Genomic DNA, 56,175 nt, shown 5'->3' on the forward strand with positions numbered 1-56,175 from the left:
TCCTCTTCGGCGCGGCGCTGTTCTTCCTCGCGCGCGGCCTGTTCTGCCGCCCGGCGTTCCTCTTCCGCCCGGGCCTCTGCCTCGCGCTCCGCCGATACGGCGGCCTCGGCTTCCTGGCGGGCCTGTTCCGCCGCTTGCCGTTCCGCCGCCTCGGCGGCCTCGGTCGCAAGGCGCTCGGCCTCGCGGCTTGCCTGTTCAGCGGCCTCTCTTGCGGCCTCCTGCTCGGCGACGCGGGCGTTGAAAGCCTCGACCAGCCCGTCCGGGCGGTCCTGCGGGCGAGTCGATTGGTCCAGCGCCAGCACCGAGCGGGGCGCGACCGGCTCGGCGCTCTCATCCTGTTCCGATGGCGCGGGGCGCGAAGGCTGGGCGTCGGCTTGCGGCTGCGTGCTTTCCGCCGGGGCGGGCGGGGCGGTTTCCTGAACGGGTTCCGGCGCGGCGGGCGTGTCGGGAAGGTCAGTGGCCACGTTCACCGGCTCGCGAGGCTCGAAATCGCTCAGATCGGGCTGCGCCTCGGATGCGTCGGGCTGGGCCAGTTCCTGCGCCGCTTTTTCGGAATCCGGTGCGGCTGTCTCCGAGGGGGCTGCCGCCGGCGCATCCTCGGTTTCGGGTTCGGAGATCTCGGCGACCGCCGTGGCATCGGGGGCGACGGGGCCGGCCCCGCGCGAGGCGGCGGCATATTCCTCGAACTCGGCGCCGCTCATCGTTGCCACCTCGGTCATGCGCACCGGCTGCGAGGGCTGCGGGCGGAACAGGACCCCGCCCAGAAGCGCCCAGAGGATCAGCGCCGCATGCGCGACGCCCGAGATCCACCAGCCGATGCGCTCTTCCCGGTCGGACATGGATCAGCCATCCATCCGCGGGCCGCCGGTATCGGTGACCAGCACGATATCGGTGAAGCCGGCGGCGTTCAGGGCGCCCATCACCTGCACGACGCGGGCATAGGGGATACCGCCATCGGCGCGCAGGAAGATGCGGTCGGTCTGGCGTTCGGCCAGGACGGCGCGGAGCCGATTCACCACCTGGTCGTCGGCGACGGGTTCGTTCAGCAGCGTGACCTGCCCCTCGGCGGGGATCGAGATCACCAGCGGCTCTTCCTGTTCCGTGGGCACGGCGGTCGCGGCGGTGCGCGGCAGGTTCAGCGGCACGCCCGCGGTCATCAGCGGCGCGGCGACCATGAAGATCACCAAGAGCACCAGCATCACGTCCACGAAGGGCGTGACGTTGATCTCGGCCATCGGCGCGTTGCGCCTGTGTCCGCGTCCCTTGCGCCTGACCCGTTTGACGACATCCGACATCGCCCGCCCTCAGCCCTGCTCGTCCAGCTGCCGCGACAGCAGGGTCGAGAACTCATCCGCGAAGCTTTCCCAGTTGCCGACGACACGCTCGGCATCGCCTGACAGCTTGTTGTAGAAGATCACCGCCGGAATCGCCGCCAGCAGGCCGAGCGCGGTGGCCAGCAATGCCTCGGCAATGCCCGGTGCAACCACGGCAAGGCTGGTATTTTGCGACATCGCGATGCCCTCGAAGGCGGTCTTGATGCCCCAGACCGTGCCGAAAAGCCCGATGAAGGGCGCCGTCGCGCCCACCGTGGCAAGGAAGGACAACCCGCGGAACAGCCGCGTCTCCTCGCGCTGGATGGCCACGTTCATGGCGCGGTCGATGCGCTGCGTGCCGCCGGGGATCAGTGCGCCGTCGTCGCGATGGCTGCGGCGCCATTCGGTCATGCCCGCCGCGAAGATCCGCTCGGACGAGCCCGAGGGGCGTTCGCCGAGCCGGTCATAGAGATCGTCCAAGGGCTCGCCGGACCAGAAGGAACGGTCGAACCGGCTTGCTTCCCGCTTGGCATGCGCGAAGGTCAGGAATTTCTGGATGATGATCGCCCAGCCCCAGAAAGAGGCGATGATCAGGATGATCATCACGATCTTGACCGTCAGCGAGGCGCGCAGGAAAAGCGCCACCAGCGAGAAATCGAGGGCCTGTGCGGCCTGAATGGGTTCCATTGTCACTGCCTCATCTTGTCGGGCGCGTTTCGCGGGCCTTCTACCGCTTGTTTATCAGCAGTTTCACCCCCCGCGACAACACAATAGCGTCAATTTGCCGTGCCGCCGCATCAGCGGAACGAGAGCTTGTGCGCCGCGATGGCTTCATAGGCGGGGCGCAGGCTGTCGGCCAGCCGGGCAAGATCGCCCTCCAGTTCCGGCAGCGGCCCCTCGGGCCCGGCGAAACCGGTCGAGCGGTTGACCGCGTCATACCAGACCGCGCCCCAGATCCCGTCCTCGGGATGCGGGCCGGGGGACCATGACAGCATCTTTTCGCTATAGGCGATGCCGATCCCCTCGCAAAGCGCGGACAGTGCGCGGGCCGGATCGCAGCGGATATCGGCGCTGTCGATGACCAGGGGCGCGGGTCCGCGCGCGGCCATCTGCCGGAACATCTCCCATTGCCGCTCAAAGCCCAGCTCGGCCGGATCGGGCAGCCCGCGCTTGGCCGCGAAAGAGGCGGCGACCCGTTCCGGCTCGCGGATCAGGAAGACATTGGCGAGCGTATCGGTCCAGTCCAGATCCATGCCGGGCAGCATATGCTGGACCATGTGCTTCTGATACTGGATCGGCTGCCCGCAGGGCTCATGGATCAGACCCGGCAGCACCTCTCGCCAATCGGCGGGCTGGCTGGCGATCACCTGTTCCCGCATCGGATGGGGCAGGCCGGTGCGGATCAGGTAATGGGCATAGAAGGGCTCGTCCACGCAGGCGCAATCGCCGCGCGCCCCGAACGCGCGCATCATCGCGGTGGACAGGTTGCGCGGCCCCGACCACATGGCGATCCGTTTCGTGTCAGTCATCCGAGCCTCCCTTGAGCGCGGCAGCAAGCGGGGCGGGCAGCCGGGCAGGGCGGCCCGATGGACCAAGGCAGGCGACGGTGACGCGGGCGGTGAACAGCAGCTCTTCGCCCCGCCGCACCGACTGGTTCAGCACCACCCGCGCGGGCGAGGCCGTGGCCAGCCCGGTCGTGACCTCCAGCAGGTCGTCGAACTTCGCCGGGCGCAGGTAATCCGCCTCGACCCGGCGCACGGCAAAGACATGCCCGCCATCCGCCTTCATCGCGGCCTGGTCGATGCCAAGCGCGCGCAGCCATTCCGAGCGCCCCCGCTCGATGAATTTCAGGTAATTGGCGTAATAGACGATCCCGGCCAGGTCGGTGTCCTCGTAATAGACGCGCAGGGTCAGGCGATGTGTCATCAGGGCTCCATTCGGCAGGGATCGTCTTTCGGATGGTATCTCGTTCACAACCGCCCGCCGGACGCAACCTACAGCACTTGCAGATTGTGCAATCCTGTCGAACAGAGAAAGCGAAAAATCGCGCCTAATCTTCCCCCGGCGGCGGGCCTATCTCGGTGTCATCGAACCGACGCAATCAAGCGCCGATTGAAGAAGGAAGACGAAAATGAAAGTCATTACAACCGGTTTGGTCGCTCTCGCCCTTGCTGCTGGCGCTGCTTCGGCAAGCAATTTCCCCGACACGAACCGCAATGCAAGCGTCGAGCGTCCGGCACCCAATACCACGCAAATCGAGGTCAAGGCCGGCAAGCTTCTGACCGCGCGTGAGCTGCAGAACGCCAATCTGTCCGCGGATGACCTGATCTCCGTGACCAGCTTCCCGACCAGCGAATGGGCCAAGACCCATTACGAGCGTTGATTGCTCCGTCCGGAGGCATCCGCGATCTTGCGGATGCCTCATGGCGCGGCAGAGACAGGTAAGGCCGTCCCGATTTGGGGCGGCTTTTTTTGTTTGGGAGCGGTCCCGTTCCCGGCGTCAGGGCCTCCCGGTTCGGGGGGCCTTCTCCATTCCTGCCGTCAGGATGCGAGGAAAAAAGCGTTTCCGGGATCTTCAAAATTCGCCAACCCCATGATAACAATCCGACTATGCCGGGATTTGACCCGGATGCCGTCATGCATCTTGCCTGACCGATCTGCTGCAAAAGTGATATTGTTCCGGTTTTCCGCAATTTATCGAAACCAATACCGATTCATTTGTGCAAAAGGACATATTCATGACCGACCAACAGGATGGATGCACCGAAAAATGCCGTGCCCTGACAGCGGGTGAGCGCAGCATGGCATTTGGTGTCTTTCTGACCGCACTGAACATGGAAGCCGTCCGCATCCATGATCACGCGAATCCCGAATTTCCGGCGGAAACCGCCCCGAACACGACCGGCAACAATATCTACATGCGCGCCGATCAGGGGCATTATCTCAAGGATTACGATGGTGAGCCACTCCAGCTAAGGGCGACATTGATCCACGAGCTGGCGCATGTTTGGCAGCATCAGAAATACGGTCCGGGGATGACCCCCAATAAACGCAAGCAGGAAAGCTTGCCGATATATAACAGTAAACACGGCACCAACCTGACCCTGCCTCAATACCACCGGCGTGTCGAAAAACGGGATGATAGCGCCGCCCGAAAACACCGCGATCACAGGAGCACGTATGACGCGATCGACAGGGAGCGGCATGTCAATCCGGTGATGTATCCGGGGATGGAATACACGCAAACCATGGCATGGACGCATGCGGATGGCAGCCAGGGCGCCAGGACCGACACGATCCGGCAGGGCGAGGTGCGGCTTGCTGATCAATATGCCGAATATCACAGGAAACATGGCGGGTTTAATATCAACGCCGCCGACGTTGCCGGGCATTTGGAAAGCGCTTCAGATTACGATTATCTGCATGTCCAGCCGAACCTGATGAAGCTGGACCAGTTCTTCGATGGGCTGAACTTCGAGCAGCAGGCCGAACTGATCGAGGATTATTTCCTCATGAAGAATTCATATGATCCAGCCGTTCCACGGCATGGCGGGCCAGGCAGATATTCTCTCGTGTCCATCATAAAACCGCGCCCATCCGTCTATACATTGATGAGGATCATCCCGTTCCTGCGGGGCGATTGATCCGCGGGCTTCCCCTCGCCGGGCATGTCCATCCCTGCCCGGGGGAGGGCATCGAGGGTGACGGTCCCGGCGGATGCCGAGTTTCTCCCCGAACCCGTCGCCGGACAGTTTTATCGATTTTTTCACGCCAAGCCCTTGCACAGAATGCATTGCGGGAACATCTCCTCCGCCATGGACATCACCGTTCTCCGCACATTCATCAGCATCCTCGACGAGGGCAGCTTCTCCGCCGCGGCGCGGAGGATGGGGATATCGCGCAGCCTGTGCAGCAAGTATATCTCGGATCTCGAGGCCGATCTGGGCGCGCGGCTGCTGTCGCGCACGACCCGCTCGCTGCGGCCCACCGCGCTGGGGCTGGAATACAGCCGGCAAATCCGCGAGGTGCTGCGGCAGCTCGACGGCGCCAACGAGATGGTGCGCGATGCCTCGGCCCATCCCGCCGGCGCGCTCAAGATCGGGGCGCCGGCCTCCTATATCCACAAGCTGTTCCGGCCGCATCTGATACGCTTCATGGACGACCATCCCGATATCCGGCTCGAGATGGTGCTGGATGACGGTGTAACCGACCTGATCGGCGGCGGCTATGACGCGGTGATCCGGATCGGCTTTCTCGAGGATTCGGCGCTGCATGCCCGCAAGCTGCACGAGGCCCAGATCCTGCTGGTTGCCTCTCCCGATTACATCGGGCGGCATGGCGAGCCGGTGGCGCCTGCGGATCTGAGCCGCCATAGCTGTTTGCATTACACCAACCTGCGCGGGCCGGGAACATGGCCCCTGCGCTGCGGCAAGGAGGTGTTCTACCAGAAGGTCCAGCCGGTCTTCTCGAGCAATGACACCGAGTTGCTGCATTCGCTGGCGGTCGGCGGCAAGGGCGTGGCGCTGCTGCCGCAATTCACCATCGCCGATGACCTGGAGGCGGGGCGGCTCTTGCCGCTGATGACCAATTTCGCATTGCCCGACATTCCGGTCAGCCTGGTCTATCCGACGGGAAAGCTGATGACCGCGGCGATGCGCAGTTTCCTGGATTTCACCACGCATCTGCGGTTGTCATAGCGGCGAGACGAGGCTCAGGCCCCCTTCGCCGCCGCCATCCGCGCCGCCAGCCGCAAGGCATGGGCGGGCTCGGTCGCGGCCACCGGCAGGACCGGGTCATAGGCCGCCCGGATCAGCGCCGCCATCTCCGGCGAAGGGGCGATGTCGCGGGCGAAGCTCAGGGCGCTGCGCATGGTCACGGCCTCGGCGAGCGCCGCCGGATGGGCATCGGCCAGCGCGCCGGTCATGCGCAGGAAACCCATGCAGGCCCGGATCCCGCCATCGGCATCGAAACGGAACAGCCGGTATTGATCCGCGTCATCTGCCCGCAGCCGCGCGGGCAGGCCGGGCTGCCCGGTCAGCCGGTCGAGATCGGGAACCTCCTCCAGTTCCGCCCAGTCACGCAGGAAGAACAGCATCAGGTTGGCTCCCATCTCGGGATCGGTCTCGGCGACCGGGTGCCCGGCATGGGCGAAACCGGCCCGGATCGCGGCGCGAAAGATATCGAGGCTCTCATCCGCCAGCCCGAAGATCACCGGCGCCACCGGCCGCCCCCAACGCGCGCAGAGATAGCTGCCGTCCTGCCGGGTAAAAATTTCCGTGATCCGCTCGGGCGTCATCCGGGCCTCGTGTCTTTCTTCTTCAGGCAAATATCCCGGGGGGAGTCGTCATGCATATGACGACGGGGGGCAAGGCCCCCCGCTTGTCTCGCTTCACAGACGGTGCCTCACCCGACGATGGTCGCCTCGGTCGCGGCGCGGAGATCACCCTCGCTCACGCCATCGGCGGTCTCGACGATCTTCAACCCGCCCGGCACCACGTCCAGGACACCCAGGTTGGTGATGATCCGGTTGACCACGCCCTTGCCGGTCAGCGGCAGGGAGCATTGCTTCAACAGCTTGGATTCACCGGCCTTGTTGGTGTGGTCCATGACCACGATCACCCGGCCCACGCCAGCGACCAGGTCCATGGCGCCGCCCATGCCCTTGACCAGCTTGCCGGGGATCATCCAGTTCGCGAGATCGCCGTTCTCGGCCACTTCCATCGCGCCCAGGATCGCCGCCGCGATCTTGCCGCCGCGGATCATCCCGAAGCTCATGGCGCTGTCGAAATAAGAGGTCCGCGCCAGTTCGGTGATGGTCTGCTTGCCGGCATTGATCAGGTCCGGGTCCTCTTCGCCCTCGAAGGGGAAGGGGCCCATGCCCAGCATGCCGTTTTCCGATTGCAGGGTGATGTCCTTGTCGCCGACATAATTGGCCACCAGCGTCGGGATACCGATGCCGAGATTGACATACATGCCGTCTTCCAGTTCCTGCGCCGCCCGCGCGGCCATCTGGTTGCGATCCCAGCCTTTCATCTCACCGGCCATCACGCGGTCTCCTTCTTGCGGGTGGTGCGTTGCTCGATGCGCTTCTCATGCTCGCCCTGGATGATGCGGTGCACATAGATGCCGGGCAGGTGGATATGGTCGGGATCGAGGCTGCCGCGCGGCACGATCTCTTCTACCTCGACGACACAGACCCGCCCGCACATCGCCGCCGGAGGGTTGAAGTTGCGCGCCGTCTTGCGGAACACGAGATTGCCGGTGTCGTCGGCCTTCCATGCCTTGACGATGGAGAGATCGGCAAAGATGCCGCGTTCGAGGATATAGTCCTCGCCGTCGAACTCCTTGACCTCCTTGCCCTCGGCGATCTGGGTGCCGACGCCGGTCTTGGTGTAGAAGCCGGGAATGCCCGCACCGCCCGCGCGCATGCGTTCGGCCAGCGTGCCTTGCGGGTTGAATTCCAGCTCCAGTTCGCCCGACAGGTATTGCCGCATGAACTCGGCATTCTCGCCCACGTAAGAGGACATCATCTTTTTGATCTGCTTGGTATCCAGCAGCTTGCCGAGACCGAAACCGTCCACCCCGGCATTGTTGCTGGCCACGGTCAGGTCCTTGACGCCGCTTTTCACGATCGCGTCGATCAGCAATTCGGGGATCCCGCATAGCCCGAAACCGCCCGCGGCGATCAGCATCCCGTCCTTCAGGAGGCCGTCCAGAGCCTCATCCGCATTCGAATAGACCTTTTGCATCGGTCCTCCCCTGATGAATCCGCGTGTCAGGAACCTTGTGGCCCGTGGCGAGGCTCAAGTCAATCTGACCATGCCGCGCCGCAATCGGTGAAAGAAAAGTCGGAAACGGTGTTGCCATTATCCGGCCGCGGGGTTTAACTCGGCCCGCGCTGAACAACCATAGCATAACAGGGAGAGCGCCTATTGCTGGACAATACTTCGGGTGACGCATTCGTCGCTTTCGAACACGTGCAGAAAAGCTATGACGGCCAGACACTTGTCGTCAAAGACTTGAACCTGTCCATCGCCAAGGGCGAGTTCGTGACGATGCTCGGCCCATCGGGTTCGGGCAAGACCACCTGCCTGATGATGCTGGCCGGATTCGAGACCGCGACCCATGGCGAAATCCGCCTTGACGGACGCCCCATCAACCAGGTGCCGCCGCATAAGCGCGGCATCGGCATGGTGTTCCAGAACTACGCGCTGTTTCCGCATATGACGGTGGGCGAGAACCTGTCCTTCCCGCTGGAAGTGCGGGGCATGGGCAAGGCCGAACGCGAGGCCCGCGTCAAGCGCAGCCTCGGCATGGTGCAGATGGGGGCCTTCGCAAATCGCCGTCCGGCGCAATTGTCGGGCGGGCAGCAGCAGCGGATCGCTCTGGCGCGGGCGCTGGTCTTCGATCCGCACCTGGTCTTGATGGATGAGCCCCTGGGCGCGCTGGACAAGCAGCTTCGCGAGCATATGCAGTTCGAGATCAAGCATTTGCACGAGGAACTTGGAATCACCGTGGTCTATGTCACCCATGACCAGACCGAGGCGCTGACCATGTCCGACCGGATCGCGGTCTTCAATGACGGCCGTATCCAGCAGCTTGCCACGCCGAACCAGCTCTATGAACAGCCGGAGAACAGTTTCGTTGCCGGGTTCATCGGGGAAAACAACGCCTTGCCCGGGATTATCGAGGCGCTTGAGGGCGACAAGGCGGTGGTCAAGCTGGCCGATGGCGGGCTGATCGACGCCACCGCGGTCAATATCCGCGAACGCGGGCAGAAGACCACCGTGTCGATCCGTCCCGAGCGGGTGGAGTTCAAGCCCGAGATGATGCCGCCCGGCGCCCATAGCATCGAGGCCGAGGTGCTGGAGGTGGTCTATATGGGCGACATCCTGCGGACCCGGCTGCTTGTGGCGGGAAGCGATGATTTCATCATGAAATGCCGCAACACCATCGGCCAGACCCGGCTGGAGTCCGGCCAGAAAATCCGGATCGGCTGGCATCCGCAGGACGCCCGCGCGCTGGACCCGGTCTGACAGGCCCTTGCGACCCCGCTCCCGGTCCCCGTGGCGGGGCGGGGTGGCGGCAAGAAAGTCAAGATACTCACGTAGTTGGAGCTGATATCATGAAACGGACCCTTGCTTTGACAACCGCGCTCGGCCTGGCCGCGATGCCGGCCTTCGCCGATGTGAACCTGCTGTCCTGGGGCGGCGCCTATGGCAACAGCCATGTCGAGGCCTATGTCAAACCCTTCGAGGCCGAGACCGGCATCAAGGTCAATGTCGCCGATGCCGACAACCCGGCCACGCCGATCAAGGCAATGGTCGAGGCGGGCAATGTCACCACCGATGTCGCCTCGGTCGAATATGCCGACGCGGTGCGGCTTTGCGACGAGGGGCTGCTGGAACTGATCGACGCCTCGGGGCTGGCCGCGGCAGAGGACGGGACGGCGGCGGCCGAGGATTTCATCGAGGGCGCGATCACCGATTGCTTCGTGGGCACTGATGTCTATTCCATGGTGCTGGCCTATGATGACAGCAAGTTCCCTGACGCGAAGCCCTCGACCCCGGCGGATTTCTTTGACCTGGAGGCTTTCCCCGGCAAGCGCACCATGCGCAAGGGCGCCAAGTTCAACCTGGAACTGGCGCTGATGGCCGATGGTGTTCCTGCGGGTGAGGTTTATGACCTGCTGGAGACGGAAGAAGGCGTGGACCAGGCCTTTGCCAAGCTGGACACGATCAAGGATGACGTGATCTGGTGGGAGGCCGGTGCGCAGCCGCCGCAGCTTCTGGCCGATGGCGAGGTGACCATGGCCTTTGCCTTTAACGGGCGGATCTTCAACGCCGCGCAGGAGGAGGGCAAGCCCTTCAACATCATCTGGGACGGCCAGATCTACGAGATGGAGGGCTGGGTGATCCCGAAAGGCGCGCCGAATGCCGAGGAGGCGCTGGAATTCGTCAGCTTCTCGACCGCGCCCGCGCAGCAGGCCCGCGCCGCCGAGTTCATCAGCTATGGTCCGCCGCGTAGATCGGCCGCCGCGCTGGTCGGCAATATCGAGGGCACCGAGGAGCCGATGGGCCCGCATCTGCCCACGACCGAGGAGAACATGACCAATGCGCTTGGCTCGAACCTGGATTTCTGGGTCGATCACGATGCCGAGCTGAACGAGCGGTTCAACAGCTGGCTGGCAAGCTGAGCCTGCGTCCCGCGATGGCCGGGGGTTTCACACCCCCGGACCCCCGTGGGATATTTGCATGAAGAAGAAGGGGCGGAGGAAATTCGTCCGTCGCTGCCCGCAAAGGGCCAAATCGAAGAAAAATAAACCAATCCAACGGGAGAAGAAAATGAGAACCACTTTGATCCTATCCACCGCGTTGGCCGGGTTCGGCTTTGCCGCCGCCGCGCAAGAGGTGAATGTCGTGTCCTGGGGCGGCGCCTACGAGAAATCGCAGGTCGAGGCCTATAACAAGCCTTTCGCGGAAAAGACCGGCATCAAGGTCAACATGATTGCCGCCGACAACCCGGCGACACCGCTGAAGACGCAGGTCGAGGCGAATAATATCACCGGCGATGTCTTTGATATCGAGGTCAGCGACGCGATCCGCCTGTGCGACGAGGGCGCGCTGGTCGAGATCGATCCCGCCGACCTGCCGCCCGCGCCCGATGGCACCCCGGCGGTCGAGGATTTCATCGATGGCGCGCTGCAGGATTGCGCCGTGGCCAATATCTTCTGGGGCACGGTCATCGCCTTTGACACGACGAAATTCGAGGGCGAGGCGCCCTCGACCGCGGCCGATTTCTTTGACCTGGAGAAATTCCCCGGTCAGCGTGGCCTGCCCAAGACCCCCAAGCGCACGCTTTACCTGGCGCTGATCGCCGATGGCGTGCCGGCGGACGAGATCTATGACGCGCTCGAGTCGGAAGAGGGCGTGAACCGGGCTTTCGACAAGCTGGACACGATCAAGGACAGCGTCGTCTGGTGGGAGGCCGGGGCGCAGCCCGTGCAGCTTCTGGCCGATGGCGAGGTGACCATGGCGACCGGCTATAACGGCCGGTTCTTCGATGCGATGGTGGCCGAGGGCAAGCCCTTCGAGATCATCTGGGACGGGCAATACATGGACCTGGACATGTTCGCGATTCCCAAGGGCTCGCCCAATCCCGAGGCGGCGATGGAATACCTGAAATTCGCCACCAGCACCGAGCAGCTTGCCGAGCAGGCGAAATATATCGCCTATGGTCCGGCGCGGAAATCCTCGGCGGCGCTGGTCGGTCTTTACCAGGACGGCGAGACCGAGATGGGGCCGCATATGCCGACCAATCCGGAATACCTGGAGACGGCGGTGATGGACGATCCGGAATTCTGGGCCGATCACGATGCCGAACTGACCGAGCGGTTCAACAGCTGGCTGGCCGGTTCGTGATATGAGATTGCCGCCGCCCCGGCGCAAATCGGGGCGGTGGCCGGAATTCCGGGGACAACATGGCGAACGCTTCTGATCCGCAAGCCGCAATTTCTGCTGCCGCAGCGCCCGACGGGCCGCTGACCACCGCTGATGGCAAGCCGCTGGCATGGTCCCTGGCCCGGTCACAGGCAAGAGCGAAGCGGCGGGCCTTCATGCTGGTGCTGCCGCTGCTGGCCTTCATCCTGATCACCTTCGTGGTGCCGATCGGGCAGATGCTGCAACGGTCTTTCTACAATGACGGGTTCTCGGCCCATATGCCCGGGATCTCGCAATGGTTCGCCGAGAATCCGCGCGGGAGCGAGCCGAATGACGCGGCATGGGCTGCGCTGGCCGATGACCTGCTGGCATCGGCCGAGGCGCGGACGATCGGTGTCGTCGGCACCCGGATCAATTACGATGTGCCGGGCACGCGGTCGCTGTTCACCTCGACCGGGCGCAAGGTCCGCAAGGGGATCGAGCCGCCTTACCGCGAGGCGCTGCTGGAGATCGACGAGGATTGGGGCGATCCCCGGATCTGGAGCGCGATGCGCGATGCCTCAAGGCCGGTGACCTCGAATTTCTACCTGGCGGCGGTGGACCGGACACGGGCCGAGGATGGCAGCATCGAGCAGGTCGCGCCGAGGCAGCGGATCTATGTGATGCTGTTCATGCGGACCTTCTGGCTGTCGGCGCTGATCACCGTGCTGACCTTTGTGCTGGGATTCCCGGTCGCGCATCTGCTGGCGACTCTTCCGATGCGGAAATCCAACCTGCTGATGATCCTGGTGCTGCTGCCCTTCTGGACCTCGCTGCTGGTTCGGACGACATCCTGGATGGTGCTGTTGCAGCAGCAGGGGGTGATCAACGATATCCTCGTCTGGCTGGGCGTGATCGGCGGCGGCCAGCGCTTGCAGATGATCTATAACCAGACCGGCACGATCATCGCCATGACGCATATCCTGCTGCCCTTCATGATCCTGCCGCTTTACTCGGTCATGCGCACGATCAACCCGTCCTATGTCCGGGCCGCCCGCAGCCTGGGCGCGACGAGCTGGACGGCCTTCCGCCGGATCTATTTCCCGCAGACCCTGCCGGGGCTGGGGGCGGGGGCGCTGCTGGTCTTCATCCTCGCGGTCGGCTATTACATCACGCCGGCGCTGGTCGGGGGATCGAGCGGGCAGCTGATCTCGAACATGATCGCGCTGCATATGACCGATACGCTGAACTGGTCCATGGCGGCGGCGCTGGCGGCGCTTTTGCTGGGATCGGTGCTGGTCCTCTACTGGCTCTATGACAAGCTGGTGGGCGTCGATAACCTCAAGCTGGGATAAGCGAGATGGCTCTTCCGACATATGCAAGCCCGCTGGAGCGTGTCTGGCACTATGCTTACCTGGTGATCTGCGGGTTGATCTTCTTCTTCCTGATCGCGCCGATCGTGGTGATCATCCCGCTGTCCTTCAACACCGAGCCCTATTTCACCTTTACCGACAGGATGCTGTCCCTCGATCCCGAGGGCTACAGCATGCGCTGGTATGACAGCCTGCTGACATTCGGCATGGCCGCGCCCGACGGGCCGCGTGACGCGGGCTGGTGGGCGGATGCCTGGGCCAATGCGAAATGGGTGAAGGCGGCGAAGAACTCGATCATCATCGGCTTTTTCTCGACCCTTCTGGCGACGGTGCTGGGAACGCTTGCCGCCCTGGGCCTGTCGCGGCCCGAGATGCCGTTCCGGCGCCCGATCATGGCGGTGCTGATCTCGCCCATGATCGTGCCGCTGATCATCACCGCGACGGGGATGTTCTTCTTCTACTCGAATCCCTGCGAGCTTCTGGGGCTGGTCGGGCTGCCCACGAATTGCGGGCGGCTGGCGGGCACCTATCCGGGGGTGATCCTTGCCCATGCGACGCTGGGAATTCCCTTTGTCATCATCACGGTGACGGCGACGCTTGTGGGGTTTGACCAGTCGCTGAACCGGGCGGCGGCCTCGCTGGGCGCCAATCCAAGGACGACATTCTTCCGCATCACCATGCCGCTGATCCTGCCCGGGGTGATCTCGGGCGCGCTGTTCGCCTTTGTCACCAGTTTCGACGAGGTGGTGGCGGTGCTGTTCATCGCCGGTCCCGAGCAGCAGACCATCCCGCGGCAGATGTGGAACGGTATCCGCGAGCAGATCAGCCCCGCGATCCTGGCGGTGGCGACGCTGCTGGTGCTGTTCTCGATCGCGCTGCTCACGACCGTCGAGCTGTTGCGGCGCAGATCCGAGCGGATCAGGGGGCTGACACCGCAATAGACCGGGATCGGATGCGCACCCGCCCGCCGGTCCTGCGCGGAATCTCGCGGGAATCGGAAGGATTCCATCCGAGGTGGAACCGATATAGGTAATTACGCGTATATCATATACATCCTTCTGCTGGCAGAAGGCTGTGTACAGCAGGACTTCATACCTCCTGTTGATACATTCACGAGTACTTGCCCGCGCCTTTACCGGTGCGGGCCTTTTCATAGGTAATCCTGCGCATGGACTGGAGGTCCCGGTTCCGTCAATCTGGGTGGCACAACGGTCATCGTTCCCGTTGTTGTGTCCAGATACTGCCCGCGCCTTCTCTCTGGCGCGGGCATTTTTCATAATGCTGACACATGGAGGCGTTATCGTATCGCCATTGTTGCCCGTATCGATTTTCAGGCAGGTATCCTCCCGGCGCGGTCGCGTATCTCGCGGGGATCAGTGTTTTTGAGTCAGCCCGCCCTTTGTGGCGGGCTTTTTCATCCGTTGCATCTTGGCGTGCGGCTTGGGCGGCGCAACGGGTAATCGTCTGTTTTAAGTTGATTTATCTGGTTTTCGAAACTCTCTCATAGGTTTAGATATTGACTCTGAGAACGCCTTAAGGTAGAAAACACCCATGCTGGGAGAAATGGGCGAGCGGCCGGGGTGAGACCCTGGGCCGCTTTTTCGTTTCTTGGCTCGTGCGGACAGGACACGAGGCGCGGGGCGATTTGCATGAAGGACGACGACAAGGACGGGGCCGGGCGCGTGGGCGCATCGGCCCCCAGGCCCGTTGGGGCGAGCGAGGCGCAGGCGGGACAGGGTTCCGGGACCGATCCCGAAGAGGTGATCGCGACGGCGGAATGGCTGTTCTGGGATTATGTCAGGGATCTGCGCGCCCATCGCGAGGCGATTGCCGCGAGCGATTGGGAGGCGCTGGATCCCGGCAGGCTGAAGAAGGCCACCGAGACCGCGAAGACGGTGCGGCAGGCGATCCACATGCTGATGGAAGAGAGGCAGAAACTTGACAGATACCGCAAGGATATTGCCGGGGGAATCGGTGGCGGAGAGCTCGATCTCGATGCGGCGCGCGATGAGATCGGGCTCCGCCTGGCTTGCCTGCGCCGCGCCGGAACAGGCTGAGGAATTCCTGGGGGGACTGAGCGAGCATGCGCTGCTGAGCCTGCCATGGTTGTTCGAGTTCTGGGCGATGCCGCATCAATTGCCGCCCGATGGCGATTGGAAAAGCTGGGTGATCATGGGCGGGCGCGGTGCGGGCAAGACCCGGGCCGGGGCCGAATGGGTGCGCGCCATGGTCGAGGGGGCTACGCCCGGTGCCGCGGGGCGGTGCCGGCGGGTGGCGCTGGTCGGCGAGACCTTCGACCAGGTGCGCGAGGTCATGGTGCATGGCGAGAGCGGTATCCTCGCCTGCTGCCCTCCGGACCGGCGGCCGGTCTGGGAGGCGGGGCGGCGGCGGCTGGTCTGGCCCAATGGCGCGGTGGCCATGGCCTATTCCGGGCATGAGTCCGAGGCGCTGCGCGGGCCTCAGTTCGACGCGGCTGGGTGGATGAGCTGGCCAAGTGGAAGCGCGCCGAGGAAAGCTGGGACATGCTGCAATTCGCGTTGCGGCTGGGCGCGCATCCGCAGCAGGTGATCACCACGACGCCGCGCAACCTGGGAGTGCTGAAGCGGATCCTGCGCAATCCCTCGACGGTGGTGACCCATGCCGCGACCGAGGCGAACCGGGCCTGGCTGGCCGAGAGTTTCCTGGCCGAGGTGCAGGCCCGTTACGGCGGCACGCGGCTGGGGCGGCAGGAGCTGGAGGGCGTGCTGCTGGAGGATGTCGAGGGGGCGCTGTGGACAAGTGCGATGCTGGAGGGCTGCCGGGCCGAGGCGGCGCCCGCCCTGGACCGGGTTGTGGTCGCGGTCGATCCGGCGGTGAGTTCGGGGGCGCATGCCGATGAATGCGGGATCGTGGTGGCAGGCGTCGCGTCGGCGGGCGAGCCGAGGGACTGGCGGGCCTATGTGCTGGAGGATGCGACGGTCAGGGGCAGCCCGCTGGACTGGGCGAAGGCCGCCATCGCGGCGATGCGCCGGCATGGGGCCGAGCGGCTGGTGGCCGAGGTCAGATGCCCGTCGCACGACAGCCCGGCCCCGCCCGCGAATTTCACCTCAAGCCCCGAAATCATCCTCACCCTCCTTTCGGCGCATATTCCAATATGCCCTGCACCGCCTGCGTCAGGATCACGGCGACGACGCCGTAAACCGTCATCCACAAGCGCCGCTCCAACCCCTCGATCATCGCCTCGATCCGCTCCAGCCGCTTCTCGACCGTGCCGAATTGCAGCGCCATGATCCGCTCCTGCGCCTCCAGCCGCGGATCCTGCCAGCCGGTCACCTGCGCGAAACGCGAATGCTCCATCGCCTCACCCCCCTTCCATCGGCGCCAGCCCCAGCAGCGCCCGCTTCTCGGCATCACCCAGGAATGCCGCCTCTCCGATCCGCTTCCATTGCCTGTCCCGCTCCTCGGCCAGGGCCGGGATCGCGTCCGGATCGGGCCGCAGCAGAACCTCCGCCCCCAGGTGTTCCGACAGGAACCACGCGACCGAGGCCGCCACCCGCGCCGCCAGCGGCAGAACCGTCAGCCGATAGAATGCCCGATGCGCCTCGGCATAATTGGCATAGGTCGCATCCCCCGGCATCCCCAGCAGCATCGGCGGCACGCCAAAGGCCAGCGCAATCTCCCGCGCCGCCGCCAGCTTAGTCTGGTGAAACTCCATGTCCGAGGGGCTGAACCCCATCTGCTTCCAGTCCAGCCCGCCCTCCAGCAGCATCGGGCGCCCGGCATTGCGCGCGCCCTGGTGGTTCATCTCGATCTCGCCCACCAGCCGGTCATATTGCTCAGGGCTCAGCACCCCCTGCCCATCCGCCCCCTTGTAGACGATCGCCCCCGAGGGCCGGGCGGCATTGTCCAGCAGCGCCTTGGACCACGCGCTGGCACTGTTATGCACATCCAGCGCCACCGCCGCCGCCTGCATGGGCGACAGACCGGCGGGCGGGAGGTGCTGATGGCGGGGGCGGCGCGGCATCTGTTGCCGGTCGGGCCGGATGTGGCATTGGCGGCGGGGCAGGTTCTGTTGTTCCGGATGCGTCCGGGCGCGGTGGCCAAGCATCTGGCATCGCCGCGGGAGAGGAGCGGTTCCTGCATGCCTATAGCGGGCATGGGGTGATCGACAGCCCTCTGAGCCTGCCATGGAGGCAGCGGATCGTGGCGCGGTTCCGGTTTCCCTGAAGGGGGCTTTATCGGGCGGGGGCGGTGCTTCTGGGCGGCCTTTGCTGGATATTTTCATGAAGAAGAAGGGCCTTGCGCTGTTCGCGGGGGCGGGTTCGGGGAAGGAGGCCGGGATGGCTACTGTCGTGTTGTCCGCGTTGGGTTCCGCGATTGGCGAGAGCGTCGGCGGGACGGTTCTGGGATTGTCGGCGGCCCAGGTCGGAGCCGCTGCGGGGGCGAGTGCCGGGCGGGCCATAGATCAGCATCTGGTCGGGGCGGGATCAAGGGCGGTGGCGACCGGGCGGATCGACCGGCTGCGATTGCAGAGCGCCGGGGAGGGCGTGCCGGTGCCGCGTATCTGGGGGCAGATGCGGGTGCCGGGGCATGTGATCTGGGCCTCACCGCTGGAGGAGGTCCGGCGGGACGAGGGCGGCGGCAAGGGGGCGGCAAGGCCCCGGACGGCGGGGAGCGGCTATCGCGTCTCGGTGGCGCTGGCGCTGTGCGAGGGGCGGATCCTTGGCGTCGGGCGGGTCTGGGCCGATGGCGAGGAACTCGCGGCGGCGGATCTGAACATGCGGGTCTATCCGGGCGATGAGGCGCAGATGCCCGATCCGGCGATTGCCGCGCATGAGGGGGAGGAGGCGCCGGCCTATCGCGGGCTGGCCTATGTCGTGCTGGAGGACCTGGGCCTGTCGCCCTGGGGCAACCGGGTACCGCAGCTGAGTTTCGAGGTGACGCGACCGGCACAGGATGGTCGGGGGCTGTCTGCCGATGTCGCTGCCGTTGCGATGATCCCCGGCAGCGGGGAATATGCGCTGGCGACGACTCCGGTCACGCAAGACCTGGGGCTGGGGGAGCGGCGCGCGGTTAACGTGAATACGCCGATGGGCGGGACGGATTTCTCGGCCTCGATGGATGTGCTGGGGCGGGAATTGCCGAATGTCGGCTCGGTCTCGCTGGTGGTGTCCTGGTTCGGGGATGATCTGCGGATCGGCCACTGTTCGCTGCGCCCCAAGGTGGAGGACCCTGGGGCCGAGGGGAGCGAGATGCCGTGGCGGGCGGGGGGCGTGACTCGTGCTGACGCTTGGGAGGTGGCGAAACGCGACGGGCGGCCGGTTTATGACGGGACGCCTGCGGACGCTTCGGTGGTCGAGGCCTTGCGGGCGATTGCGGGATCGGGGCGCAAGGCGAAGTTCTATCCGTTCATCCTGATGGAGCAGCTTGCGGGCAACGGGCTGGCCGATCCCTATGGGGGTGCCGAACAGCCGGTCATGCCTTGGCGGGGGCGGATCACGACATCGGTGGCGGCGGGGCGCGAGGGCTCGCCGGACGGGACCGGGGCGGCGGAGGCCGAGGTGGCGGCGTTTTTCGGACAGGCCGGGCCGGGGGATTTCATCCGCGATGGTGAGCGGATCGAGTATCGCGGGCCGGAGGAATGGTCCTATCGCCGCTTTGTCCTGCATTACGCGCATCTCTGCGCGCTGGCGGGGGGCGTGGATGCTTTCGTGATCGGTTCGGAAATGGTTGGGATGACGCGGATCCGCGGGGCCGGGGGCAGCTATCCGGCGGTGACGGAGCTGCGGCGGCTGGCGGCGGATGTGCGGGCCGTGCTGGGGCCGGAGGTCAATCTGGGTTATGCCGCCGACTGGTCGGAATATTTCGGCCATCATCCGGGCGGGGGCGAGCTGTTCTTTCATCTCGATCCGCTCTGGGCCGATGCGAATATCGATTTCATCGGCATCGACAATTACATGCCCCTGTCCGACTGGCGCGAGGGCGCGGGGCATCTGGACGCGCATTGGGGGCGGATCGACAATCCCGCTTATCTGCGCGCCAATATCGAGGGCGGCGAGGGCTATGACTGGTATTACGCCTCGGATGCCGACCGGGACGCGCAGCGGCGCAGCCCGATCACCGACGGTGCCCATGACGAGGCCTGGGTCTGGCGCTACAAGGATCTGCGAAGCTGGTGGCAGAACCTGCATTACGACCGGCCGGGCGGGGTGCGATCGGAAGAGGCGACGGCATGGGTGCCGGGATCGAAGCCGATCTGGTTCACCGAGATCGGCTGCGCGGCGCTGGACAAGGCGACGAACCAGCCCAACAGGTTCCTGGATGCGATGAGCTCGGAAAGCGCTCTGCCCTGGTATTCCGACGGGCGGCGGGACGATGCCTTGCAGGCGGCTTACGTGCAGGCGGTGATGGGCTATTGGCGCGATCCGGCGAATAACCCGGTCATGAAGGATGGCGGGCGGATGATCGATATGGCGCGCGCGCATGTCTGGTGCTGGGACGCGCGGCCCTATCCCGCCTTTCCTGCCCGGCGCGACCTGTGGAGCGATGGTCCGGCATGGGAGCGGGGCCATTGGCTGAACGGGCGGGCGGGGGCGGTGCCGCTGGCCTCGGTCGTGGGTGATATCTGCCGGGAGGCGGGGGTGAGGGCTTTCGATACCAGCGGCTTGTCGGGTGTCGTGCGCGGCTATCGGCTGGAGGGGCAGGAGACCGGGCGGGCGGCGCTGCAACCCTTGATGCTGGCCCATGGCTTTGACGCGGTGGAGCGTGACGGGATGCTGCGTTTCGTCATGCGGGATGGCCGGGCCAAGGGCGAGATCGGGCCGGATGATCTGGCGCTGGCCGATGGGCTGAGCGGGATCGAGGTCACGCGGGCGCCGGATGCCGAGATGGCGGGACGGCTGCGGCTGAGCCATGTCGAGGCGGGCGGCGATTACGCGGTCGCGACAGCGGAGGCGATCCTGCCCGGGGACGTCAGGGACAATACCGCCGGGAGCGAGTTCCCGATGCTGCTGACACGGGCCGAGGGGCGGGCGATTGCCGAGCGGTGGCTGGCCGAGGCCGAGGTCTCGCGCGACAGGATGCGCCTCGCCCTGCCGCCCTCGCGCGCGGATCTGGGGCCGGGGGATGTGCTGCGCGTGACGCGCGAGGGCGCAGAGGTGCAGTCATGGCGGATCGACCGGGTGGAGCGGGCCGGGGCGATCAGCGTCGAGGCGGTGCGGGTCGATCCGGGGGTTTACCGGCCGGCGCGGGCGGTCGAGGAAGAAACCGCGATCCGGCGATATGTGCCGCCGCTGCCGGTCTGGCCGGTCTTCCTGGACCTGCCGCTGATGCGGGGGGACGAGGCGCCGCATGCGCCATATCTTGCGGTATCGGCACATCCCTGGCCGGGATCGGTCGCGGCCTATATGTCGGTCGAGGAGGACGGCGGGTTCGACCTGAACCTGACGCTGACACGGCGGGCGGTGATGGGGCGGACATTGACGCCTTTGGCGCGTGCCCGGCCGGGGATGATCGACCGGGGCGCGCCCTTGCGGCTGCGGATCAAGGGCGACCCGTTGCGCTCGGTCGGGCGGCGGGCGCTTTGGTCCGGGGCCAATCTGCTGGCGATCGGGGATGGATCGGCGGGGCGTTGGGAATTGCTGCAATTCGCCCGGGCCGAGCCGGTGGGCGACGGGATCTGGGAGATCCGCGAGCGTCTGCGTGGGCAGGCGGGGACGGATGGGGTGATGCCTTCTGTCTGGCCTGCCGGGTCCCTGGTGGTGCTGATGGACGGGGCGGTGCGGCAGGTGGCGCTGCCGCCCTCGGCCCGGGGGCAGGAGCGGTTCTGGCGGATCGGCCCGGCGCTGCGTGCGCCCGATGATGCCAGTTACCGGGGGCTTGTGACCGAGGCGAGGGGGATCGGGCTGCGCCCCTATGCGCCCTGTCACCTGCGGATCGAGGGGCGGCGGATCAGCTGGATCCGGCGGGCGCGGGTGGATGGCGATGGCTGGGATGGGCCCGACGTGCCCCTAAGCGAGACGCGGGAGACCTATCTGCTGCGGCTGAGCCGGGGCGGCGAGGTGATCCACCAGGTTCAGGTCCCGGCTCCGGAATACCGGGTGCCCGATGGGGTCTGGTCGGCGGCACTCGCGGGCGGTGCTTTTACGGTCGCGGTCGCGCAATTGTCGGAACAGTTCGGGGCCGGGCCATTTGTCAGGAGGGAAATCAATGACGGCGAATGACACGATGCGGCTGGAGATGCCGCTATTGCAACCCGCGCAGGCGCAGAAGCATGTGACGGTGAACGAGGCGCTGATGCGGCTGGACGGGATGGTGAACCTGGTGCTGCAAAGCGTTTCGGCCCCTGTGCCGCCGCTGGCGGTGATCGACGGGCAATGCTGGGGCGTGCCCTCGGGGGCCGAGGGCGCATGGGCCGGGCAGGGGGGCCGGGTCGCCATCGGCTCGAATGGCGGTTGGGTCTTCGTGACGCCATCAGCGGGGATGCGGGGTTTCGTGGCCGACCGGGGCGTGCAGGCGATCCATGACGGGGCGGATTGGGTCTTGGGCGCATTGACGCTTGGCGCGCATGGATCGGGGATGCGGGCGGGGATGGCCGAGGCGGAGGTTTCGGTGGGCACCGGCACGAGCTTCGAGACCTCGCTGACGATCTGACGGGGTGATGGTGGTGGGCGCGGTGGCGCGGGTGACCGAGACGCTACGCGGGAGCCTGGGCAAATGGAGACTGGGAACAGCGGGTGCCGAGGACCGTTTCGGCAGTGGGCTGGGCATCCAGAAAGGGTCCTGGGCGCGCGGGCTGTTGGGAAGTCCGGTCAGTTATTACGCGCCCGCGCCGCTGGTCATGACCGCCGAAGGGGGCGCATTCGCAGGAGGGCGGGTGCGGCTGGCGGTGCATTGGTGGGAGTTGCGGCTGCCCGCGCAGGGCGGTTGATCCGGGCTTTCCGTTCGGGAAAGCGCGACGGCTCGCGCTTTTCCCGGCGGCCGAATTGGTCTAAGACTGGGGTTCACGCAATTGGCGAGCGAGTCCTTTCGATGAATATGCAACATGGCAGCAAGGCGCCTCTGGATCTGGACCGTGACGCGGTCTGGGCGCAGATTCGCGATGAAGCTTCCCGGGCGATTCAGGATGAGCCGCTTCTGGGATCGGTGATTCATTCCGGGCTGCTGCATCACCGCAGCCTTGAGGCCGCGCTGGCCTATCGCTTTTCGCAGAAGCTGGCCTCGGGCGAGATGAGCGAGCAGATCCTGCGCGAGATCGCGGATGAGGCGCATCGGGTCTCGCCCGAGCTGGGCGATGCGGCGCGGGCCGATCTGCTGGCGGTCTATGACCGCGATCCGGCGACGCATCGGCTGATCCAGCCGATCCTGTTCTTCAAGGGATACCAGGCATTGCAGGCCTATCGCATGGCGCATTGGCTATGGGTCCAGGAGCGGCGTGACCTGGCCTATTTCGTGCAGATGCGCTGCTCGGAATGCTTCGGGGTCGATATTCACCCGGCCGCGCGGATCGGCACCGGGGTGATGATCGACCACGCCCATTCCATCGTCATCGGCGAAACCGCGACGGTCGGCAATGACGTGTCGATGCTGCATTCGGTGACCCTTGGCGGAACCGGCAAGGAGGATGGCGACCGCCATCCCAAGGTCGGCGACGGGGTGATGATCGGCGCGGGCGCAAGGTGCTGGGCAATATCCATATCGGTCACCATTCGCGGATCGCGGCGGGCTCGGTGGTGCTGCACGAGGTTCCCGCCTGCAAGACCGTGGCCGGGGTGCCGGCGCGGGTGATCGGGGATGCGGGCTGTTCGGAGCCCTCGCAATCGATGAACCAGTTGCTGGGGATCGAGGATTATCTCTAGCACCGCGATCCGGTGACCGGGTTTGCTGGCGGTCGGGCGGAACCTGCCCGGCGGCGCGGTATTGCGGGGCTCTGCCCCGTCGCGCGTGCCGCGCGACTCCCCGGGATATTTGCATGAAGAAGATATGGCCGATTCCGGGGGCGGGCTCGATGCGCGGCGTTAAGGTTAATGTCTGGAGGCGGGGCGTGGGGAGATGGGCCGCCGAGGGTGCGCTGTTGCGTGGAAGGCGGGATTGTTGCCGGTCTGTGGCCCGGTTGGTTATCGGGACGTGCTGAAGACTATTGGAATATCGCCGGGCGCGCGCCCCGGCTAGCCGGGGGCTGGCACGATGGGGTGGCGCGGCCTCCTGCCTGGGCTTTACAGCCAGTCGCCCGCGCCGCTGCCGGTCAGTTCCGGCAGGCTGATCCGGTCGCGGGCGAGCCGCGTGTCGAGTTCCTCGGCGATCCGGGGGGCGAGCGAGAAGCCCTGGTAGATCAGCGCGGAATAGAGCTGGATCGCCGAGGCTCCGGCGCGCAGCTTGTCCCATGCCTGTTGCGCCGAGCCGATGCCGCCGGTGCCGACCAGGGGGATCTCGCCGCCGGTTTCGCGGTAGAGGCGGGCGAGGATGGCGGTCGAGCGCTGGAACAGGGGGGCGCCGGAGAGGCCGCCGGTTTCGGACCTGTGCGGATCGGTCAGCCCGTCGCGCGCGAGCGTGGTATTGGTGGCGATGATCGCGTCGATGCGGGCATTGCGGGCGACCGCGGCGATGTCGGACAGCGCGGCATCGTCGAGATCGGGGGCGATCTTGATGAAGACGGGCACGCGCCGGGGCAGGGCATCGCGGGCAGTCATCACGCCGTCGAGCAGCGCGGCCAGCGCCTCTGCGCCCTGCAGGTCGCGCAGCTTCTCGGTATTGGGAGAGGAGACGTTGACGGTCAGGAAATCGGCGGAGCCGCCTGCGACACGGGTGACCTCGGCGAAATCGGCGGCCCGGTCGGCGCTGTCCTTGTTGGCACCGATATTGAGGCCGACCGGGATTCCCGGTGGGCGTGCCGCGAGGCGGGCGGCGATGGCATCCGCGCCGTCATTGTTGAAGCCGAAGCGGTTGATGATCGCGCGGTCGGGTGTCAGCCGGAACAGGCGCGGTTTCGGGTTGCCCGGCTGCGGGCGGGGCGTGGCGGCGCCAAGCTCGACAAAGCCGAAGCCCGCGCGCATCAGCGGGGCGGTGGCGCGGGCGTCTTGTCATAGCCCGCCGCCAGCCCGACCGGGTTGGGCAGGCTCAGCCCGGCCAGTTCTCTGCGCAGCCTGTCCGAGGTGACGGGCGCGCCGGGAAGGGGGACGAGGCCCATGGCGAGCGCCCGGATCGACAGGTCATGCGCCTGCTCGGGGTCGAGGCAATGCAGGGCGCGGAGGCCGAGTTTCTCGATCAGGCTCATTCCAGCGGTCCCGTGTCGTGGCCATCTGCGCCGCGCGTGATCTCGCGGGTCCAGCGGATGTCGGTCATATCGAGCGGCCGGTAGAGATGCGGGAAGAGATCGCCGCCGCGCGAGGGTTCCCACCGCAGGTCATTGCCGAGGGTTTGCGCATCGCAGGCCAGCAGGGTGAGGCCGTCCTCATCCGCGAAATGCCTGGCCAGCGTTCCGGGAAGCTGGGCGGCGGTCGAGAAATGCACGAAACCATCGGCGATATCGACCGGGGCGCCGGCTGTGCGGCCTTGGGACCGCAGCGCGGCCCATTCGGCGGGGCGGAGGATTTTATAGATCAGCATGGGGGCATTTGCCGCGCGCGGGGGGGCGGGGTCAAGATGCCGGGCGCGATGGCGGGGCAATTATCCCAAGCGGTTTGTCGTATCCCTGTTACGACCGGAGGCTAGCCCGCATTCTGGGTTTGACCGCCTGTCGGGCTTGGGTCAATCTGGCCGAGGGTTATCAACAGGGTAGAAGGGAAACTGGGATGAGTGTTCGCGTTCTGACGGCGGCTTCGGTCTTGGCGTTGTTTGCCGGGGCGGCGCAGGCCGAGACGGTGCTGCATATCCTGCACACCAATGATCTGCACAGCCGGATCGAGCCGATCAACAAATATGACAGCACCTGCGATGCCGAGACCCGCGAGGCCGGGGAATGCTTTGGCGGCGTGGCGCGGGTGGCCACCAAGGTCAGGGAGCTGCGCGACCAGATCACTGCCGAGGGCGGCAATGTGCTGGTCCTGGATGCGGGGGACCAGTACCAGGGCTCGCTCTTCTACACGACCTACAAGGGCAAGGACGTGGCCGAGTTCATGACCGGGATCGGCTATGACGCGATGGCGCTTGGCAACCATGAATTCGATGACGGCCCGGAGGGGGCGGTGGTGCTGGCCGACGGGGTCGAGTTCCCGGTGATCTCGGGCAACCTGGACCTGTCGCAGTCCAATATCCTCAAGGAGAAGATCGGCGACACGCTGACGCTTGAGGTCGGCGGCGAGAAGATCGGGATCGTCTCGGCCCTGGCCATGGACACGCCCGAGACCTCTTCTCCCGGTCCGAATGTCATCTTCATGGACGATGTGGAAAGCCTGAAGGGCGATGTGCAGGAACTGACCGAGGCGGGGGTGAACAAGATCATCGCGCTGACCCATGTCGGCTATCATCGCGATCTGGAATATGCCGCCGAGGTGGCGGGGATCGACGCGATCATCGGCGGGCATTCGCATACGCTGCTGGGCGATATGGAGGGGGCCGAGGGGCCTTATCCGACCATGGTCGAGGGGCCGGAGGGCGCGGAGGTTCCGGTCGCGACCGCCTATGCCTATTCGAAATACCTGGGGCATCTGATCCTGACCTTCGATGACGAGGGCAACCTGACCAAGGCCGAGGGCGAGCCGGTCCTGCTGGACAACTCGGTGCCCGAGGACGAGGCGATTGCCGCCCGCGTCGAGGAGATGGCCGCCCCGATCGAGGAGTTGCGGCAGAAGGTGGTGGCCGAGACATCAGCCCCGATTGGCGGGGACCGGCTGGATTGCCGCGCGAAGGAATGCGAGATGGGCACGCTGGTCGCCGACGCCATGCTGGACCGGGTCAAGGATCAGGGCGTGACCATCGCGATTGCCAATGGCGGCGGGCTGCGTGCCTCTATCGACGCGGGGCCGATCACCATGGGCGAGGTCTATACCGTGCTGCCGTTCCAGAACACGCTGGCGACCTTTGAGTTGAAGGGCGCGGATGTGGTGGCCGCGCTGGAGAACGGCGCCAGCCAGTATGAGGAGGGCGCGGGCCGCTTCGCGCAGGTGGCCGGGCTGACCTATACGGTTGATCCTGCCGCCGAGGCCGGGAGCAGGATCAGCGAGGTGATGGTCGCGCAGGATGGCGATTGGGCGCCGATCGATCCCGAGGCGGTCTATGGCGTGGTGTCCAACAACTACATGCGGGCGGGCGGGGACGGTTATGACGTCTTCGCAAACAACGCGCAGAACGCCTATGATTTCGGACCCGACCTGGCCGAGGTGCTGGCCGATTACCTGGCCGCGCAGGGGGCGGATTACGCGCCCATGCTGGACGGGCGGATCACGGTGAAATAGGGGCTCTGCCCCGCCGCCGTTCCGGCGGCTCCCCGGGATATTTCAGTGAAGAAGAGGGGCTGTCCGGCGGGGCGGCCCCTTGCCTTTTCACGGGGGCGGGGCGGTTTTTTCGACCCCGGGTCGGGTGCGTCGGGGCGCAGACGGAGGCGCATATTCGCCGAAGGGTTGCCGCAATATCGCACCGGTCCTGGGGAGGGGGCGTGTGGGTGTCGATCTGGCCCGTGCCGGTAGAGATCGGCTGCGGCGGGGCTCAGGCCCCGACGCGGTGATCGGCGGAGACGAGCGGTTTTCCGTTCCTGGCATGCCGCCTGGCGAGATTGCGCCCCTCGCGCCCGGTCAGCAGGCGGCGGGCGGATGGCGGGCGGTGGTCCGGTTGCGCGAGTTCGGGAAAGAGCGAGAGGATCTCGCGCCGGGCGGCGGGGCCGAGCGCCTGCAGCGCCTGCGGGCCGGTAAAGAGGCTTTCGGTCCAGGTGCCGTTCGAGAGCACCAGTTCATGGCGGTCGAACAGCATGTGCCGATAGGTGAGGCCGTCTTCGGGTTGCAGGATCTCGATCCCCGCAAGCCCGGCCAGGTGCTTGGCGGCGACGAGGATCTCGTCGTGATCGAACATGCGCCGGGCGATCCTGGACCGGACCAGCACCCGGTGCTGGGGCGAGACCGTCAGGTCCCGCTCGGGCAGGCCGGGGCCGAGCGCGCCCGCCCGGATCAGGATCGGGCGCAGGTTGGGGCAAAGATCGAGCAGGTGGCGGTCCAGATGCCGGTGGCCGATCCAGGCGATGCGGCGCGGACCATGATCGCGCGTCAGGACCAGGTCGCCGGGCCGGAGCGTTTCGATGGCGCGGGGACCGGAGGCGGTTTCGACAAGGGTGCCGTCGGTGAAACATGGCACCGAGGGCGAATAGTGCGGGGCGCCCTCGTCAGGTTCATTGATGCTGCTCACCGAGACGGTGTCCACGAATGTGAAGCTTCCGGTCCTGTCGAAGACCGGGTAGGTGAGGGTCCCGTCCTCTTGTTCCCGGGCTTCGGGGAAAACCAGCACCGCTTGTCTGCCGCCGAATTCGTCACCGATTCGCTGCGCGATGAAGCGGCGGGGAAACATCACCCGGAAATGATTGCCGCCGCTATCCTGGAGACGCGAACCGATAAAGCCGGAAAGCCGGGTCCCCGCAGGTATCGGCCCGGGATCATTGCCGAAGACCGTGTCCTCGACCAGGATCTGCCCGGTCTTGTCCACATTCGCATATCCACTGTGAAACCTGTCGTCATCGTCTTCCAGCAGGATGGAGCTTTGCCGCGCCCCGCTGAACTCGATGGGATCGGTTGTGCGGTGGTTCGACCAGGGGGCATGTTGCCCGACCGAGCTGGTTCCCGTCGGAATCGGCTTGTCGAAAGTCAGCACGGTGATTTCGTATTCCATCGTCTCTTCGCCCGTATGCTGTGCGGTCATCGCGGCCGGATCCGCGGCGATCCGCCGGTGACAGGCTGTAACGGGAAGAGATTGTGGAAGGATTAACGCCGGTCGGGCAGGCCGGATCTATATCTCGACGGGCGGCGCCTGGCGCAGATGGGCAGACATGCCGGTTCCGCGCTCGCGATAGGGGGTGCTGCCATATTGGGCGCGGTAGCATTTCGAGAAATGCGACGGGCTGGAGAAGCCCGAGGCCAGCGCGATCTCGATGATCGACATCTCGGTCTGCATCAGCAGGTTGCGCGCCCGGGCGAGGCGGGTTTCCATGTAATAGCGTTTCGGGCTGCGGTTGAGATAGCGGCGGAACAGCCGTTCGAGCTGGCGCGTGGACATGCCGGCGTCAGTTGCCAGCCGGGCCGGGCTGATCGGGTCTTCGACATTGGCCTCCATCCGGGCGATGACGGTGGCCAGCCTCGGGTGGCGCACGCCGATCCGCGTCGGGATGGACAGGCGCTGCCGGTCCTGGTCGGTGCGGATGCCGGTATGCAGCATCTGGTCGGCCAGTTCGGCGGCCAGTTCGTCGCCATGGGACTGGGCGATCAGGTGCAGCATCAGGTCGATCGAGGAGGTGCCGCCCGCCGCCGTCAGGCGGTTGCCGTCATGGACGAAGACCGAGCGGAACAGCGTCACATCGGGGAAGGCCTCGGCGAAGCCGTCGTGATTTTCCCAGTGGATCGTGGCCTTGCGGCCATCGAGCAGCCCGGCCACCGCCAGGACCCAGGCACCGGTGCAGACCGCGCAGACCGATGCGCCACCCCGTGCCTTGCGGCGCAGCCAGTTCAGCACCGGCCTGGTCGCCTCTCTCGCCACCTCGGTGCCGCCGCAGACGATCACCACCTCGTCGCGATCGGTCGGGGTATCCTGCTCCAGCCCTTCGTCCAGCGCGACGCGGGTGCCGTTCGAACAGGTCGCGAAATCGCCCTTCGGACCGACCAGCCGCCATTGATAGAGCTCCTTGCCCGAGGCGCGATTGGCCAGCCGCAGCGGCTCGATCGCCGCCGCGAATGGCAACATCGTGAAACGGTCAAGAAGCAGGAAGGTGAAACGGCGCGGTCGGTTGGATTGCATGGAGCTGTCTCGGCGCAAATGTTGCGGCCACCTCACAACAGGGAATTAGGACTTGCGCAAGATCCTAAATCACCCATCCAACTTTAGTCGCATCATTTTTGCGAGACAATGCGCTCTTTCCCTGAGGGTGCGAAGCGATTATATCGGCCCGGCAATCTTTCAAGGAGCATGTGCCATGACGCAGGAGAATCGCAAACCCGCCGCCGCCCGGAACTGGGACAAGGCCGGCTGGCGCGCCTATCCGCGCGTGCAGATGCCGGATTATACCGATGCCGCCTCGCTGGCGGCGGCCGAGGAGCAGCTTCGCCGCTACCCGCCGCTGGTTTTCGCGGGCGAGGCGATGCGCCTGCGCGCCCAGCTTGCCGAAGTGTCGGAAGGCCGCGCCTTCCTGCTGCAGGGCGGCGATTGCGCGGAAAGTTTCGCCGAGTTCAGTGCCGACAATATCCGCGACACCTTCAAGGTGATCCTGCAGATGGCCGTGGTGCTGACCTGGGGCGCGCAGCTTCCGGTGGTCAAGGTCGGGCGCATGGCGGGCCAGTTCGCCAAGCCCCGCAGCGCCCCGACCGAAGTGGTCGATGGTGTCGAGCTGCCCAGCTATCGCGGCGATATCGTCAACGGGTTCGATTTCACATCCGAGGCGCGGCTGCCCGATCCGAACCGGATGCTGGCGGCCTATACGCAGGCGGCCTCGTCGCTGAACCTGCTCAGGGCCTATTCGACCGGCGGCTATGCCGACATGCACCTGGTGCAGAACTGGATCGCCGATTTCGTCGGCGGGCCGGAGGCTGCGAAATATCGTGACATCGCCGACCGCATCCGCGACGCGATGGCCTTCATGCAGGCGGCGGGTGTGAATTCGGACACCGCGCATCAGCTGAGCAAGGTGGATTTCTACACCAGCCACGAGGCGCTTCTGCTGGAATACGAAGAGGCGCTGGCGCGTCTTGATGCGACGACCGGGGTGACGGTCGCGGGATCGGGCCACATGATCTGGATCGGTGACCGCACCCGGCAGCCCGATGGCGCGCATGTGGAATTCTGCCGTGGCGTGCATAACCCGATCGGTTTGAAATGCGGCCCGACCACCACGGCCGAGGATCTCAAGCTGCTTCTCGCCCGGCTGAACCCCGATAACGAGGCGGGGCGGCTGACGCTGATTACCCGCTTCGGTGCGGGCAAGGTCGGCGATCACCTGCCGCAATTGATCAAGGTGGTGCAGGAAGAGGGGGCGAAGGTCGTCTGGCATTGTGATCCGATGCATGGCAACACGATCAAGTCGGCCTCGGGCTACAAGACCCGGCCCTTCGATTCGGTGCTGCGCGAGGTGCGGGAGTTCTTCGCGATCCACGGCGCCGAGGGCACCATCCCCGGCGGCGTGCATTTCGAGATGACCGGCCGTGACGTGACCGAATGCACCGGCGGCGTGCGGGCGGTGACGGACGAGGACCTGTCCGACCGCTATCACACCGCCTGCGACCCGCGCCTGAATGCCAGCCAGTCGCTGGAACTGGCCTTCCTCGTGGCCGAGGAGCTGCGTGCGCGCCGCGAGGCGGCAGTGGCTCCGTCGAACGGGGTCAAGGCTGGCTGAGCGGATCGTTTCGCGAACGGAAAAAGGCGGTCCCCCGGGGCCGCCTTTTTCATTTCCAGCGGCGATGGACCCAGAACCATTGCTCCATATGGCGTCGCACCAGCGCCTCGAGATCGTCGTTCAGCGCCTGCATCATGGCGGCGGGCTCGCCATGTTCGACCGGCTCGCCGACATGGACGCGAAAGGACAGCCCGTCGGGCTGGCGGATGCCATGCACCGGCAGGATCAGCGCGTCATAGCGGATCGCCAGTTCGGCCGGGGTCAGCACGGTTCTGCTGGGCAGGTCGAAGAATTGCAGCTCGGGCGCGTGCCGGTCGTGCTGGTCGAAACCGAGCGCCAGCCAGCCGCCCCCTTTCAGGAAGCGCAGCATCGCCGCCAGCCCGGCCCGCCCGCGCGGAAAGAGCGGCTCGGCAATGGCGGTGATCGCCGGGATGTAGTGGCGGTTGAAGGCCTCGTTGTTCATCGGCCGATACAGCGCCCCGACCGGCCAGCCGCGACCGGCCAGCGCCGTGCGCATGGCGTCGTAATTGCCGAAATGGGCGCAGGCGATGATGACCGGGCGTCCTGCCTCGAAAGCGGCTTCCAGGGCGGGCAGGCCGGGGCCGTCCAGCGGATCGGCCTCGCGGATGCGGCGGGTGAATTCCTCGCCCGAATAGATCTCGGCCACCGAGCGGCCGGCATTGGCCGGAACCGCGCGCACCAGCGCCTCGACCTCGTCACGGGGCAGGTCGGGCCGCGCCAATGCAAGGTTGTCGCGAATCCGGCGCCGCCAGCCCGCGATGGGGGCCAGCAGATGCGCAAACAGCCAGCCCATCGCCGGGATGCGCCGCTCATATGGCAGCAGCCGGGCCAGCCCCATGACCGCCAGGAAGGCGGCATTCGCGAGCCGGTCGCTCAGCGGTAATCTGTCATTTTCGCTCATTGATCCTTCCGCGCCGCGCGGGTCTCGCGCGACCAGACATAGAGGCCCGCGCCCACGATAATGGCCGCGCCGAGGATGGTCCAGCGGTCCGGGAACTGGCCGAAGAACAGCAGCCCCCACAGTCCGGCCCAGATCAGCCCGGTATAGCCGAAGGGAGCCAGCACCCCGGCCTCGGCGCTGGAAAAGGCGCGCACGAGAAGCCATTGGCTGAGCGTGCCGAAACCAGCCAGCAGCAGGAATACCCAGAAATGCGCGGGATCGATCGGCTGCCAGATGAATGGCACGATCACAGAGGTCGCCACGGTGCCGAACACCGCCGACCACATGACCGAGGTCTCGACCGAGTCGCTGCGCACCATCCGGGTCAGCAGGGCGCCCGCGGCAAAGGTGAATGCCCCGGCCATCGGCAGGAGCGCGGCGGGCTGGAACACGCCCAGCCCCGGACGGATGATGATCAGCGCGCCGATCACCGCCGCCGCGATCCCGGCCACCCGCCGCGGCCCGATCCTTTCACCCAGGAACAGCGCCGCCCCCAGGGTGATCAGCACCGGGTTCATGTCCATGATCGCGGTCGCCTCGGCCAGCCCGATGAATTGCAGCGCGGTAAAGAACAGCCCGACCGAGGCCAGTTGCATCAGCGCCCGCCCGGCCTGCAATCCCGGTTGCCGGCTGCGCAGCAGGCTGAACATGCGGGCGCGGAAGATGACGGCGAAGATCAGGATATTGCCAAGGAAGCGCGCCCAGACCACCTGCGCCGGATGATAATGCTGGGTCAGGAATTTCGCGGTGGCGTCCATCAGGGTGAACCCGATGATCGCCGCCAGCAGCAGGGCGATCCCCGCTGCATTCCCACCCATCGGCGGATGGCGCAGCCCGTCCCGCTCGCGCCCCATCAGCGCAAAGGCCCGCGCCAGAACCTGCATCAGACAAGCATCGAAACAGCCGGACAGATGCCCGGCTGCTTCTTCTTCATGGAAATATCCCCGCCGGAGGCAGGAATTCCTGTCACAACAGCGCCTTTGCGCGCTCGGTCACCGCCTCGGCGGTGATGCCGAACTCGCGGTAGAGCGCCGGGGCAGGGGCCGAGGCGCCGAAGCCCTCCATGCCGATGAAGGCGGATTTCTCCTCGCGCCCGCGCTCGCCCAGCAGCAGCCAGTCCCAGGGCTGGCGGATGGCGGCCTCGATGGCGATGCGGACGGTGCCGCCCGGCAGGACCTCTTCGCGATAGGCCGGGGATTGGGCGCGGAACAGCTCCATCGAGGGGACCGAGACGACGCGGGTCGGGGTGCCCTCGGATTCCAGCGTCTCGCGGGCGGCGACTGCGATCTCGACTTCCGAGCCGGTGGCCATCAGCACCACGGCGGGCTTGCCGCCCGAGGCCTCGCGCAGCACATAGGCGCCTTTCAGCGACAGGTTCTCGTCCTGGTGGTTGGTCCGCAGAGTCGGCAGGTTCTGCCGCGACAGCGCCATGACCGAGGGTGCGGTATCGTGCGACAGGGCGATTTCCCAGGCTTCCGCCGTCTCGACCTGGTCGCAGGGGCGCAGCATCAGCATGTTGGGCGTGGCGCGGCAGATGGCCAGATGCTCGACCGGCTGGTGAGTGGGGCCGTCCTCGCCCAGGCCGATGCTGTCATGGGTCATGACATAGGTGACCGGCAGGCCCATCAGAGCCGAGAGCCGCATCGCGCCGCGCGCGTAATCGGTGAAGGTCAGGAAGGTGCCGCCATAGGGGCGGAAACCGCCATGCAGCCAGATGCCGTTCATCGCGGCGGCCATGCCATGTTCGCGGATGCCGTAATGGATATAGCGGCCAAGCCGGTTTCCGGCGTTGAAAATGCCCATCCCGGGCGTCAGCGTGTTGTTCGAGCCGGTCAGGTCCGCCGAGCCGCCGAAATTCTCGGGCATCACCGGGTTCAGCGCCGCCAGCACGTTCTCGCTGGCCTTGCGGGTGGCGAGCTTGGGCTGTTCCTCGGAGGTTTTCTGCTTCATCTCGCGGATGGTCTGGGCGAGCTGCGGGTTGACCTCGTTGCCGATGCGGCGGGCGAAATCGTCGCGGGGGTTCGAGCTGAGCGCATCGACGCGGGTCTGCCATTCCTTGCGCGTCGCAGCGCCCCGCGCGCCGATCTCGTGCCAGCTTGCGGCGATATCTTCGGGGATTTCGAAGGCGGTTGCATTGTCCCAGCCATAGGCCTTGCGGGCCGCCGCGATTTCTTCGGCGCCAAGCGGCGAGCCATGGGCCTTGGCGCTGTCGGCCTTGGTCGGGGCGCCGAAGCCGATGATCGTCTTGCACGAGACCAGGACCGGGCGGCCGTCATCCTTGGCGGCTTCGGTCAGGGCGCGGTCGATATCGGCGGCGTCATGGCCGTCGCATTCCAGCACTCGCCAGCCCGAGGCCGCGAAGCGTGCCATCTGGTCGGTCCGGTCGGACAGGCTGACGCGGCCATCGATGGTGATGTCGTTATTGTCCCACAGCACGATCAGCCGGCCCAGTTGCTGGTTGCCGGCCAGGCCCACGGCTTCCTGGCTGATGCCTTCCATCAGGCAGCCGTCGCCGGCGATGACCCATGTCCGGTGATCGCAGAGCTCGGAGCCGAATTCGGCGCGCATCGCCTCTTCGGCCATGGCCATGCCGACGGCGGTCGAGATCCCTTGTCCGAGCGGGCCGGTCGTCGTCTCGATCCCCTCGGCATGCCCGTATTCCGGGTGGCCCGCGGTGATCGAACCCAGTTGCCGGAAATGCTTGATCTGCTCGATCGTCATTTGCTGGTAGCCGCTCAGGTGCAGCAGCGAGTAGAGCAGCATCGAGCCATGCCCCGCCGACAGCACGAAGCGGTCGCGGTCGAACCAATGCGGTGCCGAGGCGTCGAATTTCAGGTGCTTGCGGAACAGCACCGTGGCCACGTCCGCCATGCCCATGGGCATGCCGGGATGGCCGGATTTCGCGGCCTCGACCGCGTCCATCGCCAGCACGCGGATGGCGCTGGCAAGTTTCCAGTGATCGGGGTCGGCTTTGCGGCGGGCATCGAGATCCATGGTGGTCCTTCGGGTCTGGGTCGCTTTCTTGCTTGGTAGGGTTAACACGGGCCGGTTGCAAGTCGGCCGTGGCCTGCACAGGCGCGAATATGGCGCTCTGGCGCAGCCGGACCGGGCAGGAGAACCTCCCGTGGATCAGGGCTGCCCCCCGGATGCGCTCCGGGCGATGAGCCGGTCGAGCCCCGCCTCGAAACCCGCGGCGTCCTTGCCCAGCTCGGCCCGGATCTCGGCCTGGAAGGCATCGGCGATCCGGCCAAGACGCTGCATCAGCCTGCGCCCCTCGGTGGTCAGTTCCAGCGAGATCAGGCGGCGGTCGCCCTTGTGGGCGGATTTGCGCAGCAGCCCGGCGCCTTCCAGCCGCGAAGCCGCCCGGCTGACGATGGATTTGTCCAGGTTGACCCGCTTGTGGATGTCGCGCACGCTGACCGCGCCCTCGTTGGCGAGATGCGCCATCACCCGCCATTCCGGGATCGAGAGCCCCGATTCGTCCTGGTGCAGCGCCGCGAAACGGCGGCTGATCAGGGTCGCCGCGATATTCAGGCGATAGGGCAGGAACTCGTCCAGATTGAAGGTCATCGGGCTCTCCTTTGCGGCAGATCAACAAAAAAACGTTGCAGGAGCAACAAGAAACTCGGCGGACAGATCCGGATCGGGCAGGGATGCACCCTTCGCTTGACATCATTGCACCTGCAACGATATGTTCGTTGCAGATGCAATGATCACCTGCCACGGAGGATGGAAGATGGCGACGCATGAGCTTGCCGAGGGCATGACCCGCGCGGCGGCGGTCACCGGAACGCATCACGGCTATATGCCGGGCTTCGGCAATGATTTCGAAACCGAGGCGCTGGAAGGCGCGCTGCCGCAGGGGCAGAACTCGCCCCAGAAATGCGCATACGGGCTTTATGCCGAGCAGCTTTCCGGCACCGCCTTTACCGCGCCGCGCGGCCAGAACGAGCGGACATGGTGCTATCGCATCCGCCCATCGGTGCGTCATACCGGCGAATTCCGCGCAATCGATGTGCCTTACTGGAAGACCGCGCCGCATGTCCTGCCTGCCGTCACCAGCCTTGGGCAATATCGGTGGGATCCGGTGCCGATGCCTGCCGAGGACGCGGACCTGACATGGATCACCGGGATGCGGAGCATGACCACGGCGGGGGATGTGAATATCCAGGTCGGCATGGCCAGCCATATCTACCTCGTCACCCGTTCGATGCAGGACGAGTATTTCTATTCCGCCGACAGCGAGTTGCTGATCGTCCCGCAAGAGGGGCGGCTGCGTTTCTGCACCGAGCTGGGCGTGATCGAGCTGGAGCCGAAGGAGATCGCCATCATTCCGCGCGGGCTGGTTTATCGGGTCGAGGTGCTGGAGGGGCCGTGCCGCGGTTTCGTCTGCGAGAATTACGGGCAGAAATTCGATCTGCCGCATCGTGGCCCGATCGGGGCGAACTGCCTTGCCAATCCGCGCGATTTCAAATGCCCGGTGGCGGCATTCGAGGATCGCGAGGCCGAGTCCCGCGTGGTCATCAAATGGTGCGGCCAGTTCCACGAGACGATCATCGATCACAGCCCGCTGGACGTGGTCGCGTGGCACGGGAATTATTGCCCGTATAAATATGATCTTCGGACATATTCTCCGGTCGGGGCAATCCTGTTCGATCATCCGGACCCGTCGATCTTCACGGTGCTGACCGCGCCTTCCGGGCAAGAAGGGACCGCGAATATCGATTTCGTGCTGTTCCGCGAGCGTTGGATGGTGGCCGAGCATTCCTTCCGCCCGCCATGGTATCACAAGAACATCATGTCCGAGCTGATGGGCAATATCTATGGTATCTACGACGCCAAGCCGCAGGGTTTCGCGCCGGGGGGGATGAGCCTGCATAACTGCATGCTGCCCCATGGCCCCGACCGCGATGCTTTCGAGGGTGCGTCGAATGCCGAGCTGAAGCCCGAGAAACTGGACCAGACCATGTCCTTCATGTTCGAGACGCGCTTTCCGCAGCATCTGACCGAGTTCGCCGCGAAAGAGGCGCCGATGCAGAAGGAATATATCGAGGTCTGGAACCAGCTTGAGAAGAAATTCGACGGTAAGCCGGGGGTGAAATGAGGAAGCCGGGGGCTTCGCGCCCCGTCGCCGGCTGGTTCTCGAACCAGTGGCGCACCAGCGGCGCACCCGCGGGATATTTGCATGAAGAAGAAGGGGAGCGGAATGCGATCTTGGCTGGCGAGTGCCAATGAGGAAGGGTGCGATTTTCCCATTCAGAACCTGCCTTACGGGGTGTTCTCCACCGGAGACGGGGTGCCGCGTTGCGGGGTGGCGATCGGGGACCGGATCGTCGATCTGGCCGTTTGCGAGGCGCGCGGGCTGATCAATGCGGAAGGGGCCTTCGGCTTGCCGCAACTGAACGGGTTCATCGCGCAGGGGCGGGCGAAATGGGATGAAATTCGCGCCCGGCTGACGGAATTGCTGGCCGAGGGCGGGGACGAGTCCCTGCCGCTGGTGGCGATGGCGGAGGCGCGGCTGCATCTGCCGATCCGGGTGAGCGAGTTCACCGATTTCTATGCCTCGAAGAACCATGCCTTCAATGTCGGGGTGCTGTTTCGCGGACCGGAAAACGCGTTGCCCGCGCAATGGACGCATATGCCGATCGGCTATAACGGGCGGGCCTCTTCCGTGGTGGTGTCGGGCACGCCGATCCGCCGCCCGATGGGGCAGCTCAAGGCAGAGGAGGGGCCGGTCTGGTCGCCCTGCCGCCGCCTGGACCTGGAACTGGAGCTGGGGGCCATCGTCGGTGGTGACAGCGAACTGGGCGAGCGGGTCAGCGTGGCCGAGGCCGAGCGGATGATCTTTGGCTATGTGCTGCTGAACGACTGGTCGGCGCGGGATGTGCAGGCATGGGAATACCAGCCGCTCGGGCCGTTCCAGGCCAAGGCGCTTGGCACCACGATCAGTCCCTGGATCGTGACGCAGGCCGCGCTGGAGCCGTTCCGCTGCGAAGGGGCCGAGCGGGTGAACCCGCTCTTGCCCTATTTGCAGGAAGATCAGCCGGGGTTCTATGACCTGACGGTGGGCTGGAGCCTGAACGGCCAGAGAATGGCGCAGACCAATTACAATGTCATGTATTATTCCAGCGCCCAGCAATTGGCGCATCACACGAGCTCTGGCTGTCCGATGCGGGTGGGCGATCTGCTGGGGTCGGGGACGATCTCGGGGCCGGAGCGGGATCAGACCGGGGCGCTGCTGGAAATGACCGGGGGTGGCAAGACCCCGGTGACGGTCAATGGCGAAGAGCGACGCTTCCTTGAGGATGGCGACGAGGTCGGGCTGTTCGCCCATGCCGAGGGGCAGGGATACCGGATCGGTTTCGGCCCCTGCACCGGGCGGATCCTGCCGGCGAAGGAGTAGGTCATGGGACGTGATCGGGTCGTGCTGCATGATTACTGGCGTTCCTCGGCCTCTTACCGGGTGCGGATCGGTTTGGGGCTGAAGGGGATCGCGCATCAGCGGGTTTCGGTCGATCTGCTCAAGGGCGCGCATCGCGAGGAAGCGCATCGCAGGATCAACCCGCAAGCCCTTGTGCCGGTTCTGGAAATCGACGGGCTGGTGCTGACGCAATCGCTGGCGATCCTGGAATATCTGGACCAGACCCGGCCCGAGCCGCCGCTTTTGCCCGGGGATGCAGCGGAACGTGCCCATATGCGGGCCATCGCGCTGGCGATCGCCTGCGAGATACACCCGGTCTCGAACAGTTCCGTCCTGAAGCGGATCGAGGACCTGGCCGGGGCCGAGGCGCGCGCCGAATGGAACCGCGACAATATCCGCCGGGGGCTGGTCGCGGTCGAGGCGATGCTGGATCATCCGGGCTGGAGCGGGCGTTTCTGTCATGGCGACCGGCCGGGGCTGGCCGATTGCGCGCTGATCCCGCAGCTTTACAACGCGGCCCGGTGGGGCGTTGGTTTTGACGATCTGCCGCGTATCATGGCGGTGCAGGGCCATTGTTCGGATCTGCCTGCCTTTGTCGCGGCGCATCCGGATCATGTCGCCCCGTCGTGAAGGCGGGGAGTATTCAGGGAGGAATGAGATGAAAACGCTTGGACTGGCATTCGCGGGGCTGCTGCTGGCCGCCGCTCCGGCATTGGCCGACGAACTGATCATGTCGTCATGGCTGCCGCCGAAACATCCCATCGTGGTGAACGCGTTCGAGCCATGGGCCGAAGAGGTCGAGGCGGTCACCGAGGGCCGGGTCACGGTGCGGATCATGGGCAAGCCCCTGGGCAGTCCTCCGGCGCATTTCGACATGGCGCGGGACGGGATCGCCGATATTACCTATGGGCTGCATTCCTTTACCGAGGATGACCGCTTCAACCGGGCCCGGCTTGGCCAGTTCAGTTTCCTTGGCGATGATGCGATCGCGAATTCGCAAGCCTACTGGGAGATTTACGGCGGCAAGCTCGACGCCGCCGAGGAACACGAGGGCACCCATCTGCTGGGGCTGTTCATGCATGGCCCCGGCCTGTTGCACAACAATATCCGCAAGATCGAGACGCCTGCCGACCTGAAAGGGCTGAAATTGCGGGTGCCGGGCGGTTACGTGGCCGATCTGGTCGAGGCATTGGGGGCAAGCCCGCTCTTCATGTCCTCGCCCGAGGTCTACGAGAAACTGTCGCGCGGGGTGATCGATGGCGTGGCCTTCACCTATGAGGCAATGACCGCCTTCAACCTGACCGACGACATCAAGTATTCGATGACGGTTCCGGGCGGCATCTATAACACCACCTGGTTCTTCGTGATCAACGAGGACAAATGGGAGAGCCTGTCCGAAGAGGACCGGGCTGCCATCGACGCCATATCCGGCGCGGCCTTCGCCGAGCGGGTGGGCAAGGCGTGGAACGACGCCGACACGGTTGCCATGGAAGAGATCGGCGACAAGGTGGATTTCTACGAGGCATCGCCCGAGGTGGTTTCGGCGCTGAAAGAGGTCGCGGGCAAGCTGGAACAGGATTGGACGGAAAGCCTGGGAGAAGGATATGACGGCGCAGCCGCCCTTGCCGAGTTCCGCGAAATGACCGGGGTGGCGCTGGAATGACCGGGCCGGTTGCCGGAACCGGGGGGCAGGGTGGATCGCGCAGCCATGCGGGCTGGTATCGCGCGTTGGCCGCCATCGCCGCCTTGCTGATCGGGTTGCTGATCCTTGTCACCTGCATCGATGTCATCGGCCGCTACCTGCTGAACCGGCCCTTTGGCGGTGCCTATGAATTGACGCAGATGCTGTTGGCGGCGCTGGTCTTCGTGGCGCTGCCGCTGACCAGCGCCGATGGCGGGCATGTCGAGGTCGACCTCGCGCTGCACCTGTTCCCGGCTTCCGTTCAGCGTCTGCTGGGGCGGCTGGCCGGGATCGTTTCTGCCGTGGCGCTGGCCTTTTTCTGCTGGCGGCTGGTGCTGATCGGGCTGGATCAGGTCGAGGACGGCACCCGCAGCGCCTCGCTGATGATCCCGATGGCGCCCTTGGCATTCCTGGCGGCGGCAAGCTGTGCCGTCTCTGCCCTCATCCTGCTCTTGCGCCGCGAGGACCCATGACGATTTCCCTGATCGCCCTTGTCATCCTGCTGGGGATGGTCTTCCTGCGGGTGCCCATCGCCTTTGCCATGTCCATCGTCGGCGGGGTGGGTTTCGCCGTCATGCGTGGCTGGCAGCCCGCCGGGGCGATGGTCGGCAATGCCGTGTTCGAGACCGGGCTGAGCTATTCCCTGTCGGTCGTGCCGCTGTTCATCTTCATGGGCAATGTGCTGGCCGGATCGGGGATCGCGCATGGGCTGTTTGCCGCCGCCGACCGGGTCTTTGGCCGGATGCGGGGCGGGCTGGCCATGGCGACGGTGCTGTCCTGCGGGGGCTTCTCGGCCGTTTGCGGGTCGTCGCTGGCGACGGCGGCGACGATGTCCAAGGTCTCGATGCCCTCGATGCGGCGTTTCGGCTATTCCGACAGCCTCGCCACCGGCGCCATCGCGGCGGGCGGCACCCTGGGGATCCTGATCCCGCCCTCGGTGGTGCTGATCATCTTCGGGCTGCTGACCGAGGCCGATATCGGCAAGCTGTTCCTTGCCGGCATCATCCCCGGCATCCTTGGCATCATCGGCTACCTGCTGGCGGTCATGGCCGCTGTCCGGCTGAAGCCCGAACTGGCGCCGGAAGTGGGGGAGGTTCACCCGCTGACCCGCCGCGATGCGGTAAGCGTTTTCGCGGTGCTGGCGCTGTTCCTGTTCATCATGGCAGGCATCTATGGCGGTTTCTTCACCCCCATCGAGGCGGCGGGGATGGGCGCGGCGGCGGCGTTGCTGATCGCTTTCGCGACCGGGGGGCTGAGCCGCCGGGCCCTGTGGACGGCCTTCCTGGACAGCGCCACGGCGTCGGCGATGATCTTCGCGATCATCATCGGAGCCGAGATTTTCAGCAATTTCATCAGCTTTGCCGGGCTTCCCGATGCGCTGAGCGGGTTTGTCGAGGATATGGGCCTGTCGGCATGGACGGTGCTGCTGATCACCGTGCTGATCTATATGGTGCTGGGCTGTTTCCTGGAAAGCCTGTCGATGATCCTGCTGACGGTTCCGGTCTTCTACCCGGTGATCTCGTCTCTCGATTTCGGGCTGGAGATCCTGCAGGATCCCGAGGCGGTGCTGATCTGGTTCGCGATCATCGTCGTCGTCGCGACCGAGATCAGCCTGATTACCCCGCCCATCGGCATGAATGTCTTCGTGCTGCGCTCGGTCCTGCCCGATGTTCCGCTATGGACGATCTTTCGCGGGGTCTGGGTGTTCTGGATCGCGGATATCCTGCGGCTTGCGCTGATCATCGGCCTGCCGGTGCTGTCGCTTTACCTGGTGACATAGGAGGGGCCGGTCCGGCCGCCGATCCTTGTCCGTCATCTTCGTTATCGTGTGAGGATATCAATACATCAATCTGTAATTGTTATGTTATTCCTGCCGGGTTGTGATGTTTGGTGTGATTGCTACACTGAACGAAACAAAATTGCGCTGGGAGGGACAGATGAACACCCCAACCGATCCGGTTCCGCCGCTGGAAGGCGCGCTGGATACCGACTTTACCATCGGCCAGGACAATATCGAAGGACAGGTCGGCCCGTTCGGCTTTGACATTCACAACCCGGTCTTTGTTGTCTCGTCGCTGACCGCGGTGCTGTTCATCCTGCTGACCCTGCTTTTCCCGGCCGCCGCGGGCGAGGTCTTCAAGGCCATTGTCGGCTTCGCGACGGGAACGCTGGACTGGTATTTCATGATCGTGGTCGATTTCTTCATCCTGTTCTGCGTGGTGCTGATCTTCACGCCCTATGGCTCGATCAGGCTGGGCGGCAAGGAGGCGCGGCCGGAATATAGCTACCTGTCCTGGTTCTCGATGCTCTTTGCCGCCGGGATCGGCATCGGGCTGCTGTTTTTCGGGGTGCTGGAGCCGGTCTATCACATGGCCGTGTCCTCGCCGCTTGGAACGCCTTCGCCATTCGGCGAGGATGGCACGATCAACGAGGCCGCGATCGAACGGGCGCGGGCCATGGGCCTTGCGGGAACCTATCTGCATTGGGGCATCCATGGCTGGGCCGTCTATGTCGTGATGGCGCTGGCGCTCGGGCTTTTCACCTATAACAAGGGGTTGCCCTTCTCGATCCGCTCGGCCTTCTACCCGATCCTCGGGGAACGGGTCTGGGGCTGGTGGGGCCATGTCATCGACATCCTCGCGGTCTTCTCGACGCTGTTCGGGCTGGCCACCTCGCTTGGGCTGGGCGCGCAGCAGGCCAATGCCGGGCTGAATTTCGTCTATGGGCTGGAGATCAGCATCACAACGCAGGTGATCGTCATCATCCTGGTGACGATGGTGGCGCTGGTCTCGGTCTGGCGCGGTCTCGATGGCGGGGTGAAGAAACTGTCCGAGATCAACATGATCATGGCGCTGCTGTTCTTTCTCTTCGTGCTGTTCGTGGGTCCGACAATGGCAGCGCTGGACGGGTTCTGGACCGGGCTTGTCACCTATGTCGAGGAATTCATCCCGCTGTCGGAACCTTTCGGCCGCACCGATGATGCCTATCGCGAGGGATGGACGGCCTTCTACTGGGCGTGGTGGGTCAGCTGGGCGCCCTTCGTGGGCATGTTCATCGCCCGGGTGTCACGGGGCCGCTCGATCCGTGAGTTCGTGATCTGCGTGCTGCTGATCCCCAGCATGACCATCTTCATCTGGATGGGCGTGTTCGGCGGCGTGGCCATCGACCAGCTATTCGCCAATCCCGATGCCAGCCTGGTCAGGGAATATGTGATCGACAATTACAGCCCCGAATTGTCGCTGTTCGGGATGCTGAACGAATTGCCCTTTACCGGGATCGTCTCGACCATCGCCATCATCCTGGCGCTGATCTTCTTTGTCACCTCGTCGGATTCCGGCTCGCTGGTGGTCGATACGATCACCGCCGGGGGCAAGACCGACGCGCCCAAGCCGCAGCGGCTGTTCTGGGCCTCGATCGAGGGGCTGATCGCCATCGTGCTGCTGATCGGCGGCGGGCTCGAAGCCTTGCAGGCCGGGGTGACCGCGACGGGGATTCCGTTCTCGGTGGTGATGCTGCTGATGTGCTACACGATCTTCCGGGCCTTGCAGAGCGAGCCGCGATAGGGCGGCGGCAATTGCTGGAGCGCCGAGGGTTCAGCGCTCCAGCACCATCAGATCGCCCTCGAAGCTGACCCGGGCGAAGCGCCGCAGATAGGACATGCCGAGAAGCGAGCCGTCCATATCGCCCCCGATCACCGTGGCGGGGACATTGCGGTCGACGATATCGCCGATGGTGAATTCCCCGATGGTGACATTGGCGGTGCGGACGATGCCATTCGCCGTCCGGGCGGTGCCGATATAGGCGAGATCGTCGGGATCGATGCCGATCCGACGCGCGTCCCCGGCGCCGAGTGCGATGGAGGTGGCGCCGGTATCGACGACGAAGCGCACCGGCGTGCCGTTCAGCTCGGCCGTCAGGTAGAAGTGATTGTCGTGGCTGACCGGGATCTCGACCCGGCCGCCGGTGATGACCTGCTGCGTGCCCCGGTCAAGCCAGAGATTCGCGGCGAAGGTGGCCCCGGCGAAGATCACGACCCAGAGCATGATCTGGCGTAGCCCCTTGCTGCCACGCCCCGACAGCTCGAACAGCAGCGCGCCGCCGATGACAAACAGAAGCAGGCCGTAATAGATCAGTTGCGCCCAATCCTCGCCCAGCATCAGAACAGCCCCGAGCCCTGCAGCCCGTCGATCACGAACTGGATCGACAGAGCCGCCAGCAGCATGCCCAGCAGGCGCGTGACCACCATCGTGCCGGTGCGCCCGAGCGCGCGGGCCAGCGGCGTGGCCAGGTGGAACAGCGCCAGCGCGATTGCCAGCACCGCCAGCATCACCAGATGCACCATCACGACATGCAGGGTGCCGCTTTCCTGCCCGACCAGCAGGATCATCGTTGCGAGCGAACCGGGACCGGCCAGAAGCGGGGTCGCCAAGGGAAAGACCGAAGGGTCGTTTTCGGGCTGGTCGTCGTTATTCTGCCCCTCGCGCCGCTCGGTCCGCCGCTCGAACAGCATGTCGAGCGCGGTCAGGAACAGCAATATCCCGCCCGCGATGCGAAAGGCGGGCAGCGAGATGCCGATCCCGGACAGGATCGCCTTGCCCGCCAGCCCGAACAGTGTCAGCAGGATCGCCGAGATGACGACGGCGCGCAGGCCGATGCGGCCCCGTTCGGCGGCGCTCATCTTCGGCGTCAGCGCGATGAAGATCGGCGCCAGCCCGACGGGATCGATGACCACGAAAAGCGTGACGAAAGCGGTGATGTAAAGCGACAGATCCATGCTCCCTTATCACCCGGCCAGTGCGGCATGCCAAGCGCAAGGATCGGGTTTGATGAATCCCGGTTTTCACCTTGTCGCGGGGCTAGTCGAGGAAGTCAGTCCCGACAGAAGCAGAGCTTCAGGGGAAAAACATCGCCGATGGGAAGGTGCAGGGGGCGGGTCAGCCAGCCACGGCCCATAAAAAAACCGCGCCGGAAAAACCGGCGCGGTCCGAAATCTCGTGGCGGAACCGGAAGGGTTACTCGCGGTTGTCCACTTCCGCGCCGTCCTCGTCCGAGGAAGCGCCGCCGATATCGTCGAACAGCTCGGCGATCTCGAACTCGGCCTCGGCATCTGCCTCGGCGGCCAGGTCCTGGATCGACTTGCCCTGGGCCTGAAGCTCGGCCTCTTCGTTCGAGCGGGCGACGTTCAGGACGATCACGGCCTCGACCTCGGGATGCAGCACGATGGTGACATCGTGCAGGCCCAGTTCCTTGATCGGCTGACCGAGAACCAGCTGCTTGCGGTCGACGGTGAAGCCGGCCTCGGTCGCGGCATCGGCCGCATCGCGGGTCGAGACGGAACCGTAAAGCGCGCCCGAATCCGATGCGGAACGGATGACCACGAAGGTCTGGCCGTTCAGCTTGTCGGCGACTTTCTGGGCTTCGGCCTTGGTTTCGGCGTTGCGCGCCTCAAGTTGGACCTTGCGCTCCTCGAATGCCTTGATGTTGGCGTCGGAGGCGCGAAGGGCCTTACCCTGGGGCAGCAGGAAGTTGCGGGCATAGCCGTGCTTGACGTTCACGACCTCGCCCATCTGACCCAGCTTGGCCACGCGTTCCAGCAGGATGACTTGCATGATATCCTCCTTACTTCACGGCATAGGGAAGCAGGGCGAGGAAGCGGGCGCGCTTGATGGCGCGGGCCAGTTCACGCTGCTTCTTGGCCGAGACGGCGGTGATGCGCGAGGGCACGATCTTGCCGCGTTCGCTGATATAGCGTTGCAGCAGACGGGTGTCCTTGTAGTCGATCGCCGGTGCGTTCTCGCCCGAGAAGGGGCAGACCTTGCGGCGGCGGAAAAACGGTTTGCTTGCCATTGCTCAGATCCTCTCAGTTCCGCTCGCGGCGTTCGCGGCGATCACCACGCTCTTCGCGCTTCTGCATCTGCACAGAGGGGCCTTCCTTGTGCTCGTCCACGCGGATGGTCATCACCCGCATCACGTCGTCATGCAGACGGGCAAGACGCTCCATCTCCTGCACGGCAGCCGAGGGCGACTCGGTGCGCAGGAAGGCGTAATGGCCCTTGCGGTTCTTGTTGATCTTGTAGGCGAGGGTGCGGACACCCCAGTATTCGTGATCCACGACCTTGCCGCCATTATCGGCGAGTACGGTCGAGAAATGTTCGATCAGCCCTTCGGCCTGCGTGTTCGACAGGTCCTGGCGGGCGATCAGCACATGCTCGTACAGAGGCATGGCGATCCTTTCATTTTCGGGCGCATTTCATAGGCGGGCCATTCCTTCCGCACCCGCCACGAGAGACTGCGCCGGTTGCATGTATCTCGGCGGAAGGATGGGGACTTATAGCGGCAGATGCTGCGAGCGCAAGGTGATTCGCGGGTCGGGCGGCGGATGACGGCGCGATGGCGCTTTACGGGCGGGCGCGGCGGGGGTAAGTCCCCCTCCATGCTGCCAGAAGACCGCCTTGTCCAGATCACCCAACGCTTCGAGTTTCTCGAGGCGCAGCTGAATGCCGGTGCCGAGCCCGCGCAGATCGCCCGGATCAGCCGCGAATATGCCGAGTTGAAACCGGTGGTCGAGCAGATCGCCCATTGGCGCACGGCGCGCGACCAGATGGCCGAGGCGCAGGCGATGCTGACAGATCCGGAAATGCGGGAGCTGGCCGAGGACGAGCTGGCGCGCCTGCGCGAGGTACTGCCCGAACTGGAGCAGAACCTGCGCATCGCCCTTTTGCCCAAGGATGCCGCCGATGCCCGCCCCGCGATCATCGAGATCCGGCCGGGCACCGGGGGAGACGAGGCCGCCCTGTTCGCAGGCGATTTGCTGGCGATGTATCGCCGTTATGCCGAGGCGCAGGGCTGGTCGTTCCAGTTGCTGGAATATAGCGAGACCGAGCTTGGCGGCGTCAAGGAGGCGGTGGCCCGGGTCGAGGGCGATGGCGTCTTCGCCCGGCTGAAATACGAATCCGGCGTGCATCGCGTACAGCGTGTGCCGGAAACCGAATCGGGTGGGCGTATCCATACCAGCGCCGCGACGGTCGCCGTGCTGCCCGAAGCCGAGGATGTCGATATCGACATCCCCGCGAATGACATCCGCATCGACACCATGCGGGCCTCGGGCGCGGGGGGGCAGCATGTGAACACCACCGACTCGGCGGTGCGGATCACCCATATTCCCACCGGCATCGTGGTCACGAGTTCCGAGAAATCGCAGCACCAGAACCGGGCCAACGCGATGGCGGTCTTGCGGGCGCGGCTTTACGATATCGAGCGGCAGCGCGCCGATGACGCGCGGGCGGCGGATCGCAAATCCCAAGTCGCAGCGGCGATCGCAGCGAGCGCATCCGCACCTATAATTTCCCGCAAGGGCGGATGACCGATCACCGGATCAACCTGACGCTTTATGCGCTGGACCGGGTCATGCAGGGCGATCTGGGCGAGATCATCGATGCGCTGATCTCGTATGATCAGGCAGCGCGGCTGGCTGCGGACGGATGAGCCGGCCGACCGGGAAAGAACTTTGCCTTGCCGCGCAGGAACGGCTTGAGGCGGCCGGGATCGAGGATGGCCATCGCGACGCCTCGCTCTTGTTCATGCATGCGCTGAACAAGGTGCTTGGCGTAGCGGTCAAGCGGCATCATCTGGCGCAGCATCTGAAAGCGGAGGTTTCGCCCGCGCTGGAGGCCGCTTTCATGCGCGCCATCGATGCCCGCGCCGCGCGCCAGCCGGTCAGCCAGATCACCGGAAGGCGGGCGTTCTGGAAACATGAATTCCGCGTGACCCGCGACACGCTGGACCCGCGCCCGGAGACGGAAACGCTGGTCGAGGCGGCGCTGGAATTGCCATGGCGCAGCGTGCTGGACATGGGCACCGGGACCGGGGCGATCCTGATTTCCCTGCTGGCGGAGCGTCCCGGATGCACGGGAACGGGAACCGACATTTCCGCGGCGGCGCTTGACGTGGCGCGCGGGAATGCCCAAGTCATTGGAGTGACCGCGCGGCTGATCGCCGCGGACTGGTATGAAGGCGTGACCGGGCGTTTTGACCTGATCGTCTCGAATCCGCCCTATATCGCGCTTGATGAAATGGCAGAACTTGCGCCCGAAGTGCGCGAGTGGGAACCAAATCGGGCATTGACGGACGGCGCGGACGGGCTGACGGCCTATCGCGCCATTGCGGCGGGGGCGGCCAACCACCTGGCGCCGGGCGGCCATGTCCTGGTCGAGATCGGTCCGACACAGGGCGCGGCGGTTGCGGCAATTTTTCGCAGGCAGGGCGCGGAGACCCGCCTGATTCCCGATCTGGATGGGCGAGACCGTGTCGTTTTGGCCCATTTCGGCAGTTGAAGGGCGGTTTTTGAGGGGAAATGGATGAAAGTCACGATTTTTCCCTTGTCATGACCCGCTTCGCATGGTTAGTCAGCGGCGTGCCGGGGCCGAAAGGCCACCGCACTGGTCAGCCTGACAATGCCGGAAACACAAGCTGCGCCTCGCGCACAGCGGCAGTGCAGGACAAGGCTGAACGGCAGGGCGCGGATTTCGCCGCGGACGCCGCCTGAAACGTTGTCCAGACCCAACTGGAACCACAGACAGACAAACTGATGAGATCATCGAAATCACGTTCGCGCAACAAGTCTAATCGCCAGCGCTCGCTGGGGAATATCGTCAATCGTGTCTTTGACAGCTCGGGTCCCGAGGGCAAGGTGCGTGGCACGCCCCAACAGATCATCGACAAATACCTGATGCTGGCGCGTGATGCGCAGCTTTCCAACGACCGCGTGGCCGAGCAGAGCTTTCTGCAGCATGCCGAGCATTACACGCGGATGCTGGGCGAGGCGCAGCGCGAGATGGCCGAGCGGCAGCAGCAATATCAGCAGCACCAGAATCACCGCCAGAATGGCGATGACGACCGCGACAATGGCGGGCGTGATCAAGGCGGGCGTGATCATGGTGGCCGCGATACCGGCAATCGCGATCAATCGCAGCGCGATTCCGGCCGCGACAACGGCTTTGCCCGCGACAATAACCCGCCGTCGCGCAATGGCCGGGACCAGGCCGAGAGCGACGTGAAGGCGCCGGTAACGGCTGCACCGGCGCAAGAGGCGGGAAAACCGCAGGCCGAGGCTCCGCAGGCGGAGAGCAAACCCGCCGATAGCGACAAGCCGGCCCCGGCACGCCGCAGCCGTTCGCGCCGCGAACCCGCAGCCGAGACGCGGGAGGAACCGAAAACCGGAAGCGCCGCCGAAACCGCAGGGCAGCAGCAACTTGGCTTGCCCGATGCGCTCGGCTCGGAGGATGAGGGCGGCGGTCTGGTCGAAACGCCCGAGGCCGGGGGCAGCAGGAAAACCCGCACCACGCGGAGCCGCGCCACCACGACGACCGGCAAGACCACGCGGACGACTACCCGCCGCAAATCGTCGGATTCTGCAAAGGCGGATACCGAGGTACCGGCCACCACCGAGGCCGAGCCGAGCGGGAATGATACCGAGAAGGGTTGATCCCGCCGGTCGCGTCCGAACAATACAACGCTTTCCGTTCCTGCCGGAAACGCCGATCTCATGAGAAATGGGCCGCTCGACGCGGCCCGTTTCTCATTCCGGGTTCCGTTTCGCGCTTTCGACCAATCGGGCGAGGGCGCAGAAATGCTCCAGATCGATCTCCTCGGCGCGCGAGGTGGGGGCGATGCCCGCCTGTTCCAGCAGCGATTCGATTTGCGGATGCAGGCCGCGCAGCGAGGCGCGCAGCATCTTGCGGCGCTGGTTGAAGGCGGCGGCGGTGACATGCGACAGGATCTTCGGATCGGCCGGGAAGCGCGGCTCGGGCAGGGCGGTGAGATGGATCACCGCGGAATGCACCTTGGGCGCGGGGACGAAGGCTTCGGGCGGCAGGGTCATCACGATCCGCGCCTCGGCCCGCCATTGCGCCAGAAGGGCGAGGCGGCCATAGGCCTTGCTGCCGGGACGCGCGGTGATCCGCTCGGCAACCTCCTTCTGGAACATCAGGGTCAGCGATTCCCAGAAGGGCGGCCAGTCGGGCGGGGTCAGCCAGCGGATCAGCAGCTCGGTGCCGATATTATAGGGCAGGTTGGCGGCGATCCGGATCGGCGGGGTCAGATGGGCCAGCGGGTCGATCTTGAGCGCGTCGTCATTGATGAGTGTCAGCCTGCCGGGATAGGCCGCCGCGATCTCGGCAAGGGCGGGCAGGGCGCGGGCATCCTTTTCGATGGCCAGCACATGGCGCGCGCCTTCGGCCAGCAACCCCCGGGTCAAGCCGCCGGGACCGGGGCCGATCTCGAGCACGTCGCATTGCGACAGATCGCCCGCCTGCCGCGCGATCTTGGCGGTCAGGTTCAAATCCAGCAGGAAATTCTGGCCAAGCTGCTTTTTCGCACGCAGATCGTGGCGGGCGATGACGTCGCGCAGGGGGGGCAGGCCGTCGATGCTGCTCATGACCGCGCCGCCGGATGGATATTTTGATGAAGAAGAAGGGTCATCCCGCCTTGTCCGCCATGTCGTGCGCCATCCGCAGGGCGGCGATGGTCGAGGCCGGGTCCGCGCGGCCCGTTCCCGCGATGTCGAAGGCGGTGCCGTGATCGGGCGAGGTCCGGATGAAGGGCAGGCCGAGCGTGACATTGACGCCCCCGGCGAAATCCAGCGTCTTGATCGGGATCAGGGCCTGGTCGTGATAGGCGCAGATCGCAGCGTCGTAGCGCGCGCGGGCAGGGGCATGGAACATCGTGTCGGCGGGCAGCGGGCCGGCAAGATCGATGCCCTCGCCGCGGAGGCGATCCAGCAGCGGGACGATACGCTCGGATTCCTCGCGCCCCATGGTGCCACCTTCACCGGCATGCGGGTTCAGGCCCGCCACGGCAAGGCGTGGTGCGGTGATACCGAAATCGCGGATCATCGCGGCATGTGTGATGCGGATCGCCTGTTCCAGCAGGTCGGAGGTCAGGGCGGCGGGCACTTCGGCCAGCGGGATATGGATGGTTGCAGGCACCACCCGGCAGGGCGGCGAAACCGAGGTCGAGGCCAGCATCATCACCACCGGCACATCCCCGGCCAGGTGGGCGAGATATTCGGTATGGCCGGGAAAGCGAAAGGACGCGCCTTCTTTCAGGGCCTGCTTGTTGATCGGCAGGGTGGTGATGGCCGCCGCTTCGCCACGCGTGACCAGATCGACAGCGCGGGCGATGACATCGATCACCCCCTGTGCATTGGCCGGATCGGGCCGTCCGGGCGTTGCTGGATGGGCGAAATCATGACGCAGCACCGGAAGATGCCCGGTGGGCACCGGATCATTCGGGGCGGCGATCTCGGTAAAGGCGGCACCTTCGGGCAGGTGGCGCGGATCGCCGATCCAGGCGTAATCGACCCCGCAGCCCAAGGCGCGGATCGCCAGTTCGGGACCGATCCCGGCCGGCTCTCCGCAGGTCAGCAGGATGCGCTTGGTCATGGTGTCGTCACGGCCTGCGGATGACCGCATCGGCGCGAAGCTCTTGCAAAAAGGCATTGGCCATCTCATTGGCCTTGCGGTTGAAGAGCTCTTCGCGGACCGCCTCGCGGGTGGGAATGCCCGAGGGATCCGGGATGGCGGCCTCGACCCCGTCCGGCGCCTCGGCACTGGTCGCGACATCCGCGCCCTCATCCGCCAGCAAGGCCGGCTGGCGCGAGCAGAGCATGACCAGGTCGGCGCTGCCATTGCCGTAATCCACCACCGCCGCCTCATCCTCGTCCAGCGAGGCGAGCCGCGTCGCGATCAGCGCCGGGATGGCGTTCTGCGAGACGGTCTGGCGATTGATCTGCGCAGAAATCCCGGCCCCGGCCTGGATATAGAGATCGTCGCAGCTGCGGGTCCGCGCCGCCAGCGAAACGGCATCGCTTGCGGATGCAAGCCGCAGGGTCATGTAGTCCAGCACCTGTTCGCGCGCGCCGGGACGCAGCGAGCCCTGGCTGTCGCGCAGCCGGAACAGGACCACCGCGCCGGGAACCTGCAGGGGCTGGGTCGTCTGCCCCGGCCGCAGGTTCAGGATCACCGGGCGCAGCGAGGGCGGGAGATTGTCGATATTCACCCAGTTCAGCCTTCCGCCCGCCTTGGCCGAATCAGAGGCCGAGTATCTGCCCGCGGCCTCGGCGAATTGCGCCTCGTTCGGATTGCTTCCCGAGATCGAATTGGCCAGCCGCATCGCTTCGTCCTCCCGACCCTCGGGGGCGGGGATGATCAGTTCGGACAGCAGCACCCGGTTGACGATCGGGGTCTCGATCTGGCGCTTCAGGGCCTGGTCGATCTCGGCATCGCTGACATTGATCTGCGGCAGGAAGCGCTGGCGGATGACTCCGCGCCACGCGACCCCGGCCCGGATGAAATCCCGGAAGACCTGGTATTCGACCCCGGCGCGCTCCAGCGCGGCGGTGAACTCGGCCGAGTTCATGTTGGCGCGGCCAGCGAATTCGTCGAGCCCCGCCTGCAGGCCCTCCTCGGTGGTCTCGATGCCCATCTGCTCGGCGGCGAACATGCGCAGGCGGTCCTGCACCAGCGCATCCTCGGCGCCCTTGGCGTCGATATCCGGAGCGCCCAGCAGCCGCATGAAGCGTTGCCGCTGATCGACCTCGTAACGGGTGATCGCCTTGTCGTTGATATACAGCACCGGCTCGAACGGGTTCTGCGCCGAGGCCGGGGCGAGTGGCCCGAAAAGCAGGCTTGCCGTGATGGCGATGCCGGAGAGAAGATGCCGCATATGCTGCCCCCAAATCATTCGTTGGCACGAGACTAGCGCATGCAGTTGCGCCGCGCCACCGTGCCCAATCCGTCTTTTTGCCGACCGAAGCCGCCGAGGCGGACCGAGAGGTCGAAACTGGTCTCGGGCCGCAGGTTATCCGAATCGGTGAAGCGGCGCGACAGGCCCATTTCGACGCTCACGCATTCGTTCCGGTAGGTGACGTCCAGCGACGCCATCTGCGCCTGCTCGGCGGTGAAATTGTACCGCGTTTCTGCATTGCCCCACCAGCCCGGAGCGATCTGCCAGCCGATATTGGCGGTCAGTTCGTTGGTGTCGCTGGTCCGGCCCTCGTCGCGGTCGCTGTCGATCCACAGATGCCCGGCCGAGATCTGCAGATCCGGGCGCAGCCAGCCAAGGCGCAGCTCGTTGCGGGAGAAATCGAAGGAATCGTCGAACAGCGCCCGGTTGGAGATGGCCAGCCCCCTGCCGCTGTCGTAATGCGCCGCCAGCAGCCAGTCCGAGCGGCGCCCGCCAAGCGGAGAGCCCGAATCGAACTGGTCGTCGTCATGCGCCCGGAACACCCGCCCCCCGGTCAGGCCGATCGACCAGCCCGCAGGATCGATGCGGGTCCAGCTGACGCCGAGATTCGCGCGCAGCCCGGTCTCGCGGGCATCCCAACCCGGGAAACGGTTGGCGGAAAAGAGGTTGCCTTCGTCGAACTCGATCAGCCGGCTGTCCTCGTTCGGGATGTCGTCGTCGTCGCCGCGGGGCGACCAGAGGATCTGGGCCACCGGCTCGACCAGATGGGTGGCGCCGGCGGAATGGCCGAGCAGGGGCCAGCGCAGCTCGACCCCGCCGATCGGGACGGCGCGGGCGACGATATCGTCGAAATCGCTGTCCTGGGCGATTCGATAGAGATCCGCATCCAGCCCCAGGATGGCCGCGCCCATGACGCCGCCGGGCAGCACCTGGTTGCGGCGCCAGTCCAGCCCGAAAGAGGCCCTTGCCACGTCGCGGCCCTCTATGTCCTTGTCCGAGGGGCGGCGATGGGCATGAAGCGACCATTCCATCAGCGCCTCGCCGCCGATCGTGCCGGGGGTGAACCGGCGCTGCCAGATCGCGTCGGCGACCTGAGCGGGCGAGGTGTCGTTGGGTTCGTCCTCGCGCAGCGAGTGGTAATTGCCGATCCGCGCGAAGACCAGCTTGTCGCGCTTGACCCGTTCCAGCGTCACCCCGCTCCACAGCCGGTCGGCATCGGTCACGTCGTAATCCAGCAGGTAGCTGCGGTCCGAGGCGACCTGCAGCTGCACCCCCAGATTGTAGCCGCGAGGCAGTGCGAACCTGGCGGCGCCGAACAGGTAGCCGCGCGTTTCGCCGGGATCGATGTCGTCGCGGGTGATCGCGCCATTCCATTCCATCGCGCCGCTTCGATAGGCTTGGCGATAGCGCAATTCCAGCGTGCGGGTGCGGCTGACCGAGAGATAGGGGGTGATCGTCAGGTCGGCGTGATCGCCGAGCGTCAGGAAATACGGTGTCTTGATCCCGAATCCGAGGCGCGAGGTGGTGCGGATCTCGGGTCTCAGGAATCCCGATTGCCGCTCGACCGTGGGGTCGGGGGCGGTCACCTCGAACGGCAGGGAAGCCAGCGGAACGCCGAAGGCACGGAATTGCGGATAGTCGAAATGGATCAGCCGGGTTTCCGCGTCATGGGTGATCTCGCGGGCGCGGATTTCCCATAGCGGAACCGGATTGCCCGCGCAGACCTGGCAGGCGGAGGTCGCGACATTGTCGAGCCGGGTGATGCGGCCGCCATCGCTTCGGGTGGCCTGCCGGGCGGCGAGCTGCAATTTGCGCGCGATGACCAGCCTGGCGCCGCGGATGATGCCGTCCTGGAGCTCGCGGTCGAGCTGCGCGGAATCGGCGATCAGGATCGCCTCGGCCTCGGGATCGGCCGCCCCGGGGCGTGACAGGTGGATCGGCCCCTCGATGGTCAGGTCGCCGCTGTCGCCATCCACGATCAGCCGCGAGGCGACGAGCCGGGCGCCCTGATACCAGACGACCACGCCGCCCGCCGCGATCAGGCTGCGATCCTCTTGCAGGACGAGGCTGTCGGCCAGCACCGTCGCCGCGTCCTCGGGGCTGCCCGCCTCGACCGCCGTGCCGGGCAGGGTGATGTCGCTGTCGGGTTCGACCGTTTCGGGCAGCGGGCTGGTGGGGGTCCGGTCGGCCACCGGCCGGTTGCCGAGCGGCGTGGCCTGGGGCGCGAGCGCGGCACCTCCGGCCCAGTCATCCACCATCGGCGAAGCCGCCACGGTTCCGCCCTCGGGGATCGCGCCGACCTCGGAACCGGCCTGTCCGGCGGCCATTCCCGGCAGCAATGCCGCCAGCCCGGCAAGCCCTGCCGCATATGTCAGCCCGATGCGCGTCCCTGCCTTCATCCGTCCTCCCGTTGCAGGATCAGCCCCAATGCCAGCAAGACGCCGACCAGCGGCGGCGCCCATGCAGCCATGACCGCGGGAACCTGCCCGTTATCTCCGAGTATCTGCGCCATGTTGCGCAGGAAGAACAGCCCGATCCCGGCGGCGAAGGCCAGAAGAACCGCGATCCCGGTATTTCGGCCACGCATATGCTGCATGGTGAAGGCGGCGGCGATCATCACCATGGCGGCCATCACGAAGGGGCGCGCCAGCTCCATCTGGAACCAGACGCGGTGCCGGGCGGCGGAAAAACCCGCGCGTTCGAGCCCGGCGATGAAGCCCGGCAATTGCCAGACCGGGATCGCCTCGGGCCTGCCGAAGCCGTCGCGGATGCGTTGGGCGGTCAGGTCGGATGCCAGCGACAGGGTCTCGCCATCGGTGGCGGTGGCCTCGGGATTTTGCTGGTCCAGCGCGTAATCCTTGACGTCGCTCAGCCGCCATTCGCCGGGCGCCAGCCGTGCCTCGCGCGCCTCGATGCGGCGGACCGGACCGCTTTCCTGGCCGAAGATCATGAAGCTGGCATCGTAAAGCGTGGTGGCGTCGGGGCTGGCGCGGCGGGCGCGGATGACGATCTGCCCGGCCTCCTCGCCATCCTCCATCAGCGATTGCCGCAGCCAGACCGCCTGGTCCCCGACCGAGACGGTCTGCCGCCCGTCGCGCTCGATCACCGCCACGGCATTGTCGAACAGCTTGCCGGTCACCGCGACCAGCGGGTTGAACAGGCCGACGGTCAGGATGCCGATCAGCGCCGCCGTGACGGCGGGGGCGGTGACGACCTTTATCCCCGAGCGTCCCGAGGCACGGATCGCCACCATCTCGGAGCTGCGGGCGAGGCCGAGGAACATGGCGATCCCGCCCAGCACCGTGATCAGCGGAAGGATGGAATAGAAGCTGCCCGCGATATTGAGCGCCGCAAGCCGCGCCGCGCCGGCCAGCCCAAGATCGCGATCGGCAAAGCGGCGGATGATCTCGATCATGTCGATGAGCAGCAGGATCAGCAGGAATACGCCCGCGACCAGCAGGAAGCTGCGCAGGAAGCGCCGGGCGACATAGCAGGCCAGGATCATGCCGGTTTCTCCCTGCGCCATCTTCGGCGCAATGGCCGGGGGCGCGCCGCGAGCCAGAGCAGCACGAGGCAGATCATCGCCCCGATCGCCGCGGGCACATAGAGCAGCGGCCACATGCCCGGATCGCGCCCGACCTGATCGGCGGCGGCGTTGGTGAGGAACTGGACGAGGATCAGCAGCAGGATCGCCCAGATCACCTGCCGCCAGACGCCAAAGCGCGAAAAGCCGCCGATCAGCAGGACCGCGAAGCCGATCATCGCCGCGA

Annotated in this window: 49 protein-coding genes and 6 pseudogenes (1 of these 55 only partly in view); 26 read left to right on the forward strand and 29 right to left on the reverse strand. The window is 65.7% G+C overall.

The features are described from left to right. The 5 genes and pseudogenes from A7A09_RS18095 to ybgC all read right to left on the reverse strand — a co-directional run. Nucleotides 1-839, reverse strand: a pseudogene (locus A7A09_RS18095) (protein TolA); the annotation flags it as partial. A gap of 3 nt (nt 840-842) precedes the next feature. Further along, nucleotides 843-1,295 carry an ExbD/TolR family protein gene (locus tag A7A09_RS18100; protein WP_106692704.1) on the reverse strand — a complete coding sequence of 151 codons (453 nt, stop codon included), beginning with the start codon at nt 1,293-1,295 and terminating at the stop codon, nt 843-845. Between the two features lie 9 nt (nt 1,296-1,304). Next, entirely contained in the window at nt 1,305-2,000 is a 696-nt protein-coding gene (gene tolQ, locus A7A09_RS18105; protein WP_106692705.1) for a protein TolQ, read from the reverse strand. Between the two features lie 110 nt (nt 2,001-2,110). Continuing rightward, nucleotides 2,111-2,842, reverse strand: coding sequence for a sulfotransferase-like domain-containing protein (locus A7A09_RS18110; RefSeq protein ID WP_106692706.1), 732 nt, complete (start codon nt 2,840-2,842; stop codon nt 2,111-2,113). Next, nucleotides 2,835-3,239 carry a tol-pal system-associated acyl-CoA thioesterase gene (gene ybgC / locus A7A09_RS18115; protein ID WP_106692707.1) on the reverse strand — a complete coding sequence of 135 codons (405 nt, stop codon included), beginning with the start codon at nt 3,237-3,239 and terminating at the stop codon, nt 2,835-2,837. The genes A7A09_RS18110 and ybgC overlap by 8 nt, the downstream gene beginning before the upstream one ends. Before the next feature lie 205 nt (nt 3,240-3,444). Between ybgC and A7A09_RS18120 the strand changes: the two genes are divergently transcribed. The 3 genes from A7A09_RS18120 to A7A09_RS18130 all read left to right on the forward strand — a co-directional run bounded on the left by A7A09_RS18120 (nt 3,445) and on the right by A7A09_RS18130 (nt 6,010). After that, a complete protein-coding gene (locus tag A7A09_RS18120; protein WP_106692708.1) occupies nt 3,445-3,696 on the forward strand; it encodes a hypothetical protein in 252 nt (83 codons plus the stop codon). Nucleotides 3,697-4,051: 355 nt separating this feature from the next. After that, the gene (locus A7A09_RS18125; RefSeq protein ID WP_106692709.1) at nt 4,052-4,957 is read left to right on the forward strand and encodes a hypothetical protein; all 906 of its coding nucleotides are present in this window, start codon (nt 4,052-4,054) and stop codon (nt 4,955-4,957) included. A 171-nt stretch (nt 4,958-5,128) separates the two neighbouring features. Beyond that, nucleotides 5,129-6,010 (forward strand): LysR family transcriptional regulator, encoded by an 882-nt coding sequence (locus A7A09_RS18130; RefSeq protein ID WP_170167153.1) that lies wholly within the window; start codon nt 5,129-5,131, stop codon nt 6,008-6,010. 14 nt (nt 6,011-6,024) lie between these two features. On the opposite strand, the gene A7A09_RS18135 is transcribed toward A7A09_RS18130, so the two are convergent. The 3 genes from A7A09_RS18135 to A7A09_RS18145 form a co-directional block, all read right to left on the reverse strand. Continuing rightward, a complete protein-coding gene (locus A7A09_RS18135) occupies nt 6,025-6,609 on the reverse strand; it encodes a hypothetical protein (RefSeq protein ID WP_106692711.1) in 585 nt (194 codons plus the stop codon). Between the two features lie 107 nt (nt 6,610-6,716). Next, nucleotides 6,717-7,358 carry a CoA transferase subunit B gene (locus tag A7A09_RS18140; protein ID WP_211341184.1) on the reverse strand — a complete coding sequence of 214 codons (642 nt, stop codon included), beginning with the start codon at nt 7,356-7,358 and terminating at the stop codon, nt 6,717-6,719. Further along, entirely contained in the window at nt 7,358-8,062 is a 705-nt protein-coding gene (locus tag A7A09_RS18145) for a CoA transferase subunit A (protein WP_106692712.1), read from the reverse strand. The genes A7A09_RS18140 and A7A09_RS18145 overlap by 1 nt, the downstream gene beginning before the upstream one ends. A gap of 183 nt (nt 8,063-8,245) precedes the next feature. Between A7A09_RS18145 and A7A09_RS18150 the strand changes: the two genes are divergently transcribed. The 7 genes and pseudogenes from A7A09_RS18150 to A7A09_RS18180 all read left to right on the forward strand — a co-directional run. Then, nucleotides 8,246-9,349 carry an ABC transporter ATP-binding protein gene (locus A7A09_RS18150; protein WP_106692713.1) on the forward strand — a complete coding sequence of 368 codons (1,104 nt, stop codon included), beginning with the start codon at nt 8,246-8,248 and terminating at the stop codon, nt 9,347-9,349. 89 nt (nt 9,350-9,438) lie between these two features. Then, complete coding sequence (locus tag A7A09_RS18155) at nt 9,439-10,509, forward strand: ABC transporter substrate-binding protein (protein WP_106692714.1); 1,071 nt, start codon at nt 9,439-9,441, stop codon at nt 10,507-10,509. 148 nt (nt 10,510-10,657) lie between these two features. Next, on the forward strand, nt 10,658-11,734 hold the full coding sequence (locus A7A09_RS18160) for an ABC transporter substrate-binding protein (RefSeq protein ID WP_106692715.1): 1,077 nt from the start codon (nt 10,658-10,660) through the stop codon (nt 11,732-11,734). Between the two features lie 59 nt (nt 11,735-11,793). After that, the gene (locus tag A7A09_RS18165) at nt 11,794-13,086 is read left to right on the forward strand and encodes an ABC transporter permease (protein WP_106692716.1); all 1,293 of its coding nucleotides are present in this window, start codon (nt 11,794-11,796) and stop codon (nt 13,084-13,086) included. A 5-nt stretch (nt 13,087-13,091) separates the two neighbouring features. Then, the gene (locus A7A09_RS18170; RefSeq protein ID WP_106692717.1) at nt 13,092-14,045 is read left to right on the forward strand and encodes an ABC transporter permease; all 954 of its coding nucleotides are present in this window, start codon (nt 13,092-13,094) and stop codon (nt 14,043-14,045) included. Between the two features lie 708 nt (nt 14,046-14,753). Next, on the forward strand, nt 14,754-15,161 hold the full coding sequence (locus tag A7A09_RS18175; protein WP_106692718.1) for a permease: 408 nt from the start codon (nt 14,754-14,756) through the stop codon (nt 15,159-15,161). Beyond that, a pseudogene (locus A7A09_RS18180) lies at nt 15,112-16,145 on the forward strand (DNA-packaging protein); the annotation flags it as partial. The gene A7A09_RS18175 and the pseudogene A7A09_RS18180, both read left to right, overlap by 50 nt. Before the next feature lie 64 nt (nt 16,146-16,209). On the opposite strand, the gene A7A09_RS21690 reads toward A7A09_RS18180, so the two are convergent. Both A7A09_RS21690 and A7A09_RS18190 read right to left on the reverse strand, forming a co-directional pair. Beyond that, nucleotides 16,210-16,440 (reverse strand): GTA head formation protein, RCAP_rcc01685 family, encoded by a 231-nt coding sequence (locus A7A09_RS21690; RefSeq protein WP_106692719.1) that lies wholly within the window; start codon nt 16,438-16,440, stop codon nt 16,210-16,212. A 4-nt stretch (nt 16,441-16,444) separates the two neighbouring features. After that, a pseudogene (locus A7A09_RS18190) lies at nt 16,445-17,068 on the reverse strand (phage portal protein); the annotation flags it as partial. Nucleotides 17,069-17,423: 355 nt separating this feature from the next. Here A7A09_RS18190 and A7A09_RS18200 point away from each other — a divergent pair. The 4 genes and pseudogenes from A7A09_RS18200 (at nt 17,424) to cysE (ending at nt 22,940) form a co-directional block, all read left to right on the forward strand. Next, nucleotides 17,424-21,305 (forward strand): baseplate multidomain protein megatron, encoded by a 3,882-nt coding sequence (locus A7A09_RS18200; RefSeq protein ID WP_106692779.1) that lies wholly within the window; start codon nt 17,424-17,426, stop codon nt 21,303-21,305. Beyond that, entirely contained in the window at nt 21,292-21,735 is a 444-nt protein-coding gene (locus tag A7A09_RS21700; RefSeq protein ID WP_245999455.1) for a DUF2793 domain-containing protein, read from the forward strand. The genes A7A09_RS18200 and A7A09_RS21700 overlap by 14 nt, the downstream gene beginning before the upstream one ends. A gap of 7 nt (nt 21,736-21,742) precedes the next feature. Continuing rightward, entirely contained in the window at nt 21,743-22,012 is a 270-nt protein-coding gene (locus A7A09_RS21705) for a hypothetical protein (protein ID WP_245999457.1), read from the forward strand. Between the two features lie 107 nt (nt 22,013-22,119). Next, nucleotides 22,120-22,940, forward strand: a pseudogene (gene cysE / locus A7A09_RS18210) (serine O-acetyltransferase). Between the two features lie 357 nt (nt 22,941-23,297). On the opposite strand, the pseudogene A7A09_RS18215 reads toward cysE, so the two are convergent. Together A7A09_RS18215 and A7A09_RS18220 are read right to left on the reverse strand one after the other, a co-directional pair. Next, nucleotides 23,298-24,355, reverse strand: a pseudogene (locus A7A09_RS18215) (quinone-dependent dihydroorotate dehydrogenase). Further along, entirely contained in the window at nt 24,352-24,687 is a 336-nt protein-coding gene (locus tag A7A09_RS18220; RefSeq protein ID WP_106692720.1) for a DUF952 domain-containing protein, read from the reverse strand. Before A7A09_RS18220 ends, A7A09_RS18215 begins: the two are co-directional and overlap by 4 nt. A 185-nt stretch (nt 24,688-24,872) precedes the next feature. Here A7A09_RS18220 and A7A09_RS18225 point away from each other — a divergent pair, with 185 nt between their 5' ends. Beyond that, nucleotides 24,873-26,474 carry a bifunctional metallophosphatase/5'-nucleotidase gene (locus A7A09_RS18225; RefSeq protein WP_106692721.1) on the forward strand — a complete coding sequence of 534 codons (1,602 nt, stop codon included), beginning with the start codon at nt 24,873-24,875 and terminating at the stop codon, nt 26,472-26,474. A 250-nt stretch (nt 26,475-26,724) separates the two neighbouring features. On the opposite strand, the gene A7A09_RS18230 is transcribed toward A7A09_RS18225, so the two are convergent. Both A7A09_RS18230 and A7A09_RS18235 read right to left on the reverse strand, forming a co-directional pair. Then, nucleotides 26,725-27,921: a Hint domain-containing protein gene (locus A7A09_RS18230; protein ID WP_245999458.1), complete on the reverse strand. Its 1,197-nt coding sequence runs from the start codon at nt 27,919-27,921 to the stop codon at nt 26,725-26,727. 87 nt (nt 27,922-28,008) lie between these two features. Next, nucleotides 28,009-29,010 (reverse strand): GlxA family transcriptional regulator, encoded by a 1,002-nt coding sequence (locus A7A09_RS18235; protein ID WP_106692722.1) that lies wholly within the window; start codon nt 29,008-29,010, stop codon nt 28,009-28,011. A gap of 175 nt (nt 29,011-29,185) precedes the next feature. Here A7A09_RS18235 and A7A09_RS18240 point away from each other — a divergent pair, with 175 nt between their 5' ends. Then, nucleotides 29,186-30,598, forward strand: a complete 1,413-nt coding sequence (locus A7A09_RS18240) for a class II 3-deoxy-7-phosphoheptulonate synthase (RefSeq protein ID WP_106692723.1) — start codon at nt 29,186-29,188, stop codon at nt 30,596-30,598. A gap of 49 nt (nt 30,599-30,647) precedes the next feature. Here A7A09_RS18240 and A7A09_RS18245 read toward each other — a convergent pair whose 3' ends face one another. From A7A09_RS18245 to A7A09_RS18260, 4 genes are all read right to left on the reverse strand, one after another. Beyond that, nucleotides 30,648-31,520, reverse strand: coding sequence for a lysophospholipid acyltransferase family protein (locus A7A09_RS18245; RefSeq protein WP_106692724.1), 873 nt, complete (start codon nt 31,518-31,520; stop codon nt 30,648-30,650). Beyond that, complete coding sequence (locus A7A09_RS18250) at nt 31,517-32,443, reverse strand: DMT family transporter (protein WP_245999460.1); 927 nt, start codon at nt 32,441-32,443, stop codon at nt 31,517-31,519. The genes A7A09_RS18245 and A7A09_RS18250 overlap by 4 nt, the downstream gene beginning before the upstream one ends. 82 nt (nt 32,444-32,525) lie before the next feature. Continuing rightward, nucleotides 32,526-34,553 (reverse strand): transketolase, encoded by a 2,028-nt coding sequence (tkt, locus tag A7A09_RS18255; RefSeq protein ID WP_106692725.1) that lies wholly within the window; start codon nt 34,551-34,553, stop codon nt 32,526-32,528. Nucleotides 34,554-34,688: 135 nt separating this feature from the next. Further along, nucleotides 34,689-35,129 (reverse strand): MarR family winged helix-turn-helix transcriptional regulator, encoded by a 441-nt coding sequence (locus A7A09_RS18260; protein ID WP_106692726.1) that lies wholly within the window; start codon nt 35,127-35,129, stop codon nt 34,689-34,691. A gap of 166 nt (nt 35,130-35,295) precedes the next feature. On the opposite strand from A7A09_RS18260, the gene hmgA reads away from it, so the two are divergent. The 7 genes from hmgA to A7A09_RS18295 all read left to right on the forward strand — a co-directional run bounded on the left by hmgA (nt 35,296) and on the right by A7A09_RS18295 (nt 43,224). Further along, nucleotides 35,296-36,663 carry a homogentisate 1,2-dioxygenase gene (gene hmgA, locus A7A09_RS18265; protein WP_106692782.1) on the forward strand — a complete coding sequence of 456 codons (1,368 nt, stop codon included), beginning with the start codon at nt 35,296-35,298 and terminating at the stop codon, nt 36,661-36,663. Nucleotides 36,664-36,765: 102 nt separating this feature from the next. After that, nucleotides 36,766-37,962 carry a fumarylacetoacetase gene (fahA, locus tag A7A09_RS18270; protein ID WP_106692783.1) on the forward strand — a complete coding sequence of 399 codons (1,197 nt, stop codon included), beginning with the start codon at nt 36,766-36,768 and terminating at the stop codon, nt 37,960-37,962. Nucleotides 37,963-37,965: 3 nt separating this feature from the next. After that, complete coding sequence (gene maiA, locus A7A09_RS18275) at nt 37,966-38,610, forward strand: maleylacetoacetate isomerase (protein WP_106692727.1); 645 nt, start codon at nt 37,966-37,968, stop codon at nt 38,608-38,610. 28 nt (nt 38,611-38,638) lie between these two features. Continuing rightward, the gene (locus A7A09_RS18280) at nt 38,639-39,643 is read left to right on the forward strand and encodes a TRAP transporter substrate-binding protein (protein WP_106692728.1); all 1,005 of its coding nucleotides are present in this window, start codon (nt 38,639-38,641) and stop codon (nt 39,641-39,643) included. Beyond that, nucleotides 39,640-40,134 (forward strand): TRAP transporter small permease, encoded by a 495-nt coding sequence (locus A7A09_RS18285; protein WP_106692729.1) that lies wholly within the window; start codon nt 39,640-39,642, stop codon nt 40,132-40,134. Before A7A09_RS18280 ends, A7A09_RS18285 begins: the two co-directional genes overlap by 4 nt. Continuing rightward, a complete protein-coding gene (locus A7A09_RS18290) occupies nt 40,131-41,441 on the forward strand; it encodes a TRAP transporter large permease (protein WP_106692730.1) in 1,311 nt (436 codons plus the stop codon). The genes A7A09_RS18285 and A7A09_RS18290 overlap by 4 nt, the downstream gene beginning before the upstream one ends. 157 nt (nt 41,442-41,598) lie before the next feature. Then, nucleotides 41,599-43,224, forward strand: a complete 1,626-nt coding sequence (locus tag A7A09_RS18295) for a BCCT family transporter (protein WP_106692784.1) — start codon at nt 41,599-41,601, stop codon at nt 43,222-43,224. 30 nt (nt 43,225-43,254) lie between these two features. Here A7A09_RS18295 and A7A09_RS18300 read toward each other — a convergent pair whose 3' ends face one another. The 5 genes from A7A09_RS18300 to rpsF form a co-directional block, all read right to left on the reverse strand. Next, on the reverse strand, nt 43,255-43,818 hold the full coding sequence (locus A7A09_RS18300; RefSeq protein WP_245999461.1) for a retropepsin-like aspartic protease family protein: 564 nt from the start codon (nt 43,816-43,818) through the stop codon (nt 43,255-43,257). After that, nucleotides 43,818-44,435, reverse strand: a complete 618-nt coding sequence (locus A7A09_RS18305) for a MarC family protein (protein WP_106692731.1) — start codon at nt 44,433-44,435, stop codon at nt 43,818-43,820. Before A7A09_RS18305 ends, A7A09_RS18300 begins: the two co-directional genes overlap by 1 nt. Nucleotides 44,436-44,673: 238 nt before the next feature. Then, nucleotides 44,674-45,270 carry a 50S ribosomal protein L9 gene (gene rplI / locus A7A09_RS18310; RefSeq protein WP_106692732.1) on the reverse strand — a complete coding sequence of 199 codons (597 nt, stop codon included), beginning with the start codon at nt 45,268-45,270 and terminating at the stop codon, nt 44,674-44,676. A 10-nt stretch (nt 45,271-45,280) separates the two neighbouring features. Then, a complete protein-coding gene (gene rpsR, locus A7A09_RS18315) occupies nt 45,281-45,508 on the reverse strand; it encodes a 30S ribosomal protein S18 (RefSeq protein WP_106692733.1) in 228 nt (75 codons plus the stop codon). A 13-nt stretch (nt 45,509-45,521) separates the two neighbouring features. Further along, complete coding sequence (gene rpsF / locus A7A09_RS18320) at nt 45,522-45,884, reverse strand: 30S ribosomal protein S6 (RefSeq protein WP_106692734.1); 363 nt, start codon at nt 45,882-45,884, stop codon at nt 45,522-45,524. A 210-nt stretch (nt 45,885-46,094) separates the two neighbouring features. Between rpsF and prfA the strand changes: the two are divergent. From prfA to A7A09_RS21710, 3 genes and pseudogenes are all read left to right on the forward strand, one after another. After that, nucleotides 46,095-47,146, forward strand: a pseudogene (gene prfA, locus A7A09_RS18325) (peptide chain release factor 1). Beyond that, a complete protein-coding gene (prmC, locus tag A7A09_RS18330; protein WP_106692735.1) occupies nt 47,143-47,994 on the forward strand; it encodes a peptide chain release factor N(5)-glutamine methyltransferase in 852 nt (283 codons plus the stop codon). Before prfA ends, prmC begins: the two are co-directional and overlap by 4 nt. Nucleotides 47,995-48,248: 254 nt before the next feature. Next, nucleotides 48,249-49,145, forward strand: coding sequence for a DUF4167 domain-containing protein (locus A7A09_RS21710; RefSeq protein WP_245999462.1), 897 nt, complete (start codon nt 48,249-48,251; stop codon nt 49,143-49,145). A gap of 93 nt (nt 49,146-49,238) precedes the next feature. Here A7A09_RS21710 and rsmA read toward each other — a convergent pair whose 3' ends face one another. The 6 genes in view from rsmA to lptF are tightly spaced (at most 40 nt apart) and all read right to left on the reverse strand, a layout consistent with a single transcriptional unit that may run on beyond the window. Then, on the reverse strand, nt 49,239-50,096 hold the full coding sequence (gene rsmA, locus A7A09_RS18345; protein WP_106692737.1) for a 16S rRNA (adenine(1518)-N(6)/adenine(1519)-N(6))-dimethyltransferase RsmA: 858 nt from the start codon (nt 50,094-50,096) through the stop codon (nt 49,239-49,241). 40 nt (nt 50,097-50,136) lie between these two features. Then, nucleotides 50,137-51,102, reverse strand: a complete 966-nt coding sequence (gene pdxA, locus A7A09_RS18350) for a 4-hydroxythreonine-4-phosphate dehydrogenase PdxA (RefSeq protein WP_106692786.1) — start codon at nt 51,100-51,102, stop codon at nt 50,137-50,139. A 7-nt stretch (nt 51,103-51,109) separates the two neighbouring features. After that, on the reverse strand, nt 51,110-52,384 hold the full coding sequence (locus A7A09_RS18355; protein ID WP_106692738.1) for a peptidylprolyl isomerase: 1,275 nt from the start codon (nt 52,382-52,384) through the stop codon (nt 51,110-51,112). Between the two features lie 32 nt (nt 52,385-52,416). Further along, entirely contained in the window at nt 52,417-54,804 is a 2,388-nt protein-coding gene (locus A7A09_RS18360) for an LPS-assembly protein LptD (RefSeq protein WP_245999463.1), read from the reverse strand. After that, entirely contained in the window at nt 54,801-55,910 is a 1,110-nt protein-coding gene (gene lptG, locus A7A09_RS18365; protein WP_106692788.1) for an LPS export ABC transporter permease LptG, read from the reverse strand. Before lptG ends, A7A09_RS18360 begins: the two co-directional genes overlap by 4 nt. Continuing rightward, nucleotides 55,907-56,175, reverse strand: partial view of an LPS export ABC transporter permease LptF gene (lptF, locus tag A7A09_RS18370; RefSeq protein WP_106692739.1) — the final stretch only. The gene runs 868 nt beyond the window's last position; 269 of the gene's 1,137 nt are visible here — the last part of the coding sequence; the start codon falls outside the window, past its right edge; it ends in the stop codon at nt 55,907-55,909. The genes lptG and lptF overlap by 4 nt, the downstream gene beginning before the upstream one ends.

The sequence above is a fragment of the Paracoccus methylarcula genome (assembly GCF_003007735.2).
GTDB classification, from domain to species: Bacteria; Pseudomonadota; Alphaproteobacteria; order Rhodobacterales; family Rhodobacteraceae; genus Paracoccus; species Paracoccus methylarcula.

Excerpts from the sequence above, each read along its gene's own strand:
- A7A09_RS18100 (WP_106692704.1), bottom strand. The coding sequence starts at position 1,295 with ATGTCGGATGTCGTCAAACGGGTCAGGCGCAAGGGACGCGGACACAGG.
- tolQ (WP_106692705.1), bottom strand. The coding sequence starts at position 2,000 with ATGGAACCCATTCAGGCCGCACAGGCCCTCGATTTCTCGCTGGTGGCG.
- A7A09_RS18110 (WP_106692706.1), bottom strand. The coding sequence starts at position 2,842 with ATGACTGACACGAAACGGATCGCCATGTGGTCGGGGCCGCGCAACCTG.
- ybgC (WP_106692707.1), bottom strand. The coding sequence starts at position 3,239 with ATGACACATCGCCTGACCCTGCGCGTCTATTACGAGGACACCGACCTG.
- A7A09_RS18120 (WP_106692708.1), top strand. The coding sequence starts at position 3,445 with ATGAAAGTCATTACAACCGGTTTGGTCGCTCTCGCCCTTGCTGCTGGC.
- A7A09_RS18125 (WP_106692709.1), top strand. The coding sequence starts at position 4,052 with ATGACCGACCAACAGGATGGATGCACCGAAAAATGCCGTGCCCTGACA.
- A7A09_RS18130 (WP_170167153.1), top strand. The coding sequence starts at position 5,129 with ATGGACATCACCGTTCTCCGCACATTCATCAGCATCCTCGACGAGGGC.
- A7A09_RS18135 (WP_106692711.1), bottom strand. The coding sequence starts at position 6,609 with ATGACGCCCGAGCGGATCACGGAAATTTTTACCCGGCAGGACGGCAGC.
- A7A09_RS18140 (WP_211341184.1), bottom strand. The coding sequence starts at position 7,358 with ATGGCCGGTGAGATGAAAGGCTGGGATCGCAACCAGATGGCCGCGCGG.
- A7A09_RS18145 (WP_106692712.1), bottom strand. The coding sequence starts at position 8,062 with ATGCAAAAGGTCTATTCGAATGCGGATGAGGCTCTGGACGGCCTCCTG.
- A7A09_RS18155 (WP_106692714.1), top strand. The coding sequence starts at position 9,439 with ATGAAACGGACCCTTGCTTTGACAACCGCGCTCGGCCTGGCCGCGATG.
- A7A09_RS18160 (WP_106692715.1), top strand. The coding sequence starts at position 10,658 with ATGAGAACCACTTTGATCCTATCCACCGCGTTGGCCGGGTTCGGCTTT.
- A7A09_RS18165 (WP_106692716.1), top strand. The coding sequence starts at position 11,794 with ATGGCGAACGCTTCTGATCCGCAAGCCGCAATTTCTGCTGCCGCAGCG.
- A7A09_RS18170 (WP_106692717.1), top strand. The coding sequence starts at position 13,092 with ATGGCTCTTCCGACATATGCAAGCCCGCTGGAGCGTGTCTGGCACTAT.
- A7A09_RS18175 (WP_106692718.1), top strand. The coding sequence starts at position 14,754 with ATGAAGGACGACGACAAGGACGGGGCCGGGCGCGTGGGCGCATCGGCC.
- A7A09_RS21690 (WP_106692719.1), bottom strand. The coding sequence starts at position 16,440 with ATGGAGCATTCGCGTTTCGCGCAGGTGACCGGCTGGCAGGATCCGCGG.
- A7A09_RS18200 (WP_106692779.1), top strand. The coding sequence starts at position 17,424 with ATGGCTACTGTCGTGTTGTCCGCGTTGGGTTCCGCGATTGGCGAGAGC.
- A7A09_RS21700 (WP_245999455.1), top strand. The coding sequence starts at position 21,292 with ATGACGGCGAATGACACGATGCGGCTGGAGATGCCGCTATTGCAACCC.
- A7A09_RS21705 (WP_245999457.1), top strand. The coding sequence starts at position 21,743 with ATGGTGGTGGGCGCGGTGGCGCGGGTGACCGAGACGCTACGCGGGAGC.
- A7A09_RS18220 (WP_106692720.1), bottom strand. The coding sequence starts at position 24,687 with ATGCTGATCTATAAAATCCTCCGCCCCGCCGAATGGGCCGCGCTGCGG.
- A7A09_RS18225 (WP_106692721.1), top strand. The coding sequence starts at position 24,873 with ATGAGTGTTCGCGTTCTGACGGCGGCTTCGGTCTTGGCGTTGTTTGCC.
- A7A09_RS18230 (WP_245999458.1), bottom strand. The coding sequence starts at position 27,921 with ATGACCGCACAGCATACGGGCGAAGAGACGATGGAATACGAAATCACC.
- A7A09_RS18235 (WP_106692722.1), bottom strand. The coding sequence starts at position 29,010 with ATGCAATCCAACCGACCGCGCCGTTTCACCTTCCTGCTTCTTGACCGT.
- A7A09_RS18240 (WP_106692723.1), top strand. The coding sequence starts at position 29,186 with ATGACGCAGGAGAATCGCAAACCCGCCGCCGCCCGGAACTGGGACAAG.
- A7A09_RS18245 (WP_106692724.1), bottom strand. The coding sequence starts at position 31,520 with ATGAGCGAAAATGACAGATTACCGCTGAGCGACCGGCTCGCGAATGCC.
- A7A09_RS18250 (WP_245999460.1), bottom strand. The coding sequence starts at position 32,443 with ATGCAGGTTCTGGCGCGGGCCTTTGCGCTGATGGGGCGCGAGCGGGAC.
- tkt (WP_106692725.1), bottom strand. The coding sequence starts at position 34,553 with ATGGATCTCGATGCCCGCCGCAAAGCCGACCCCGATCACTGGAAACTT.
- A7A09_RS18260 (WP_106692726.1), bottom strand. The coding sequence starts at position 35,129 with ATGACCTTCAATCTGGACGAGTTCCTGCCCTATCGCCTGAATATCGCG.
- hmgA (WP_106692782.1), top strand. The coding sequence starts at position 35,296 with ATGGCGACGCATGAGCTTGCCGAGGGCATGACCCGCGCGGCGGCGGTC.
- fahA (WP_106692783.1), top strand. The coding sequence starts at position 36,766 with ATGCGATCTTGGCTGGCGAGTGCCAATGAGGAAGGGTGCGATTTTCCC.
- maiA (WP_106692727.1), top strand. The coding sequence starts at position 37,966 with ATGGGACGTGATCGGGTCGTGCTGCATGATTACTGGCGTTCCTCGGCC.
- A7A09_RS18280 (WP_106692728.1), top strand. The coding sequence starts at position 38,639 with ATGAAAACGCTTGGACTGGCATTCGCGGGGCTGCTGCTGGCCGCCGCT.
- A7A09_RS18285 (WP_106692729.1), top strand. The coding sequence starts at position 39,640 with ATGACCGGGCCGGTTGCCGGAACCGGGGGGCAGGGTGGATCGCGCAGC.
- A7A09_RS18290 (WP_106692730.1), top strand. The coding sequence starts at position 40,131 with ATGACGATTTCCCTGATCGCCCTTGTCATCCTGCTGGGGATGGTCTTC.
- A7A09_RS18295 (WP_106692784.1), top strand. The coding sequence starts at position 41,599 with ATGAACACCCCAACCGATCCGGTTCCGCCGCTGGAAGGCGCGCTGGAT.
- A7A09_RS18300 (WP_245999461.1), bottom strand. The coding sequence starts at position 43,818 with ATGCTGGGCGAGGATTGGGCGCAACTGATCTATTACGGCCTGCTTCTG.
- A7A09_RS18305 (WP_106692731.1), bottom strand. The coding sequence starts at position 44,435 with ATGGATCTGTCGCTTTACATCACCGCTTTCGTCACGCTTTTCGTGGTC.
- rplI (WP_106692732.1), bottom strand. The coding sequence starts at position 45,270 with ATGCAAGTCATCCTGCTGGAACGCGTGGCCAAGCTGGGTCAGATGGGC.
- rpsR (WP_106692733.1), bottom strand. The coding sequence starts at position 45,508 with ATGGCAAGCAAACCGTTTTTCCGCCGCCGCAAGGTCTGCCCCTTCTCG.
- rpsF (WP_106692734.1), bottom strand. The coding sequence starts at position 45,884 with ATGCCTCTGTACGAGCATGTGCTGATCGCCCGCCAGGACCTGTCGAAC.
- prmC (WP_106692735.1), top strand. The coding sequence starts at position 47,143 with ATGAGCCGGCCGACCGGGAAAGAACTTTGCCTTGCCGCGCAGGAACGG.
- A7A09_RS21710 (WP_245999462.1), top strand. The coding sequence starts at position 48,249 with ATGAGATCATCGAAATCACGTTCGCGCAACAAGTCTAATCGCCAGCGC.
- rsmA (WP_106692737.1), bottom strand. The coding sequence starts at position 50,096 with ATGAGCAGCATCGACGGCCTGCCCCCCCTGCGCGACGTCATCGCCCGC.
- pdxA (WP_106692786.1), bottom strand. The coding sequence starts at position 51,102 with ATGACCAAGCGCATCCTGCTGACCTGCGGAGAGCCGGCCGGGATCGGT.
- A7A09_RS18355 (WP_106692738.1), bottom strand. The coding sequence starts at position 52,384 with ATGCGGCATCTTCTCTCCGGCATCGCCATCACGGCAAGCCTGCTTTTC.
- A7A09_RS18360 (WP_245999463.1), bottom strand. The coding sequence starts at position 54,804 with ATGAAGGCAGGGACGCGCATCGGGCTGACATATGCGGCAGGGCTTGCC.
- lptG (WP_106692788.1), bottom strand. The coding sequence starts at position 55,910 with ATGATCCTGGCCTGCTATGTCGCCCGGCGCTTCCTGCGCAGCTTCCTG.